Source organism: Gelidibacter mesophilus DSM 14095, assembly GCF_000423005.1.
GTDB lineage: Bacteria > Bacteroidota > Bacteroidia > Flavobacteriales > Flavobacteriaceae > Gelidibacter > Gelidibacter mesophilus.
This window is the reverse complement of the sequence record NZ_AUHD01000012.1, coordinates 1-57,671: the sequence shown is the minus strand read 5'-3', so window position 1 is coordinate 57,671 and position 57,671 is coordinate 1. Positions and strand designations below refer to the sequence as shown.

Here is a 57,671-nt window from a genome sequence, read left to right as displayed (position 1 = left end):
CTATTTTTGTATAAAACGTATAATTTATGTTAAAAGCAGGAGTTCTTGGTGCTGGCCATCTTGGAAAAATTCACTTACGCCTTCTTCAGCAATCTGAAAAATTCGAACTGATTGGATTTTATGATGCGGATGAAAGCAACGCCAAAAAAATTAAAACTGAATTTGGTTATAAATATTTTAATACCATTGAAGCCTTAATCAATGCTGTTGATGTTGTAGATATTGTGACACCTACCTTGTCTCATTATGAATGTGCCAAACTGGCGATTTCTAAGGGCAAACATATCTTCATTGAGAAACCGATTACCAATACAGTTGAGGAAGCTGAAACTATCAGAGCCTTAGTTGCGCAAAATCATGTAAAAGGTCAAGTGGGACATGTGGAACGTTTCAATCCAGCTTTTAAAGCTGTAAAAGATCAAATTGACAAGCCCATGTTTATTGAAAGTCACCGATTGGCAGAATTTAATCCGCGAGGCACAGATGTTCCCGTTGTTTTGGATCTGATGATCCATGATATTGATATCATTTTGAGTGTGGTAAATTCTAAAGTGAAGAATATTTCGGCAAGTGGGGTGTCGGTTATTAGTGAGACGCCAGATATAGCCAACGCACGTATTGAATTTGTAAATGGTTGTGTGGCCAATTTAACGGCAAGTAGAATCTCCTTGAAAAACATGCGAAAAACGCGCTTTTTCCAAAAGGATGCCTACATCTCAGTCGATTTTTTAGAAAAAAAATGTGAGGTCGTCAAAATGAAAGATGCGCCGTTAGTTCCTGGTGATTTTGATATGATCCTTCAAAACGCGGAAGGTATCAAAAAGCAAATTTATTTTGATAATCCTGATATTTCAAACAACAATGCTATTTTGGAAGAACTGGAGTCCTTTGCTGACGCCATCAATGATAATACAACACCAATTGTTACACTTCACGATGGCACCGAAGCTTTAAGGGTAGCAACCATGATTATCGATCAGTTTTAATAAGCACGTCCTTTCCTTCGTGACTGAACAAGGAATATGGCAAATGTTCCGAATTTTATCTTTTACGTTTTTAATACGGCATCATAACGAACAAAAAGTTCCTGAATCTCATACGTGGATTCGAAGCACATAATTTTTAATCAAACACTAACAATAGTTCATCTTTCCGTCCGCGGACAGAAAGTCTAAGAATAAAAATAATTTATCAATGAAAAATATAGCAGTAATTGGAGCCGGAACCATGGGAAATGGTATTGCACATACTTTTGCTCAAAGTGGTTTTAAAGTACAATTAATAGACATTCATGCAGATTCACTAAAAAAAGGATTGGAAACCATCACAAAAAATTTAGATCGGATGCTTGCCAAAACACATCTTACAGCAGCTCAAAAACAAGACACCTTAAACAACATAACCACTTTTACGGATATGGCCGAAGGTGTGGCCTCTGCAGATTTAGTTGTGGAGGCTGCCACTGAAAACTGCGATCTAAAACTAAAAATATTCAAACAGTTGGATGATATCTGTGCTAAAAACACCATTTTGGCATCCAACACCTCCTCCATCTCAATCACCCAAATTGCCGCTGCGACCTCTAGACCAAAGCAAGTGATTGGTATGCACTTCATGAATCCGGTGCCTATCATGAAGTTGGTTGAAATTATCCGCGGTTATAATACAAGTGACGAAGTGACCAAAACCATAATGGAACTTTCAAAAACTTTAGGAAAAGACCCTGTGGAAGTTAATGATTATCCAGGTTTTGTAGCCAACAGAATTTTAATGCCAATGCTCAATGAATCCATTGAAACGCTGTATAACGGTGTTGCTGGTGTTACGGAAATAGACACCGTTATGAAACTCGGAATGGCGCACCCGATGGGACCATTACAATTGGCTGATTTTATTGGGTTGGATATTTGCCTTTCCATTTTAAATGTGATGTATGATGGCTTTAAAAACCCCAAATATGCACCATGCCCACTGTTGGTGAATATGGTAAGCGCCGGAAAATTAGGTGTCAAATCCGGTGAAGGCTTCTATGATTATTCTGAAAGCAGAAAAGCGGAGAAGGTAGCGAAGCAGTTTTTGTAGTTGGCAGTTTACTGTCCTTAATAGAACCTCTTCAGGAGCCAATTTTTAAATATCACAGTATACATTTGAAGATAACCTTGAGTTGTTTAAGCAACTGCACAATCCCACCATAATTCTTGTAAAACCACGAAACTCTAGGTCTGTTGTCTGATAACTACGGACTAAAAACCAAAAAAATGGCCAACATCATCCCATTCAAAGCAGTAAGACCAACGCGCGATAAAGTGAGTCTGGTAGCAGCGCGTTCTTATCAAAGCTATACTTTGGAGCAACGTGAATCACGGTTGCGGGACAATCCGTTTTCGTTTTTACATATTGTAAACCCTGGTTACAAATATGACAAACAAATCTCGGGGGAAGCGCGCTACAACCTAGTCAGAAACAGGTATTTGGAATTCAAGGAAGATGCTATTTTTGTACAAGATGACAAACCTTGCTATTATATATATCAAATTACAGATAGGGATGAGCAAGTTTTTAACGGTATTGTAGCGGCAGCCAGTGCGGAAGATTATGAAAATAATGTCATAAAAAAGCACGAAGATACTATTGAATACAGAGAAGTAATTTTCAAAGACTATTTAAAGACGGTTGGCTTTAATGCAGAACCTGTACTCCTCACCTATCCAGATAATGAGGCGATTGCCGAAATTATTGATAGGGTTCAAAAGGATCGTGCAGAGTTTGAGTTTACGACGACATACCGAGACACCCATTTGCTATGGAAAGTTGAAGACGACGATCAAATTCTAAAAATAACACAGGAGTTCCAGCAGATGGAAACAATTTATATTGCGGACGGCCATCACAGATCCGCATCGTCCTATTTGCTTTACAAAGACTTAAAAGCTGAACACAATGAAAACTCTGGTTTTGAATCTTATAACTTTTTTATGAGTTTCCTCATTCCAGAATCTAATTTACGAATTCATGAATTCAATCGGGTCATTAAAGATTTGAACGGGTTGACCAAAGAAGAGTTTTTGATTCAATTGGACATGTTATACCGAATTGAAAACAGAGGCCAAACGCCTTTCGTTCCTACAAAATTACATCATTTCAGCATGTATTTAGATGGCGAGTTTTATTCGCTCTTCCTTCGGAAATCAGCTTATATTATAAAAACCTCTTTAGATGCATTAGATGCCCAAGTTCTGTTTAAAACCATTTTAGAGCCTATTTTAGGAATTCATGATTTAAGAAACGACGAAAGAATTGGTTATATCAATGGAAAAAAGGACATTGTATCGATGAAAACCGCCGTAGATAGCGGTGAGTATAGGGTTGGATTTGGCATGGTTCCCGTACGTATTGATGAAATAAAATCTATTTCAGATGACGGATTTAAAATGCCTCCAAAGAGCACATTTATAGAGCCGAAATTGAGAAGTGGCGTCACTATTTACGAATTTTAAAACTGAATTTGTTTGTGGTTCAGGCTTACTGGCAAAGAACAAACAATTGAATAACATAGATGATATGAGCATACAACAAAATCTTCAGGATATTAGGGCAACAGTGCCGGAAGGCGTTACTTTGGTTGCTGTTTCTAAAACAAAACCGGTCAGCGAAATTATGGAAGCTTATAATGCCGGACAACGGGTTTTTGGAGAAAACAAGATCCAAGACATGGTTGAAAAGGAAGCAGAAATGCCCAAAGATATAGAGTGGCACATGATTGGACATGTCCAACGGAATAAAGTCAAATATATGGCCGAGTTTGTCAGTCTAATCCATGGCGTTGATAATTTTAAAATAATGAGAGAAATTGATAAACAAGCGAAAAAGCATGATAGGGTTATCAACTGTCTGCTTCAAATAAAAATTGCGGAAGAAGATTCTAAGTTCGGCATGACCTCAGCGGACGCGCAAGACATTTTGAAATCTGAGGATACCTTAAAACTTAAAAATGTGTGTATTGTAGGTGTCATGGGAATGGCTACATTTACGGACAATCAACAACATATAGAAAAGGAGTTCAAAAAATTAAAATCCATTTTTGACGAGCTCAAAGAATTAAAAATAACTGATTGTCAATTAAAAACTATAAGCATGGGCATGAGTAGCGATTACCAAATTGCAATTGACTGTGGGAGCACCATGATTAGGGTGGGAAGTAGTATCTTTGGTGAGCGAAATTACTAATATTTATTATCGACAATTTAAAACATACCTGAACAACAAATCACTAAACAGCACGCATTATTTACGCAATATTAGACATAGAAACCACTGGTGGCAAATTTAACGAGGAAGGCATTACTGAAGTCGCCATCTATAAATTTGACGGTCATACGGTTGTTGATCAATTTATCAGTCTTATCAATCCGGAACGGGAAATCCAACCCTTTGTAGTCAATTTGACCGGTATTAACAGCAAAATGCTACGCACTGCCCCCAAATTTTACGAGGTTGCCAAGCGTATTGTCGAAATTACTGAGGACTGCATTATTGTGGCTCATAATTCTGAATTTGATTACCGTATCCTACGTACGGAGTTTAGCAGATTGGGTTTTGAATTTAAGCGCAAAACATTGTGTACGGTTCAGCTATCCCAAGAAATAATGCCAGAACAGGAATCTTATAGCTTAGGAAAATTGACAAGAGCCTTAGGAATTCCTGTAAGCGATAGACACCGTGCTTCAGGAGATGCTATTGCCACAGTAAAACTCTTTAAATTACTGTTGGCCAAAGATGTAAAAAAAACAATTATTCAGGATGCAGTAAAAGCAGAGCCCACGTATAAAATGGCTACTAATCTCAAAACTATTATTGATGAGCTGCCGTCTATCACTGGAGTGTATTACCTACATGACACTTATGGTAAAGTTATATACATCGGAAAGAGCAAGAATATAAGAAACAGGGTCAATCAGCATTTTACAAATCCCAAGTCAAAGAAATTACAAAATAAGGTTGCAGCTGTAACTTATGAAGCTACAGGCAGCGAATTGGTTGCGCTTTTAAAAGAGAGTGCGGAAATAAAACAGAACAAGCCCTCTTTCAATAGAGCAAAGCGCCAGAGTGTTTTTACTCATGCACTTTATAGTTTTACAGATGAGCACGGCTATCTCAATTTAAAGATTGATGACGCAGATGGCAGAAAAAAACCGATTACTACATTTTCCAATAAACAAAATGGCAAGCAATTTCTAATTAGTGCTGTAGAGACCTACAACCTCTGCCCAAAATTAGTAGGACTGGGTTCCGACAAAACAAAGTGTTTTCAATATCAAACTAATAAATGTGAGGGTGCCTGTATTCAAGAAGAAAGCCCGAGCGATTATAATCTAAGAGTCCAAGAATTGATATTTAAAAACAGCTATAACAATCAGGATCTGATGATTATCGATAAAGGCAGAGCCTTAGATGAGCGCAGTGTGTTACTCATAGAAAATGGTGTTTTTAAAGGTTATGGTTACTATAATCTCAATTTTCAAATTACCAATAAAAAAGTTTTGGAGTCTATTATAACACCTATGGAAGATACTAGAGATACTCAGCATATTATCCAAAATTATCTCAGAAAAAACAAACAGATCAAAACGATACCACTCAGCTAATGAAACACCTCTCCCTTATCGCTTTCCTACTCTTTACCTCCCTCTCTTTTGCTCAATCTTCTTTCAATTCTGATTCTTTTATAGTAGGCAGAAATGATATTGAAACCACAACATTTGAAACAGATTCCACAGCAAATGCTTTGGTTATCTATGAATATGGTAACAGTTATATTGACAAGGATAGCTACACCCTCAAAACTGAAATTAAACGGAAAATCAAAATATTGAACAGAGAAGGCTTTGAAAGTGCGACAGAAAAAATATATCTCTACAAAGACAATAGGCGTAAAGAAAAGGTGACAAAAATTTTTGCAACCACTTACAATGTTAAAAATGGTACGGTTATTAAAACAGATCTGAAACCTGAAGATATCTTCGAAGAAGCCTATAATGATAAATATACCATCATTAAATTTACGTTGCCCAATATTCAAGAAGGATCCGTTTTTACGTATAGCTATCTATTAGAATCGCCTTATATATATAAATACTACCCGTGGAACTTCCAAGATGAAATACCTAAATTATATAGTGAATACCATACCAGTATTCCGGGTAATTATGAATATAATATTAAGTTGGTGGGCACCCAAAAATTGGACTCGAGTGATTCCAAGATTGTAAAGAACTGTTTGAGCGCCTTCAATGGAGCTTCGGCAGACTGCGCCAACACAACCTATATAATGAAAAACATTCCGGCATTTGTAGCCGAAGAGTATATGACGACTAAGTCTAACTATCTTTCTCGGTTGGAATATGAACTTAAGGTGTTTAGAGGTTTTGATGGCACAATAGACAACATTACAAAAACCTGGAAAGATGCCGATAATGAATTACAAAGTGATGGAAATATTGGAACTCAATTACGAAAAAGCACTGGCTTGAAAGATGAAGTTACAAGTATGCTATCCGACAAAATTAACCCCTTGGTCGTTGCCAAGGATATTTATAAATATGTTCAAGACCACTATGTCTGGAATGGGGACTATAAGCTATTTAATGAGGTTTCTATAAAAAACCTTATCAAGACAAAATCCGGTAAGGTATCTGAAATCAACATTCTACTGCATAACATTCTTGAAGAAAACAATATTGAAGTAAAGCCCGTACTGCTCTCAACACGAGATAACGGCTTTATCACCACTTTATATCCTGTCATTTCAGATTTCAATTACCTTATTGTTCAGGCAACAATTGATGGCGAAACCTATTTGTTAGACGCCACAGATCCTTATTTAAGTTTTGGACAATTACCGTTTAGATGCTTAAATCAGTACGGACGGTTATTGGATTTTAAAAATGGCAGCGACTGGATTTCAATTGATGCGAAGCCGTCTTCAAGCATTCAGTATCGGGTGGATTTAAAAGTAAATGACGAGATGGTCAGCGGAAATGTCAAGGCTAAATATTTAGGATATAATGCGCTCGATAGAAAAAAAACGTATTTCAAAAATCAGAGCATGTATATTGATCAAATTGCAGACCATCAATCAGAAATCACGGTGAGTGCGCACGACATTATCACACAAGAAAAGAACTCAGAAGAATTCAATGAAACCTTTCATGTTGAGATCAACGACAACAATACCAATAATGAGCTCATATATATAAACCCTTTTATTTATAAATTCTTCGACCATAATCCGTTTAAATTACAACAAAGAACTTATCCCATTGATTTTGGTTACAAACAATCCTACCTCTATAGTGTTCAAATAGATTTAGGAGGTAATTATGAGGTGGTAGAAATGCCAAAGCAATTAAATCGTAAATTGCCTAATAATGGTGGTGATCTGATTTTGACATCGACTGTTCTTGATGAAAAATTAGTCGTGTATTTCAAGTTGAACTTTACAGAGCCTCTCTATGATCCTATTTACTACGGAACATTAAAAGTCTATATTGACAAGGTATTGGATATCCAAAAAAATTCATTAGTTGTATTAAAGAAAAAATAACCAATCTTTTAGTACTTTTGAACTTATGCACAATAAAAGTCCAAAGAAAAATTGGAGAGTAAAACTTCATGAAATTATTTATGAAGCCGATACCCCAGAAGGAAAACTGTTTGATGTTATCCTTCTTTTTGCAATTATTGCAAGTATTGTTTTTGTCATGTTGGAAAGCATTAAAGAATTTGATGTTCGCTATCATAATTTTTTGGATATTGCTGAATGGGTTATTACCATAATCTTCAGTATAGAATATATTTTAAGGATAATTGCCGTAAAAAAGCCTTTTAAATATATTTTTAGTTTTTATGGCATCGTCGATTTTCTATCCACCATTCCAAAATATATATCGTTAATATTTGTTGGTACGCAAGTATTTATTGCACTTCGCGCGTTACGACTTTTAAGGGTTTTTAGGATTTTAAAATTGGCAAGATATCTCGGAGCATCCAATATGCTGGCCAATTCCTTAAAAGCAAGTAGAGCAAAAATTGCCGTGTTTTTGTTTGCAGTATTTATTGTGAGCATCATTTTTGGTACCCTAATGTATCTCGTAGAAGGAGAAGCCTCTGGATTTACGAGCATCCCAGTAAGCGTGTATTGGTGCATTGTGACATTAACAACGGTTGGTTTTGGAGATATCACCCCTGTGACACCGCTTGGACAATTCATAGCCTCATTTATTATGATTTTGGGTTACGGGATAATTGCCGTACCAACAGGAATTGTTTCTGCAGAATACGTTTCGCAAAACAGGGATAAAGTTTCTAATCCTCCATCTCCTACCGCAGTGGATTTAAATACTGAGGCTTGCCCAAACTGTTCTGTCGAAAGGCATAAGGACGGTGCTAAATACTGCTACAGCTGCGGTCATTTATTGCGTGAATACGAATAACCATTCTCTTTAATAAACTTCTTTAACTTGAATCACAATTATCTCATAAGTATTATTGGCCCTACGGCTATTGGAAAAACGTCTTTGAGTATTGCCATTGCGCAACATTTTAAAACGGAGGTCATATCAGCTGATTCAAGACAATTTTATAGAGAAATGCAACTTGGGACTGCTGCACCAACAACCAAAGAACTTAGTGCGGCAACTCATCATTTTATCCATCACAAATCGGTTTTGGAAAATTACAATGTGGGCGCATTCGAACAGGAAGCATTGAGCAGGTTGTACGATCTTTTTGAAACCCACAGCGAAGTGGTGATGGTAGGCGGCTCAGGACTCTATATTGATGCCCTAACGAAAGGCTTGGACGATTTCCCTCAAGTAAATCCGTCCATTAGAGCAACTCTTAATGAGGAATTTGCTCTGCATGGCATTGAACCTCTACAAATCAAACTCAAGTCTTTAGATCCGCAAACCTATGAGAGCATAGCATTAGATAACCCGCATCGGATGATTAGAGCACTAGAAATTTGTATTGGGAGTGGCAAACCCTATTCTTCATTTATAAATAAAGACAAAGCCAAGAGAAAATTTAAGACCATTACGATTGGCTTAACTGCTGAGAGAGCCACTATTTATGAACGCATTAACAAACGGGTGGACCAAATGATGGCTGAGGGCTTACTGGACGAAGCAAAAAAACTACAACATTTACAGCACTTAAACGCACTTAATACGGTTGGTTACAGTGAATTATTTAAATTTTTGGATGACGAATGGACTTTGGATTTTGCAGTTTCTGAAATCAAAAAAAACTCTAGAAGATACGCCAAAAGACAGCTGACTTGGTTCAAAAAAAATGACGCCGTAATCTGGTTTGATTACCAGACCTCTTTGAAAGAAATATTAGAATCCATTAAGGGCGAAATGAGTTAACATTTTTATTAAACCTCCATCAGTTTTTTTATAATTTAAAATAAAAAATCAAAAGCCCTGTTTTTCAATTAATTAATTTTACCTTTGCCGCTTAATTAACATTAATATTATTATGAATAAAGGTACCGTAAAATTCTTCAATGACGCTAAAGGTTTTGGTTTCATCACTGAAGACGACAACAACAAAGAACACTTTGTACACATCTCTGGATTAATCGACGAAGTTCGTGAAGGTGATGCTGTAGAATTTGATTTAACAGAAGGAAAAAAAGGTTTGAACGCAGTAAACGTAAGAGTTATATAATCGCTTCAATTTTTTAAAAGAAAAAGCCTATCTATTATGATAGGCTTTTTTTTTGCTTTTATCTTTGGTATTAGTCCTTCTGATTGATGACCAATCTAAAACCTTCACCATGAATGTTCAATATCTCAACATTTTCATCAGGTTTTAAATACTTTCTCAGTTTGGCGATATATACGTCCATACTTCTAGAGGTGAAATAGTTATCATCTCTCCATATTTTCGTCAAAGCCAATTCTCGAGGCATCAAGTCATTTTCGTGTAGTGCCAACAAGCGCAACAATTCATTTTCCTTAGGAGAAAGCTTAACGGTTTCTTCATCTTTATACTTTAAAAATCTCAATTTAGAGTTTAAATCAAAACCTCCAATCTTAAATTCAAATTGCTTACTATCTGCAACAGTATCAGTGGCTTTACGTTGAATGATCGCCTTAATTTTCATTAACAGTACTTCACTGTCAAAAGGTTTGTTCAAATAATCATCTGCTCCTACCTTATATCCTTTAAGGACATCTTCTTTCATTGCTTTTGCGGTCAAGAAAATAATAGGAACTTCACTATTTTTCTCTCTAATTTCCTTGGCTAAGGTAAATCCATCTTTATAAGGCATCATGACGTCTAAAATACATAAGTCATAATCGTCTTTTTTAAATTTTTCAAAACCTTCCATTCCATTCTTTGCATGAACCACATCATAGTCGTTCATATTCAGGTAATCCTTTAGGACGGTTCCAAAATTTGGATCATCTTCTACTAATAAAATCTTTTTGTTTTGTTCTTCCATAATTTATGATATTAATGGTAGTTTAATTATAAAAGTGCTACCTTTTCCTTTTTCACTTTCAACAGAAACATGTCCTTGGTGGTCTTCAACCATTTGTTTAACATAGGCTAATCCTAATCCATGACCTTTAATGTTGTGTACATTTCCTGTATGTTCTCTATAAAACTTTTCAAAAACTTTCTTTTGAACCTGTTTTGACATCCCATTACCATGATCGGTAATTTTTAATATGATATTGTTTCCTACATTTTCAGTAGTGACATCAATTTTTGGTGCTTCATCAGAATACTTTATGGCATTGTCCAAAATGTTGACCAAGACATTGGTAAAGTGTGTGTCATTCGCCAATATAGACGATTTTTCAGCATTCAAATGCATTTTAACGTAACCCTGCCTATCTTCTACTATTAATTCAACATGCATCACTGCATCTTCAATTAAGTCGTGCAACTTCACCCTGTCCTTACTAATATTGAGTTCGTTTCTTTCTAGTTTAGATATGCGTAAGACATTTTCTACTTGAGCGTGCATGCGCTTGTTCTCATCCTTAATCATTTTCAAATACCGCGCGGTCTTCTCTTTATCATCAATCATTTTTGGATTTTTCATGGCATCCAATGCCAAATTGATAGTGGCTATAGGTGTCTTGAATTCATGTGTCATATTATTGATGAAATCCGTCTTGATCTGAGATATCTGTCGCTGCTTAATAATTTGATAAATCGCATTTGTATAGGCTAAAATGATAATTATCGTAAAAATTATGGACAATACCGTCATAGTTAAAATGGATGACCATAAAAACTTCCTACGCTCGGGAAAATTGACATACAATCGAAAATTGCTTTCATTATTATTATCCAAAAACATCGGAACACCTAAAGTAGATGGGTCTAGTTCAAAATTGCTAGATTGTACTTTAGTGGCCAGATCTTTGTCATAAATAGCAAATTCATTGGCAATATCAATTCCATTTTCACCCAATTGCCTCTTTAACAATCCAGCGATATCAGCTGTTGTTACTCTTTTGTAAATTGGGTAATTATTGAATAAGTCTCGATAACTAATCTCGAACAATTTCTTTTCAATCTCGTCCATTTTACGGTATTCCATGACCGTTCTTTCCGGAGCAATATTAATATTGTTTTCGAAAGTGTTTTTTTTAAAAACCTTGATCTCTTTTTGGTTCGTGACCCTGCTAACGTTTAAACTATCCAAACCTCCAATGTCAAAGAACAATGATGGCACTTTAAAGCTTTCTTCTAGGATTCCATTTTGATAGATGGTCGTTTCATTGGATACGTCATCATAACTATACAATAAAATTCCCTTAATATTGGAAGTGTCAGGATTTTTGCCACTGTTTAGCATTTCCTGATATTTATTACTATACAACTTAAACTCTCTATCTTCAACAATCCTAGAAACATTGGTTAAAGCACGCTTAACGTTTAATGTAAACTGTTTCTCTTCATTGTTTAAGGAGTTGTCAATAAAATATATCTGCACGAAAATTATTCCTATGAGCGACAAACTCATCAGAACAACCAATAAAATGAATAGCTTTCTGCCCATCAGTCAAATTTAACATTTTAACATTTAGGACGAACTTGCTTTAACCTTACATTAACACAAAATAAAGTTTAATTTTTGTCAATTAATTCAGAGAGCTGTTGATGAATTTTCAATACTTGAGCTTTTGTTTCTTCCAAATCGTGACTTATAATCACAAAATCTGATTGGTCTGCTTTCTCCTTATCCGTTAATTGATTTTTAACAATGGCCATCACTTTTTCTTTGTTAGAATTGTCTCTATTCACAACACGTGCTATCCGGAGGTCCAAATCTGCCACTACGGTAATGATAAAATCGTATTCAGAAGCCATCTTGTTTTCAAAAATAATCGCTGCTTCTTTCAACACATAAGCTGAATGTTGCTTTTTCATCCAAAGTTTAAAATCAGCGCCAACTTCTGGATGGACAATGGCGTTCATTTTCTTTAAAAGATCAGCATTTTCAAAAATTTGGGAAGCTAAAAACGGCCTATTGAGCTGTCCGTCCATATACGCTTCCTCGCCAAACAATGCGGTGAGTTTTCTTTGGATGGCCTCTGATGTGTTCATCAATACCTTTGCCCTATCATCGGCTATATATAAAGGAACGCCAAGCTCCTGAAACATTTTGGCAACTGTAGTTTTACCACTCCCAATCCCACCTGTTAACCCCACTATTTTCATTGATTATTGCATCAAAATAAATTCAACCTTGTTTTGTTTTAAACGCGCACTTTTAACCATCTCAGGAATTTTTGTCAATTTGGGAATCAAAAACGTTTTTTCTGTGTTACCAATATCCTTAAAATCACATTCAATTCTAAAATCTGTAGATTTAATCATCTTATAATTATTAAGACTGACGGCATAGGCTACTGGGATGGTTTTAGGAAAATAATTAATGTTCGTGTCCGCTGGTAAGTTGATGATGGTTACAGGAACATTAAATGTGCCCTCCGTAAACTTTTCAACATGCCCCTTGATCTGAACACTTTTATTTGATAATTTGACATGCTTAAGAACCTCATCCGTTTCAATCTCTATCGACTTATCAATAGTGGCGTTCACATTTTTTAGTTCCATTTTTTTTGTTGCGACATAATCAATTTTTGAAACCCATTTTTCAGAACCTATAATTTTAATAGAATCTGGCTTTGCCATAACTTTTTTGGACATATCATAGCCTGAAGCAAATTGTATGGACAAATCTGCTCGAACTGGTACTTTTTTTACAGCCAATGATTGATACTGAAATTTTAAGGTATCCGGTTGGATAGAAATAATATCCACTGAATTTTTAAATTTTGAACTTATTTTGGGCGCGTTTTGCTGAGCATTCCAAATATAAGTTTGGTCTTTCAATACCACATCAGTGTTAAAATCAATTTGTAGAGTGGGTTTATAAAATGAATATCGCAACAAATTAAATCCGTAAGCATTTACCGTGATGTTCACTCTTCTTGAACTGTCAATGTCCACGTGGTGCTGCTCTGGAACATTTTTATATACTATTTGAAATGCTATAGTTTCCGTATAACTTTTTGAAAGCTTAGTCAATGCCAAAAACAAGAATGACAGCAGAAAAAAAAGCCCAAAAACATTTAGTTTTCTACTTTTTATTGATTTAGCGAGTTTCGATTTTAATTTATTGAACATGCTTAAAAAATAATTTTGGAAATTTCACCTGAGGATCTTCTTTTAAAATTTTAATGGCCATCGTTGATTTTAAGAAGCCATATCCGTAACCGAAAAACTGAACAAATATTGCCATGACGGCTAAAATAGCGATAATGAGATTTTTTGAACTGAAAAAGGCCATCACAAAAGCAACTGCCATGTATAGCATATAAAGGTACAATAACCAATTAATATGAAACACAAACAAGACAAGACTTAGAAGAAATCCGACGATGAACAATGATGGTAGCCAAAAAATAAGGCGTTCAGATTTTGGATGCCAAGTGTTCAAAATTGGTCTGACTAAACCAAATTTATAAACCTGCTGAAAAAATTTTGACCATGAGATGCGTCTTTTATGATAGACATAGGCGTTCTTTATAAGTTGACTCTTAAAACCTAAATTAATAAGTCGTAATGAGAGGTCAGGGTCTTCACCAGGATGAATGGTTCCAAACCCACCAGAAGCTTCAAACGCTTTTTTGGAAAGCCCCATATTAAAACTACGGGGCTGAAACTTCTCAGAATCCTTCCCTCCTCTTATTCCTCCTGTGGTAATGAAAGAGGTCATCGCAAAATTGATGGCTTTTTGCAGTTTAGAAAAAGAGGTATGTGCCGCATCAGGCCCACCAAAACAATCGGTGTAGGTATCAGATAATTTTTTGCTGACTACTTGCAAATAATCATTAGGCAATAGAACATCAGAATCTAGAATTATAAAGTAATTCCCCTTTGCCCTTGCCATCCCGTAGTTTCTAGAATCCCCAGGTCCCGAATTCTCCTTTACATGATACGAAATATGCAATTGATTGGCGAAATCTGCAATAACTGATTCTGAAGAAATTGAAGAACCATCTTCAACAATACATACCGTATAGTCAAAATTGCCTTGGAGTTTTGTAAAACTCTCCAAAAGCTCACGAATCTCTTCTGGTCTATTATAAACGGGAATTATAAATGAAAAATGCAATGGCTCCATAAAGAACAAAGGTAACGATTCAAAACACAAAAGCCACCGCTTGGTGGCCTTTGATACAACTAAATATTTAATTATAAAAGTTTTATTCTCTCGTGAAAGCCTCCATAACATCATTACTAACACCCATATTACTAAACCCTCCGTCATTAAAGAGGTTTTGAAGTGTGACACGTTTAGTAAGATCACTAAACAAGGTAACGGTATAATTGGCGCAATCCAATGCCGTGGCATTTCCTAATGGTGACATTTTATCGGCATAGGCTATAAAACCATCAAATCCTTTAACACCTTGACCCGCAGTTGTAGGTGTTGGCGACTGTGAAATGGTGTTTACTCGTACTTTTTTATCTTTTCCGAAGAAATACCCAAAACTACGCGCAATACTTTCTAAATAAGCCTTATTGTCTGCCATGTCATTATAGTCTGGAAACACCCGTTGTGCTGCCATATAAGTCAATGCAACAATGCTTCCCCATTCGTTCATCGCATCCGCCTTATAGAGAGTTTGCATGACTTTATGAAAAGACATTGCCGATACATCTGTTCCTTTTTGGGTCCAGTCATAATTTTGATCTGTATAATGCTTGCCTTTTCTTACGTTAATAGACATCCCAATGGAATGGAGTACAAAATCTAGTTTACCTCCAAGAATTTCAGTTGCTTGGGCTACCAATTTTTCTAAATCTTCAATAGAAGTTGCATCAGCAGGAATGATTTGAGATCCCGTCTTTTTGGCCAATTGGTCAATTTGTCCCATACGCATTGCTATTGGCGCATTGGTCAATACAAATGTACCGCCTTCTTCGTGAACACGTTCGGCAGTTTTCCAAGCAATTGAGTTTTCATCCAAAGCTCCAAAAATAATTCCTCGTTTTCCTTTTAATAAGTTGTATGCCATGTTTTTGATTGTTTTTTGTTTATTGCTAAACGATATAGAGTTCAAAGTTAATAAAACTTTAAACTTATTGCTCAGTTTTAATTTCTAAATCTTCAATCCTATGCTCACTTGTGCCAAAACAATTAACGCTTACATAACTAATCACGCCAAGGATCATTATCAAATGGTTCGTACTCTACAACACTCACTATTGTTATAAAAAGTAAACTCCAATAGGCATTTAAAAGCTTAATAAATTAATTCAGTAATTGTTTAGCATGCTCAATTGCTGAATCAGACATGTTGGTTCCTCCTAACATTTGAGCAATTTCAACAATGCGCTCATCAGGATTCAATCGTTTTAATTGAGTTTGGGTCATGTCATTAACATCCTCCTTAAACACTTTAAAATGCGTATCGCCTTTTGCTGCAATTTGTGGTAAATGGGTAATGGTAAAAACCTGCATGGTCTTACTCATTTGTTGCATGATAGTTGCCATCTTGTTTGAGATTTCTCCTGAGACCCCGGTATCTATCTCATCAAACATAATGGTTGGCAATTGCGTATAGTTGGTAAGAATGGATTTTATGGCCAACATAATTCGAGATAACTCACCACCTGAAGCCGCTTTTTTCAATTCGTTAAATTGGCCTCCCTTATTTGCTGAAAACAGAAATTTCAATTCATCTTTCCCATTGGTCAAAAAAACAGCGGATAATGATAACTCCACATTAAACCTTGCATTTGGCATTCCTAATGTTACCAATAATTTTTCCAACTGCTGGGTTAATCCAGGAATGGCTTTTTTCCTTTTCTCACTAATTTTTAAGGCAACACCACCAAGATTCTTTTCGATTAAGGATACCTCTGCTTGTTTTTCTGCGATAACACTATCCAAATTTTCAGTAATTGAAACTTTTTCCCTCAACGCATCTCTAATGGCAATCAATTCAGCAACATCAGCTGCGCTATGTTTTTGAATTAAATTATGTAAGATCTGTAATTTCGAATTGACCACGTTTAATCTGTTAGGATCTGCTTCTAACGTTTCTTGAAGGTCCTCAATTTCAGAAAACACATCATCCAATTCTATCAAGCTACTGGATACTCTTTCAAAAACCGATTTGTAATTGGTAGAGAAATCGGCCAATTTAGAGAGCTGATTCTTAACCTCCGTTAAATGAAACATGACCCCAATTTCCTGATTGTTCAATAATTCATGAGATGTAGACAAGCGTTCACTTATTTCTTCAATATTATTTAGGGTTTCATATTCTTCTTCCAGAGATTCCAACTCGCCTAAAACCAATTTAGCGTCTTCCAATTCTTTCAGCAAAAACAAGTTGTAATCCAACTCTTTCGCTGCTTCTGTTTTTTGATCTTGAAGTTTCCCCAATTCTGATTTTAAGGCTTTAAATTGCCTCAATTGAAGGGTATACTCTTCAAGTAAAATACCGTTTTCAGCTAAGGCATCAATCACCTGAAACTGAAAATCATCGTTGGTCAACTGTAAGGTTTGGTGTTGTGAATGAATATCCAAAAGCCGCTCTCCCAACACTTGCAAACTATCTAAGTTTACGGGCGTATCATTAACGAACGCTCTTGATTTTCCTGATGGGAGAATCTCCCTTCGGATGATAGTCTGAGGTTCATAATCCAAATCTTCTGCTTTAAAAAGACCTTTAAGCTTATAATTGGCAATATCAAATGTGGCCTCGATAACGCATTTTTCAGCAGGATTTTTAACACTGCTCAGATCAGCTCTTTTTCCGAGTATCAGGGACAAACCTCCCAAAAGAATGGATTTACCGGCTCCCGTTTCTCCAGTAATTATCGTCAAACCATTATTAAATTGAACCTGTAGCGTGTCAATTAAAGCGTAATTTTTTATGGAAAGTGCTGTGAGCATTTTATCGGTTTTGGTTTGAGGTATGAGGTTCTAGGTTAGGCAATCCCAACAATTTCCAGGATCCAACTTCAATTTCTTAAAAGTTAATCTCACGCCATTTGGAAGCATAAGTTGGAGCAACCCTGTTAAGGACATCTTTAATATCTGTAACATTCATCTTTGGTCCACCACTAAAAACATCTAGGATTTCGTCGGCTTTGGCATCAAAAAATACACGCATTAAAAAAGAATTTGGGCGCCTGTTGTTCATCACTTTTAGGTCGTCAAAAACCTTGGCGATAGCCTTCTTGCCTTCCTTTTCATTATCCGCCATGACATCCAGGCCGTTGCGATGGTAATCATACATCACCGTTCTAAACTCTTTGAATGTTGGAGACAACATATTATCTATAAGCACAAAACGTGATTGTTGCCCATCTTCCAGTTTCCAACCTTTAAAGTTGCCTTGTTGGGAATAATTGGTAATGGTTTGGGCTTCTTTAAAAAAGGGATCACCACCATGCAATTCAAAGGTATCAGCATCTATTCCCAAAATCATAAAAACATGATACGCTAAAACAGATACCAAATTGGATTCAAACTGGTTAGGGTTATGGACTAAATTTTGAAACTCAAGATATTTAAATGTGAAATGTTTGTCATTAAAATTGTAGACCGGTGTACTGTAGGTGGAATTAAATACTGGACGGGATGATTGCACTTGAATAGTACCCTGAAAAATATCATTACTGTAGTCATTGATAATAATAACCATACTGCAATCTATACGTTCTTGAGGCTTATATATTTTATTGGTCCATTGGGTATTATTTATGAATTCTGTGAGTTGACGCTCTAGGGTCTTAAAAACCTGTACGTTTTCATTCCCAGTTTGCTGTGCGTTAACCACTACGTTACAATTCAGTTCTTGCGAGAACCCAACAGTCGTACAAATTAAAAACACTACAAAAATAAGTTTACGCATGGATTTGTTTTATAATTTGATTCATTAAATCAACCGCTACTTCCCGCTTGGATTTCAAATCTTGCTCAAGGATGTCTTGTTCTTCAGTTATAAAAGTAACCTTATTAGTAGAACCTCCAAACCCCGCCCCTTTGTCATTTAACGAATTTAAGACAATTAAATTTAAATTCTTTGCTTTTAATTTTCCCGTCGCATTCTCCAATTCGTCATTAGTTTCCAAGGCAAATCCCACCAAAAACTGTTTTTTCTTAATCGCGCCTAGAGAAGCCAATATATCCGTTGTTTTCTCTAATTCAATAGAGAATGCGGTGTCCTTCTTTTTAATTTTAGTTTCTGATACGTTTTTGGGTCTATAATCAGCAACCGCTGCGGAAAGAATAGCGATGTCCGCAGCTTCAAAATAACGATGAACTTCCTCATACATTTGTGAAGCACTGATCACATTAATTCGATTTATACGACTGTTTGATACCGTTTCATGAGTAGGCCCGGAAATCAAAATCACTTCAGCACCAAGATTGGCAGCTGCTCTGGCAATTTCGAATCCCATTTTGCCGCTGGAATGATTTCCAATAAAACGAACCGGATCAATGGCCTCATAGGTTGGGCCCGCCGTAATGAGTACTTTCTTACCTTTTAGCGGCAATTGGTTCAATATGTCATTTTCAATGAAAGCAATAATATCTTCCGGTTCCGCCATTCTGCCTTCACCAATTAAACCACTGGCCAATTCACCACTAGTTGCAGGAATAATGGTGTTGCCGTAGCCTTTTAAAATTTTTAAGGATTTCATGGTACTTGGATGCTTATACATATCCAAATCCATGGCAGGGGCAAAATAAACAGGGCATTTAGCAGAGAGGTATGTAGCCATCAACAAATTATCACAAACACCATGGGACATTTTTGCCATAGTATTTGCGGTTGCAGGAGCGATGATAAAAATATCTGCCCATAGCCCGAGCTCTACATGGTTATTCCATTCGGCATCCTCTTCATCTTCATCGAAAAATGAAGAATTTACAGGATTTTTAGATAAGGTAGAAAGCGTTAAAGGTGTAATGAAGTCTTTGGAAGCAGGTGTCATCACGACCTTTACGTGAGCACCTGCTTTTATGAATAACCTAACAAGGCCTGCCGTTTTATAAGCTGCAATACCAGCAGTAACGCCTACAAGTATGTTTTTGCCGCTTAAAATAGACATCCTAATTATGCTTCGTTAATATCATCTTCAGTATTTCTAAAATAAATTTTATCGTTTAACCATTCCTGTACCGCAAGCGCGTGAGGTTTTGGTAGTTTTTCATAAAATTTAGAAACTTCAATCTGCTCTTTGTTTTCAAAAATCTCTTCAAGACTATCATTAAACGTAGCAAATTCTTCAAGTTTATCAACAAGTTCTCTGCGGATATCTGTATTGATCTGTTCCGCTCTTCTTGCTATAACAGAGATGGCCTCATAGATGTTTCCTGTAGGCGCATCAATTTCATTACGGTTGTAAGTTATAGAACTTACGGGAGCATTAGTCTTTTTTAAATCCATCATTTATTTATAATTAACTTTTTAAACTATAGGTTTGAACTGCAGCTTGCAATTCAGCATTCATTTTTGCGGCCTCATCCATAAATTGAGAGTCTGGATATGCCTTTTGAAACGAATTGAAATATTTAATAGCCGTTTTCACACGGTCTTCGCGCTTATACTCAATACTGTTGATTCCTAATTTGTAAGCTGAGTCAAATCGGTAATACATAGCTTCTTCCCTAAACGTTGTTCCTGGATAATCCAATAGGAAATTATCAAAAGCTTTCATGGAAGCCTCGTAATCTTCAGACTCAAAATTGGCAATCTTATTATACAGCTTCGCTATTTCAAAAGCCTTTTTCTCCAATTTATAATCCAATTCCTTAATTAACTGATTTGCCTCAGGTAAGTATTGCGAATCGGGATACTTGTTGATAAACATCTGAAGTTTTTCAATGGCAGTCACGGTTTCCTTTTGCTCCTTACTGTAAACAGGAGATAGCATATAAAAACTTTTCGCTCCTAGAAACAAAGCTTCCTCTGCTTTTTCACTTTTAGGATATTGACTTTCAAAACGCTCAAACTGATAACCCGCCAAGTAATAATCCTTCATTTCATAAAATGAATTGGAATACATGAACATCAGTTTTTCCGCTTGAGGTTTCCCTCTATATTGTGGTGCTATTTGTGCAAACAATTTATTAGCTTTGCTGTATTTACCTGCATCATAGAGTTCTGTGCCCATTTTAAATTTAGTAGCAACATCTTCTGATTTTAAAGCCTTCTGATATTCACTACAAGAGGACAGCATTAAAGTAAGTAATAATGTATAACAAATGTTTTTCATCCAAGAATTATTCTTCTTTACACTGTTTAAACGGAATGCCTGATTAAATATGGTCATAGGTTAAAGTTATGTTTTAATGGCACTTCGTCATTTTTAAACAGAATGCAAAAGTACACATTTATAACGTATTATAAAACAAAATATTTTAAGCTAAAATAAGTGTTGAATTTAGGCTGAGCGGACGTTTAAGTAAAATTTAACGTTTTTTATTATTAATTGAGTTGTGCTACACTTTTTTTGATTTTCTCCTTTAAAGCATTTGATGCCACAACCAACGGCATCCTTACGGTAGCCTGTGTCAAACCAAGCGCCTCAAAGACCGCTTTAATTCCTGCAGGATTGTTTTCCTCAAAAATCTGAGCAGTCACATCCATTAATTTAAAATGTAATTTATAGGCTTCCTTAGACTTGCCTTCTAACCCAAGACGAATCATATTTGAGAAATCTTTAGGCACTGCTTGTCCCAATACAGAAATAACCCCTGCTCCTCCTGCTAAAACGATGCCTAAAGCCAAATCATCATCTCCTGAAATAATTAAAAAGTTTTTAGGTTTATGTTTTAGTAATTGTAAATATTGACCGACGTTATTTCCAGCTTCTTTCACTCCAATGATATTTTCGAAATCGTTCGCCAGACGTAAGGTTGTTGTAGGGATCATATTTACAGCGGTCCGACCTGGTACATTATATAGAATGATAGGTTTTGGCGACACTTCTGAAATTGCTTTGAAGTGCTGATAAATGCCCTCTTGGGTTGGCTTGGTATAATAGGGAGAAACTGATAAAATCGCGTCAATATTTGACAAATCAGTAGCTTTGATCTCTTCAATAACTTCTGCAGTGTTATTACCTCCAATCCCTAATACCAAAGGAAGCCTTCCATTATTCGCTTTTGATATGGTAGCAATGACGTCTTTCTTTTCCTGTTTATTGAGCGTAACACTCTCTGCGGTGGTTCCACAAATGACCAAATACTCTGTACCGTTGTCAATATTGAAATTAACAATATTGGCAAGAGCGCTATGATCTATACTCAAATCAGTTTTGAACGGTGTGATCAGCGCCACACCTGTTCCAAGAAATTTTGTCATTATATTTTATTTAAGATCGTTAAGTATTTTTTTAGTTCAGCTTTAAAAACATCAAAATCTTGGGTATTGACATCCAATATAAAATCGAACAACCGGTCATCTACTCCCGAAAGACCGATTTTGAAATTTGCTTTAGAGGCAGCGGTGACCATTTTTAACTCTAGGGCATCTTTTTTAAAAAAACCTACAAGCGCATCAAATTCGGTATCCAAAAAAGTTTTTAATTCGGCGTGCTTTATGTGTCCTCGCCATCCAAAATCTTTTTTGCTAAAATAATTGCCCCACAACCGTTCGGTTTTCTTTTCATCCTCAACAAAAACAATAATTTTAACCTTGGGCAATTGAATGCCTAAGTCATGAAAAAAATTCTTAATAGCTTCCGCATCTGAAAACTCACTCGCATCAATGACCACTCCAACAGATTCTAATTTTTTACTGCGGATTACAGCGTTTTTAGAATTTAGCAATTTGTTAATGAATTTTTGATTGGATTTCTCCTTAAATGCGTGCAAAATCATTTACTTTTGTTTTGGCAAAGGTAGTAAACACAATACATTTATCTATTAACATTATAGAAGTTATTCAATGAATTTTAAAAATATTTTTCTTCTTTTAGGGCTGTTTTTAAGCATGTCCTGTAAATCGCCAACAGATGTTTTCAAAATTGAAGGTCAAAATGTAAACATCAATGACAGTTTACAATCTCAAGCGAATATTGAGAGTTTTATAAAGCCTTACAGAGAAAATATCAATAAGGATTTGGATAGTATTTTGGGATATTCAGTAGACACCTATTCAAAATCTGACGGCGATTTAAATACGGCCATTGGCAATTTGATGGCTGATGTGATTTATGAAGAGGCTGACCCCGTATTTTTTAAAAGAACCGGATCTCATATTGACTTCGTTTTGATGAATCATGGTGGCATTAGATCCATTATTTCAAAAGGTCCAATTTCCAAAAGAACTGCTTTTGAACTGATGCCCTTTGAGAATTCTATTGTAGTTTCAAAATTACCCGGAGCTAACGTTAAGGAACTTTTAGAGTATTTAGCAAAGGCCAAACGCGCCCATCCCATTTCAAAATTAAAAATAGTATTAAATAAAGATGGTCAGATAATTAAAAGCTCATTGAATCAAATTCCAATTGATTTCATCAAAACTTACTATGTTGCCACCAATGACTACCTCATCAACGGCGGAGATGGGATGGATTTTTTTAAAGGCAGCGAAGAAGTGATTGTGCTAGATTATAAAATTAGAAATGCCCTAATCGACTATTTTATGAAAACGGACACTATTAACCCTGTAATTGACGATCGATTCATACAATTAAATGATTAAATGTGCTTTCTGAAAGATGAAATTTTTTTGAAATTATGATGAAAAGAAGAGAATTTATTCAACAAACAACAGCCGCTTCTGCTTTGGTAGGATTGGGAGGATTTGGTCTCCAATCTTTTTCAAGCAGTCCAAAAAAGATTACGATATTGCATACCAACGATGTTCATAGCCATATCGATCCATTTGGGCCAGAAGATGGTAGAAATCCTAATCAAGGCGGAATTGCCAGAAGAGCAACATTAATTGAAGGCATTAGGGCAAAAAGTCCCAACACACTGTTATTGGATGCTGGTGATATTTTTCAAGGCACTCCCTATTTCAATTATTACGGCGGTGAATTGGAATTTAAATTGATGAGTATGCTTAAATACGATGCTGCAACTATTGGAAATCATGATTTTGACAATGGTCTTGATGGCTTGTATGCACAATTGCCCCATGCAAAATTTGATTTTATAAGTGCCAACTACGATTTCTCAAACACCATAATGGACACGCACGTCAAACCTTATAAAACTTTTATTAAAAACGGAATTAAAATTGGCGTTTTTGGATTGGGCATTCAGTTATCAGGCTTGGTTGACAAAAACATGTATAAGGAAACAGTGTATCTCAACCCTATTGAAATTGCACAGGACATGTCTAGAATCCTTAAAGAGGATGAAAAATGTGATTTGGTGATCTGCTTATCTCATTTGGGATATAATTACCGTAATAATACTGAAAAACCTAGCGATATGTCGTTAGCAAAACTTACTAAGGACATAGACTTGATAATTGGCGGACATACCCACACCTTTCTTCCTAAACCTACCATAGTAAAAAATAGTGTTGACCAAAATGTATTGGTGAATCAGGTAGGCTGCTTTGGAATTAATCTTGGCAAAATAGATTTCTATTTTGATAGTAATAAAAACAAGTCTGCCGAAGGTGTATCTATCTTGGTTTAAGATTGCACAGTAACTTGATTTGTGGAAGCTACTGCATTTGATTTGTTGGGTTTAACCCCTATTTTAACCTGTTGATGGTAATTATAAACGTACATCACAAAAAGTAAAAGTCCAATGGACTGAAGAATTTTATGAAAGGCTGCAAAAGCCCAAAAATCAATATGCATTGTGGTAATAAAGTTCAAAACGTCAGAAAACACGAAACAACAAACTAAGGTTAGGAAAAGTATAGACTGTTCAGATTCCTGACTCAGATAAATAGCAAATGCCAACAGTCCCATAATTAATAACGCTATGCCCTTACTTATCGTCAAGGTAAAAATTACACTGTCCTTAAAACTATCTTGTACGGAAGAAAACATAACGTACATGAGGTAGGCGTTGACTAGAAAAATAAACAGTAAATACCAAGACACGACACCTTCAAACCTAATGTCTTTTAACTTGCCAATTAGAACAAATACAAGTAAAACATAGGCACCCAAAAAACTTGATTCCGAAAATTTCGAAAATAGCTCCAATCCATCAAAAGCACTAAAGACAATCCCCATAAACGCAAAGATTAGAATGGTAAAAAAAACATTGGCCAAAGCTTTCTGTTTAAAAAAATATATGAGGAAGAGGATGGGAACAATCAATAGAGTTATGGTTTTCACCAAAATTGAAAGTTCGAAAAACGAAGAAACAAGATTGAGCACGATAAGGAGAATTAAGAATAGTGATATTCCCCAATTGGGCAAAAAGGCATGCCATTTTTTCATGGTAGATCAGTATAAGTAGGTAGACAAATATAATAAAAAATTCGAATTTAAACGATATTTTTAAGCACTTCATCGATTATATTGTTAAAGATAAAGTCATTTTTAAATTTTGAGCGACTTCTCTATCCCAAAAATTAATTTCCACCATTGAAATATAAATTAGTTCATATTGCATCAACAAAATTGTAGTATTTCAGTGTCTAACAACACCCACACTAATTCACTGCATTTGGATAGAGAAAATGATTTTATTCATCTAATAGGATAAAATATCTCTAAAAGAAACACCTATAAATTCACGCGGTATGTTTTAAAAACTATCGCACTGATTTCCTTCAAGCTTAGACCTCTCTCAATTTATTTGAAATAATTTATAGAACAGCAACTTCACCATGAATGACCTGATTAGTTGGTGGTATACCAAAGGTAAACTGGCAAAAAGATCACTTAAATCCTAAGATCAGAATTTGAGAATGCTTCCTGAGGCTCATACTTAAGCTTGGATTGTAGGTAGAAAAACACAAAAGCAAGCACTAGAAAAAACGAACACATAACATTCAGTAAATTGATATCTGAGATGTAAAAATAGGCAAGCTGAATGACTTCCGAAAAAAATATAAATATGGATCCGATCAATAAATTGATCGCTTTCTTATCATCCTTATTGATATAATTAATAACTGCTACGGTCAGCAAGATCATAATAACGGCATTATAGACCATCTCCATATAATATTCATGATAATTCAGTCTACTAATGGCCGTATTGGTCACTACCATTACACAAAAAACATCTAAAATAATTAAAACAAGAATATGTAAAGGAAATTTCTTAATAATCTCCTTAAAATGCATGGCACTTAAAATTTGTGCAACCAAAAGTGTATAAGAAATAATATATAATGAATTTGCAACATAATACATTATATCAACATTATTATTGGGAATTATAGGTACAAGCCAGCCAATAAAATTTAGAACTTCAGCAATACTAAAAGTGATCAAAAATGTGAGGAAAAAAAACTGTTTCTTTTGAACTGAAGTATAATATAAGATTGTTAAAAGCACTATGAGTAAAGCCCTAATTCCCGCTGCTTCAACCTCCATCGTAAAAATTTGGAAGCTCAGAAACAGCACCGACAGAGTAATCAAAACGCTAATCAATACTTTCCTAAATAACATACAAAACAATTCTACTACTTCGACAAATATAAATAATATTCACAATTTAACGAGCATATACGCACTTAATCGATTAAACAGCATAAATTGAAAGAATAAAGCTACAAAAAATCTTTAAATTCATATTCTGAAATTATGGGAATTTGCAATGTTTCTGCTTTGGTTCTTTTGCTTGGGCCCATATTATCTCCTGCTATTACGTAGCTCGTTTTTGAAGATATGGAACTTGACACCTTTCCGCCATTGTCTTCAATCATCTTTTTCAATTCATCTCTGGAAACCGATTCAAAAACACCTGAAACTACAAACGCCTGTCCTGCCAGTTTATTAGTTTGATTAGCCAATTTTTCAGCAGAAATTTCCAACTGCACTCCAAAACTTTTCAAACGATCCACAATTTCTTGATTTTGCTCTGAATTGAAAAAATCTACCACACTCTCAGCAATTCGTATTCCAATCTCATCAACGGTAACCAAATCAATCAAGGTGGCCTCAGCCAAATTCTCAATACTCTTGTAATGTTTAGCTAGCTTCTTTGCAACAGTTTCGCCTACATACCTAATGCCCAGAGCAAATAAAACCCTTTCAAAAGGCACTTGTTTGGAAGCTTCAATTCCATTGATTAAATTATCTGCACTTTTTTCGGCCATCCGCTCCAAAGGAAGAACTTGTTCTTTTGTAAGTGTGTATAGGTCAGAATAATCCCTGATTAAATTTTCTTTTACCAATAAAGCCACCGTTTCACCTCCCAAACCTTCAATATCCATTGCCTTTCTAGAAATGAAATGCTGAATACGACCAATAATTTGAGGTTGACAGCCATTATAATTTGGACAATAATGTTGGGCCTCACCTTCTGCGCGCACCAGTTCTGTTCCACACTCCGGGCAGTGTTCAATATAATGTGTTGGTTGGGAATCTTCTGGTCGTTTACTCAAATCAACCGCAATTATTTTAGGAATGATCTCTCCTCCTTTTTCAACAAAAACGGTATCGCCTTCCCTTATATCCAATTTCTCAATTTGGTCTGCATTATGCAAGGAAGCACGCTTAACCGTAGTTCCTGCCAACTCCACGGGCTCTAAATTAGCCACGGGCGTTATTGCTCCTGTTCGCCCCACCTGATACGTGATTTTATTTAATCGCGTAAAAACGCGTTCTGCCTTGAACTTATAGGCAATCGCCCAACGAGGCGATTTTGAAGTATAGCCCAATTCTTCCTGCTGGTGCAAATCATTTATCTTAACCACCACGCCATCGGTTTCATAAGGCAAATCATGTCTGTGGATATTCCAATAGTCAACAAATTCCAGAACCTCTTCTGTAGAATTCACCAAGGATGCTGCCTTGGGCACTTTAAATCCCCACGCGCGTGCCTTTTCTAAACTTTCAAATTGGGTACTTATGTTTAAGTTATTTCCAGTAATATTATAAAGCAAACACTCCAAAGGCCGCTTTGCAACCTCAGCGCTGTCCTGAAGTTTTAAACTACCCGACGCTGTATTTCTCGGATTTCGATAAGGCTCCTCTCCTATTTCAATGCGCTCTTCGTTCATTTTATTGAAACCTTCAAAAGGCAAAACAATCTCTCCTCTAATATCAAATTTTGGTGGATAATCTCCTTTTAAACTTAAGGGTATTGAACGGATCGTTTTGATATTGGCGGTCACATCATCACCTTGCACGCCATCGCCTCGAGTAACAGCTTTAAGTAAGCTTCCGTTTTCATAGGTCAAACTGATGGACGCCCCATCATATTTTAATTCGCATACAAATTGAACCTTGCCATCAATCACTTTTTTGACACGGGCTTCCCAATCCAATAAATCTTCCTTAGAATAAGAGTTGTCTAAAGAATACATGCGATGCTCATGCGCCACTGTTTCAAAATTCTTGGTGATAGCACCACCTACACGTTTGGTTGGTGAATGTTCATCGGCAAATTCAGGATGCTGATCTTCCAATGCCTGCAATTCCTTCAATTTAATATCAAAATCATAGTCGCTAATGCTAGGTTGATCAAGAACATAATAATTATAATTGTGCTGATTGAGTTCTTCTCTGAGTTTTAAAATATGCTTTAGAATATCCATTGAATTAATTGGTGCGTAAGTTGCCTTTTTTCCTTTATCTTTAAGGCATCTAATATACTAAAATGCAATTCAAGAAAATAGGCGCCCTTATAGTTTTTATAACAATTTTATACAATTGTGATTCGCAAAATACTGTAAAACAGAAACCTCAAATTCTTCCAATGCCGTCTCACATTGAAAGTAGCAACGGAGAATTTATTTTGGACAATTCGGTCGGGATTTCATCTGATGACAGCTTCAAAGTTTCTTCTAATTTCTTAAAGGAATTTATTGAAAAAGGCAATACTCTAAAATTAAAACAAAATAATAGTATCAACTTTATTAAGGACGAGAGCATTTTAAATGATGAAGGCTATCAATTAACCATCTCGCCAAAACAGATTGAAATTAGAGCTAAAACTGATCAAGGTGCGTTCTATGCTGTACAATCGTTAAGACAGCTCCTTCCCGCCGAGTTTGAAAATGGAAGCTTCTCTAAAAAAAACATTTCAATTCCTTGTATAACGATTGTCGATTCCCCGCAATTTAAATACAGAGGCATGAATTTGGATGTTGGCCGCCACTTCTTTTCAGTGGATTTCATAAAAAAATATATTGATGCCTTAGCAATGTTGAAAATGAACACGTTCCATTGGCACTTAACAGAAGACCAAGGCTGGCGTATTGAGATTAAAAAATATCCGAAATTACAAGAGATTGCCGCTTTTAGGGACCAAACCTTGGTGGGTAGCTATAATGCCGATCCTCAACAATTTGACGGCAAACGTTATGGTGGCTTCTATACACAAGAAGAAATAAAAGATGTGGTTGCTTATGCCCAAACGCGCCATGTGACCATTATACCTGAAATTGAAATGCCCGGACATGCACAAGCGGCTATAGCTGCCTATCCAGAATTGGGCTGTACCGGCGAACAAGTTAAGGTGGCGGAAACATGGGGTGTCTTTGAAGATATTTTCTGCTCAAAAGATGAAACTTTTGAGTTTTTAGAAAATGTTTTAGACGAGGTTTTAGAACTTTTCCCTAGCGAATACATTCATATTGGTGGTGATGAGGCACCAAAAAAACATTGGGAAAACTGTCCTAATTGCCAACAACGCATTAAAGATGAAGGTCTAAAAGACGAACATGAACTTCAAAATTATTTTATCACAAGAATAGAAAAATATCTGAATAGCAAAGGCCGACAAATTATTGGTTGGGATGAAATACTGGAAGGTGGATTGGCTCCAAACGCTACCGTCATGTCATGGCGAGGCACACAAGGTGCTGTAGAAGCCGCAAAACAACATCACAATGTGATCATGACTCCAACTTCGCATTGTTATTTTGATTATAAACAATCTGATAACGAAGATGAACCATTAGCGAATAGCGGTGGGTTTTTACCTTTGGAAAAAGTGTACAGTTTTAATCCAATTCCGGAAGAACTTACTGAAGAGGAGTCCAAGTATGTTTTAGGTGCACAAGGAAACATTTGGACAGAATATATTCCAAACGCAAAGCAATTGGAATATATGGCATTTCCAAGAATTCTCGCAATGAGTGAAGTGCTTTGGTCGCCCTCTGAAAACAAAAACTATCCTGATTTTGTAAGCCGAGTGGAAAATTTCCATCAGCGTTTGGAAGCCTTAAACATTAATTATGCCAACCATTTATATGAAGTGGAAGGTGAGCAAGGTCCTAATGGCTATGAATTAAAAACCATCCTCAAAAATAAAACCATCCGTTACACAACTGACGGCACAGAGCCGAATATAACTTCAAAAGTGTATTCCGAAGCCATTTCCATAGACAAAGACCTCATAATAAAAGCGGCGATTTTTAACACTGACAAAAAATTGGGCACGACATTTATCCAACCCATTATTTACCATAAAGCACTTGGAAAAAACATTACGTTCAACGTACAACCGAGTAAATCCTATTCAGGAAGTGGCATTGAAGGTTTGATCAACGGAATTTCCGGAAGTGACACAAGAGTTGATGATAAGGAATGGTTGGGATTTGATGGAGAGGATTTAGAAATAACGATTGATTTGGGTGAGGAAATGGACATAAATTCGATTGAAACCCGATTTTATCAAGCCCCTTGGATGTGGATTTATACACCAAAAACGATAGAATTTAGGGTGGACAAAAATAACACTTATTCGAAAATTGAACTTCCAGAAAGCGACGATCGTCATCTCAATGTGACTCTTGAAATTAACCAAACCACACGCTATATTTATTTAAAAATTCCAAATTCCGGACTGATTCCAGAAGGTAAACAAGGAGCAGGACATAAACCTTGGACGTTTATTGATGAATTCATTGTAAAATAAAACGAAAACACGCCTATCAGGTTTTGATCCTATTGATTCAGAACTGAAAGGTCTTAACATATAAAGTATGATATTAGAAATTTGCGCCTCTAATTACCAATCGGCAATCAATGCCCAAAATGCTGGGGCACAACGTATAGAATTGTGCTCAGAATTAGCGGTTGGTGGCGTCACACCTTCTTATGGATTATTAAAACACACCATAGAAACTCTGAGCATTCCTGTTTTTGTACTTATCAGACCAAGAAGTGGGAATTTCACCTATTCTGATGTAGAATTTGAAATCATGAAACGGGATATCCTAATTTCAAAAGAGTTGGGCTGCAAAGGCATTGTTTCTGGAGTTTTAAATTTAAATGGTACCGTAGATATTGAACGGACTAAGGAATTGATAGAACTTTCAAAACCTTTACCTTTTACCTTTCATCGCGCCTTTGATCGGACGCCAAATCCTTTTGATGCTTTGAATACGTTGATGGCACTTAAAGTGGATCGTATCCTAACCTCAGGACAGGCCACCTCTGCTGAAAAGGGAATTTTAATCCTTCAGCAATTAAAAGAATTAGCAAACGACAATCTCACCATTCTACCAGGATCTGGAATCAATCCCAAAAACATTTTAATCTTCAAAGGCGCCGGTTTTAAGGAAGCTCATTGCTCCGCAGTATTATCACCAGAAATTCAAGCCTCAGCCACTATTCCTATGAATACCCCAAAATTTTTAAATGAGGGACAAGAAATGGCATCCAACCTAGAAATCATTGCTTCAATGGTTGAACTTATCAACGGGTAAACTTTGGTACCACCTCTTATTTATGAGAATAAACAACTATGGATTAGATAACCATGGTCTTATATTGGCAGATGTTTGCTTCGTGAAATAGACTATTCAGATGAGGAGAGAAAAATAATTATTTATGTATTCGTGCATAAACCATTTATAGAAACCAAAGAGACTAAAATGAAGTTGTAGGGTTGTACCTCTTAATTAGACAATAAATCTATAATTAAGACATTCTAGTTCCTGAAATCATTCGGTCATTCCCGAAAATATCTTTCCTTAGCTCTATGTTTATATAATTGAAATCTTTCAATAGCTGAACCATTTCAGTTCCTAAATATTGGTTGATTTCAAAAAAAAGCTGTCCGTTATTTTCGAGATGTGCGGCTGCAAATTCTGTTATCGTTTTATAGAAAATAAGCGGATCATCATCTTCTACATATAATGCCAAACCAGGTTCATGCCGCAATACGTTCGGGCTCATCTGAGCCTTTTCCAAATGTCTTACATAGGGTGGATTGGATACAATGATGTCAAATCTCATATTTTCAAATGCAAAATTCGATGAACCATTGTTCCAATTTAAAATATCCAACTCAAAAAATTGAACATCCACCTTATTTAGTTTCGCATTGGTCTTGCCAACGGTCAATGCTTTTTTGCTCACATCCACTGCGTATACTATTGCGGAAGGCATGTTTTTCGACAAAGAAACAGCAATACAACCCGTTCCTGTTCCAATATCAAGTATTGAAAGAGTTTCAGGTTTTAATTTTGTGTCGTCAATAAGCCATTGCACCAATTCTTCCGTTTCAGGTCTAGGAATGAGCGTACTTCCTGTGACCTTAAAAGGTAATCCGTAAAATTCTGTAACACCAACAATATATTGAACTGGTTCGTAATTCTTTAATCGTTTAATAGCATTCTCAAACTTTTCTTCCTTCTTCCCGGAAATGGGCATGAATAAATTTAAGGAAACATCCATGCGTTTCATTTTCAAAAAACATTCGGCTAACAAATTAAAAAATGACTGGATTTCGGTATCCGGATAATCATCTTTTAGTGAGGTATGAAAATTTTCACGTAGTGTTTTTAATAGCATTATAATTTTTTTAGCATCCAAACATTACAAGAATAATGTCCTGTGTCTCCCATTGGTCCATACAAATTTTTGAAGCCAGATTTAGCGTAAAGTTTTGTAGCATCTTTCATGTAAGGCAAGGTTTCGAGATAGCATTTTTCGAAACCAAAAGATTTCGCTTTTTCTAAACATATTGCCATCATTTTTTCACCTAGGCCTTTGCCTCTGGCTTCTGGCAAAAAATACATTTTTTGCAACTCACAAATATTACCGTTATAGTTTTCCAATTGAGATATTCCTGCGCCTCCAATAATCTTTCCACAATCTTCAAGCACAAAATACGTAGCGTTGTCCTTATTATAAGTAGCAGTCATTTCATCAAGAGCCTTATCAGCGTAAGCCGTTCCAATTTTTGGCACCCCCATCTCAACCAAAACTGCACGAATGACCTTAGCTAATTGTGCATCATCCTCCGTTTTAATTTCTCTGATCAGGATAAGGTCTTTGCTCATGATATTATGTTATTTTTGTCCCGATAATTATCGGGGATGAATATACATGAAAAATACATAAAACGCTGCATTGAGATTGGCAAAAATGGATTGGGCACAACTGCTCCGAACCCGATGGTTGGATGCGTTATTGTATATGGACAAGAAATTATTGGCGAAGGTTTTACTAGCCCGTACGGAGGCGCCCATGCTGAAGTAAACGCTATCAGTAGTGTAAAAGTCCAGTCTTTATTAAAAAAAGCAACACTATATGTCACTTTAGAGCCCTGCGCACACTTTGGCAAAACACCACCCTGTGCTGATGCAATAATCAAATTTAAAATCCCGAAAGTTGTTATTGGAACCATCGACACCTTCAATAAAGTTTCAGGTAAAGGTGTTGAAAAACTGAAAGCTTCAGGATGCGAGGTGATCGTTGGCGTTTTAGAAGATGAAGTAAAAAAACATCATAAGCGCTTCTTTACATTTCACAATAAGAAAAGGCCGTATATCATTCTAAAATGGGCCGAATCTGCTGATGGTTTTATCTCTCCACATACAAAAGATGAGCTAAAGCCGGTTTGGATTACGAATGAGATTTCACGACAACTCGTGCACAAATGGCGTGCGGAAGAACAAGCCATTTTGGTGGGAACCAATACCGTTATTGCGGATAACCCGAGTTTAACCGTGCGGGATTGGACTGGTAAAAGTCCGATACGAATTGTTTTAGACAAGAACTTACGCTTGCCAAAGAATGCTTCTGTGTTTAACGAAAAGGCAAAAACCATTCTCATTAGTGAGAAAAACGAAAAATCAACCATTGGGACAGAACATCGGGATTTGGAGTTTTTAAGTTGGAATTTAAAAGAAATTTTAGCTCAACAAATATGTACTATTCTCTTTAACCGCGATATCAATTCCGTGATTATTGAAGGTGGACGACAAACACTTCAAACTTTTATTGATGAGAATCTGTGGGATGAAGCTCGAATTTTCACGGGAACTAATTTTTTTACTAGTGGAACCAAAGCGCCGCATTTATCAGGAACTTTGACTTTTGAAGAGAAAATCTTGGACGACACTTTAAAAATTTATACAAATGATTAAAAATATTATATTTGATTTTGGTGATGTGTTTATCAATCTTGATAAAAAAGGAGCGCTGACCACCGCACTGAAAATGTTTGAAATAGACAGCTTATCTGATGAAATCCATGCCGTAAATGCGCTCTACGAACAAGGGCTTATGACAACAGAAGAGTTTTTAGAGTTTTATCATGATAACTTCCCTACTCTTGATTATAATGCTACCCTGGACACCTGGAACTGCATTCTAAAAGATTTTCCAGAACATCGCCTGGAATTCATTAAAAAATTAGCCGCAGATAAAACCTATAAACTCATCTTACTGAGCAACACCAACGAATTACATATAAATTGGGTGAAGGAAAATGTTCCATTTTTTGAAGAGTTCAAAGCTTCATTTGATGCGTTCTACCTTTCTCATGAAATCCAATTGAGAAAACCAAATGCCAATATTTATGAGTTCGTTTTAAAAGAAAACAATATTAAGGCCCGAGAATCTCTATTTATTGACGACACTGAAGAAAACATTATTTCTGCCAAAAAATTAGGCATTCATACATGGCATATCAATCCTGAAACAGATGACATAACCACTTTGTTTACAACAAAAAGTAAATTATTTTGATCTATCTTATTTTCAGTATCGCGGCATCACTACTCATTTTTGTCGTTTTTAAATTACTGGAGAAATTTAATGTTAACACTTTCCAAACCATCATAGTCAATTATATAGTGGCATTTGGCTTTGGAATGCTCAGTACCAAGAAATCGATTACTGGCAGTGCTATTTTGGAATCTGATTGGTTTTTGGGAAGTATCATTGTGGGTGCCATGTTCATTGGCCTTTTTACCACCATGGCAAGGACTGCTCAAAAAAACGGACTTTCCGTGGCATCTGTAGCGTCTAAAATGAGTGTAATCATTCCCATTATTTTTGGTGTTATATTATATCAGGAAAGTATTGGGTATCAAAAAGTATTAGGTATCATTCTCGCTTTTATTGCGGTCTTTCTGGTTTCAGTAAAATCTCAGACCACTGTTAATTTTAAGAAAAATCTCCTATTGCCGCTCCTACTGTTTTTTGGTTCGGGAATTAGTGACACCTATATCAATTACCTACAGCATTCGTCAATTTCAGAAGAGAACATCCCTTTGTTTTCTGCCTGTGTTTTCGGATTTGCCGGGATGATTGGTATCATCATTTTAAGCATTAAAGCTTTCCAGAGAAAAGTAAAGCTAGACCCGAAAAGCATCCTCGGAGGCATCGCTTTAGGTCTTGCCAATTATGCTTCATTATTTTATATCATCAAGGCCCTACAATCGCCAAATATGGAAAGTTCTACCTTTTTCACTATCAATAACGTCGCTATTGTAATGGCATCCACTTTAATTGGTCTTTGGATCTTTAAAGAACACCTGACCAAAAAGAATTGGGCAGGAATCGGGTTGGCGCTTATTGCCATTTATTTAGTAACTTTTGCATGATATGACAGAAAAAGATATTTACAGAACCATAACCAAACCCTCACCTGAAGTCTTATTTAAGGACAAAAACAGTAAGTTTTTTGGGTATGCTTTTCCAGTAAAAACAGAAGAGGATGTCAAAATTTACCTTGAAGAATTAAGAAAACAGCATCATTCGGCAAGACACTGGTGCTACGCTTATCAATTAGGAACACAAGAAGATCAGTATCAATTTAGAGCAAATGATGATGGCGAACCAAACCATAGTGCAGGCATGCCAATTTACGGCCAAATCCAGTCTTTTGAGGTCACAAACCTATTAATTGTAGTGGTCCGCTATTTTGGCGGTGTAAAATTAGGCGTTGGCGGACTTATTAGCGCGTATAAAACAGCTGCACAAATGGCTTTGGACCATTCGAAAATTGTCACAAAAACTATAAATAAGAGTATCGAACTCAAATTTGAATATAAAGACATGAATAAAGTCATGCGCGTCATCAAGGAAAAAAACCTGAAAATCGTTAATCAAACCTTAGAATTGGATTGTAGCATCATCATTTCTGTCCGATTAAAAAAGGCAAAAAGCGTCATCGAAACTTTTAGAGCCATTTACAGTGTCGAAATAAAAATTTTAAACGATTAATTCTGCAGTTTGTCTAAAAGATATTTTGGACATCGTGTAGGCCTATTCCTATTAACATCAATAAAGACCAAAACGGTATTTCCTAAAGTCAAAATCTCTCCTGATTCATTGGTAATTTCATAGTCAAATTCAATGGTTGCAGAAGGCATTTTTACCAATTGGGTTTTCACTTTAATCAAGTCATCATAACGCGCTGACTTCTTATACCTTACATTCAAACTCACCACCGGAAGCAAAATTCCCTCATCCTCCATACTTTTATAGGAAACTCCAAATTCTCGCAACCACTCTACCCTGCCAACCTCGAAATACTGGGCATAATTGCCATAATACACCATCCCCATTTGATCGGTTTCAGCATATCGTACTCTAAGTTGAATTTCGTGGGAATTTAAAGGATTTGACATCATTGTTTAGTTTATTTTTTGTATTTTCATCGAGATTTAAACATGGGGAATTAATTCTGAATATTCAATAGCATTTGATTTTTTTTTTAAGAATTTTGTTCACATATTTGTCTCAGAAATTATTCAAGAGAATACACCAATTTCTCTTTTTTTTACTAATCTGACTAACATCAAAAAAATTGACTTTTAAAATGGAGGTAACTGCGGAATCGGTTTGGAATAATTGTCTGTCATTTATTAAGGACAACATCCAACCCCAAGCATACAAAACCTGGTTTGAGCCTATTACTGCCGTAAAACTTACTGATAACGCTTTGAGCATCCAAGTACCCAGTAAATTTTTTTACGAATGGCTTGAAGAGCATTATGTGAAAATTCTTAAAGTTGCATTAAATAAAGAACTAGGAGATCGTGCAAAGTTAGTGTATGTCATTAAAATGGAAAACACTTATGGCAATAAACAACCTTTTACTGAAAAAATACCAAGTTCAAATAGAAGCGCGGTTAAATCTCAAAATATTGATATTCCATTAAAAAATAAAAATCCAGAATTAAAAAATCCGTTTGTCATTCCTGGGATCAGAAACGTAAAAATCGAGTCACAACTCAATCCCAATTACAATTTTGAAAACTTCTTAGAAGGTGATTCCAATCGACTGGCGAGAAATGCCGGTTTAGCAGTCGCAAACAAACCTGGTGGCACGTCTTTTAATCCATTATTAATTTTTGGGGGCGTTGGACTAGGGAAAACCCATTTGGCCCACGCTATTGGCATTGATATTAAAGATAAATATCCTGAAAAAACAGTTCTTTATATCTCCGCTGAAAAATTCACCCAACAATATATCGATTCTGTTAAGAAAAATAATAGAAATGATTTTATTCATTTTTATCAAATAATTGATGTTCTGATTATTGATGACGTCCAATTTTTATCGGGCAAATCTGGAACTCAGGATGTATTCTTCCATATTTTCAACCATCTGCACCAAAACGGCAAGCAAGTTATTTTAACAAGTGACAAAGCTCCAGTAGACATGCAGGATATTGAACAGCGCTTATTATCCAGGTTCAAATGGGGACTTTCTGCAGAATTGCAAAGCCCTGATTTTGAAACACGCGTTTCTATTTTAAAGAACAAATTATACCGTGATGGCGTTGAAATGCCAGATGATATTGTTGAATATGTAGCCAAACATATTAAAACCAACGTCAGAGAACTTGAAGGAGCCATTATTTCATTAATCGCTCAGTCTTCTTTCAACAAAAAAGAGATTACGATTAGCCTCGCTAAGGAAATTGTGGAGAAGTTTGTCAAAAACACCAAACGTGAAGTTTCCATCGATTATATTCAAAAGGTCGTTTCAGATTATTTCCAAATGGATGTGGATACCCTACAGTCCAAAACAAGAAAAAGACATATCGTACAGGCGAGACAATTAGCCATGTTCTTTGCAAAAAAATACACCAAAGCATCTTTGGCGAGCATTGGTTCCCAAATAGGCAAGCGCGATCACGCAACAGTGCTTCATGCCTGTAAAACGGTTGACAACCTCTCCTCTACTGATAAACAGTTCAGAAAATATGTGGAGGATATATCAAAAAAGCTAGCTTTATAAAAAGAATTCATAGTTTAAAGAGGCGTAAATTTATTTCAAAAATGTCCATCCTTGTGATTATAAGCTCCCAGATTAAATTCAATAATTAGCAGTATTATAATTGTGACAACATTCTGAATGATTGCATTAAAACGAAATCTACATGACACGAATATTAATGGTTTGTTTAGGGAATATTTGCAGATCACCTTTAGCTCACGGCATTCTAGAATCAAAATTACCCGCAGATAAATTTACGATTGATTCTGCAGGAACAGGAAACTACCATATAGGAAAACTGCCGGATCACCGTTCTATTGCCACTGCAAAATCAAATGGTCTCGATATTTCCAATCAACGATGCCGACAGTTTGAACGGTCGGATTTTGATAATTTTGACATCATTTATGTTATGGATCATTCCAATTATGAAAATGTTGTCAACTTAGCGCAAACTTCCGAAGACAAAAATAAAGTGAAATTAATTCTCCAAGATGCTGGATTAACCATGCCGACTGAAGTTCCAGATCCTTATTGGGGCGATTCAGAAGATTTTGAAAAGGTATATACACTTTTAGATAATGCGTGTGAGAAAATTGCCCAAAGATTGACCAATTAAATTCCTGAATAAACGCAACCATAAATTCATTACTGCATCAATGGAAAATCCAATTGGAAAACTCTATTTAATACCTACCCATTTAGGCGAAAACCCAGTTTGGGAAGTTCTACCTATCTCAATAAAAAAAATACTAGAATTTACGGATGATTATATTGTTGAAAATGAAAAAACGGCAAGACGGTTCATCAAAGAAATACATCCTGAAAAATCGCAACCTTCATTAAAATTAAAGATTCTTAATAAGTTCACTGAAGCTTCCGAAAAACTAAGCTTCTTGGAAGCATGCAAACAAGGAAAATCAATGGGCTTACTATCTGAAGCTGGATGTCCTGCAATTGCAGATCCAGGATCAGACATTGTAAGATTGGCACATGAAAACAATATTCAAGTCGTGCCCTTGGTTGGACCGTCCTCAATCATTTTAGCATTAATGGGTTCTGGCATGAATGGTCAGAGTTTCTCCTTCAACGGCTACCTGCCTATTGACAAAAATGAACGCAAAGCAGAATTAAGGCGTCTAGAAAAACTCTCCTTTGATCAAAAACAAAGTCAACTGTTTATTGAAACGCCTTACCGTAACAATAAAATGTTGGAAGATTTATGTTCGACCCTCCACCCTCATACTAGAGTCTGTGTAGCGTGCGATCTGACCTTGCCAACCGAATACATCAAAACCTTTAGCATTAACGATTGGAAGCATATTAAAGTAGACCTTCACAAACGTCCGGCAATTTTCATCATTCACAAAGACTGATTACAAATTGGCCTTCGCTTTTTGGTTAGGTTTTATGGACGATGTGTCATAACCTGAAAATCGTTTCATATAATATGAAATGGAAGAACCGTAAGCATCAGAAAGGTTATATTCACCAAAGGTTCTTAGGAACTTCTTTACACTTCCCGGACCTGCTAAATGCGCAGCAGCAAGAATGCCAGATTCTGTAACGGTAACACCATGAATTTCCTGACCTACAAACCGTGCAATATCCTTTCTCAAAATCCACTTATTACGTTCCGAATTGGCTAAAAAAGCCTTTTCCTGTAATTCTGGAGTGTAGAGAAAGAACTCCGGATTGTAGACACCCAATAATTTTAAGGTTTCAGCCCCAAACTGATATTTCCCTAAATAGCCAAAATCGTTTACAGTAAAATAATTTCCTCGAGATTCTTTAAAAGCCAATGCTTCCTTAAAACCTAAATAGGACTTACCTAAATACGGAAAAAACTTATCGTGGGGTTTTGGTGTAGTAGTTTCTTCAGAATTTAACAAAAGTGCGACATCTTCAGAAACTGTGTAATTTAATTCTAATCCGGCCGTAGAGAAATTAGTCATATCTACAGCTGTTTTTGGAAAAAGTGTCGTCAATAAAATGACACAGATTGCAAAAGGGATAACAAAATAATTAGTGATCTTTTTTAACATTGTTCCTAATCTTTGTAAAGCCTTTTTATGTTTTAAACAGACTTAAATTTCAGCGTGCAAAGATACAACTATTTATTAAACCCTCAAAACTAATCGATTAAGGTCCTTAAAAGTAGATACCGTGAAGCTTTATGCCATTTTCATCGTTAAACTCCACTGCTGGGAATGGCACCTTAATTACGTTCAAAACATCCAATATGGATCTTAACAAATGGGATTTAGTTTCAACCCGAGATAAATCTACATCTAAACTTAAATAAAATTGACGTTGTCTTGAGTTGCCGGAAGAAAGTCCGATATGAGACTCATCGTAAGGAAAAACCATCCCTTCTGCACCATAACCTATGGCAAAATTTAGCCATTTTGGGATATGATCATTCTTAAAAAAAGAATGCATATTAAAACTCAACCAATAGGTTTGACCATTATAATCTTTTAAAAGCTCCTCCAAAAATCCATCTCCCAATTTATCTGGATTTAATTCCGCATACTTTGTTTGATGAAACGAGTACTTTAATGAAATGCGCTGTTCCTCCCAGAGGAGTTCTTGCCCAATATACAGCCCGGTTCCGGCACCATTGGCAATCATATCACCCCAAGAAAAGCCCCATTCTTTGCTAAACCCGTCAAAAATCTCAACGACTGTTAAAAATGACAAACCTAAAGTAGCACCATAAAGTAGTTGTTCGTTTTTATTGGCACCACTCCAGTTTAAAACATTCGCACCTGCTCTGCCCAATTGGTAAGAAGAAAAAACATGCCCCATCTTGTCCATCTGTAACCATTCGCTATTGTCGTTTATGGTATGGAAACCAGAACGCTCAAAATCTGCGTACCACAATTGATGAAGCCCGATTAAGGTCAGTCCACCAATGGCTGCTTCTGAAATATAAACGGCTTTTCTTCTGGAATTGTTGAGCGTATAACTGGGTTTAAGAAAGGATTCAATGGAGGATTGTGAAAAAGAGTGTATGACAACCGTTAAGATTAAAATTAAAGTAATCTTATGACGCGCCATGCTTTATCTATTTACACCCTGCTTATTGATCCAGCGTACATATTCCTGTTTGTTCGCATTGTGTTGCGACAAGGTTTTTGCAAATTTATGGTATCCAAACTGCTGTACATTGGCCACGAAATACAAATAATCGTGCTTTTCATAATTCAATACGGCATCAATGGAACTAATATCGGGCATGGCAATCAAACCTGGTGGCAAGCCCCGATATTTGTATGTGTTATATGGAGAATCCAATTCTAAATCCTTATACAGAACCCGCTTAATAATCTGATCAAAATTACCTGATTTACGCTTAATGGCATAGATAACCGTAGGATCGGCCTGAAGTGGCATTCCAATATTCAATCTATTCATATAAACACCCGCTACTCTCTTTCGCTCATCAACCTTCGCCGTCTCCTTTTGTACAATAGACGCCAAGGTCATCACTTTTTCTGGCGTCAAACCGATAGTTTTTGCCTTGGCCAACCGATCATCATTCCAGAAACGTTGATATTCTTTAATCATACGATCTCTAAACTGCTCTGCCGATGTGTTCCAAAAAAACTCGTAACTATTCGGGATATACATGCCTAAAGCTGTATTGGATGAAAAGTTGTTCGCCTTTAGGAACTCAGGAGCAGACATTACAGCAAGTAATTCTAAACTGTCTGCTTCAATTTGGGTAGAAATTCGTCCTGCCAAACGTGCAAGGGATTCTTGATTATTAAAGGATAGTTTTACAGGGATATTGTTACTTCTAATGGAATTAATGATATCATTATTATTCATGCCTTTCCTTATGACATATTTCCCCGCTTTTATATTGGCTGTATATTTTTTACGCTCTGCCAACCGATCAAACTTGGAGATATCTTTCAATAGGGGCGTCAATTCTGCCCTTACATCCTTATAAGTAGCATTTGTTGGAATATAAACATAAGCAGTGTCATTATTAAACGCTGTATTAGACACAAACATGGTTTGATAGACAAAATAGGCCATGATAGCAGCTATAACTAAGCCAATCAAAACTATGGCAATTAAAATTTTCTTTATATACATCTAAGTATTGATAAGTTGAAATAAATATTCGTGTTTATATGTTCTATTACTATAAATCCAATCTTTTTTGGCACCAACTTTTTCAAATCCTTGATTAGTGAACAGTTTTATGCTTGCCTCATTACCTTCAGTAATATTACAATAAAGTTGATGCAGGTTAAGATGTGTAAAACTATAAGCAATCAATAATTGGAGGGCTTCCTTTCCATAGCCTTGTTGTCTATCTTCTTGCCCATAAAGCAAAATCCCTACCCCTGCCCGACTGTTTTTGAAATCAAAATCAAATAAATCAATCATTCCCAAAGAAGTACCTTCATAGTTGGAAATGATCAATCGCAACTGTTTAACTTCATAGATATCTTTATAGGCATTTGCCAAATATTGTTTCAGGATATATTGGGAATAAGGCGTTTGGGTATTACTCAATTCCCAAATGCGTTCATCATTCTCAATTTTGTGCAGATAGCTTAAATCTTCTGGCTCCAATGCCCGTAAATAAATGCGACTGCCTTTTAAAGTTTCCATTAAATTTCACCTTTATAAACCTGATTGGCAGGACCGATAAGCCAAATATCATTATAGCCTTGTTCTTCCTTATTAAAAGACACTTCAAGCGTTCCCCCTTCTGTATTCAAGATGATATGATTTTTTTCTGTTTCTCCCATAAAATTCATGGCCAATGCGACTGCTGTCACACCCGTGCCACAAGATAAGGTTTCATCTTCTACGCCACGCTCATAAGTTCTGACCGAAAATTCATTTTCTGACACTTTCGATACAAAATTTACATTGCTTCCTTCCTTATTATATGGCGCTCCATATCTAATTTTACTACCAATTTCCTTAATTTGAAGCTGTGGTAAATTAGCTTCCATTTGCACATGGTGAGGCGAACCTGTGTTTAAAAAAACATGCGTATCATGATTTTCCAAATGAGCGACATTTTGCATTTGAAGCTTAACGACATTTTTCTCTAATTTGGCATGATGCAAACCGTCAATGGCTTCAAAATTGGTAGTGTTTTCGATAATTCCAAGAAATCTGGCAAAAGCTACGATACAACGTCCACCATTCCCACACATGGAACTTTCATTCCCATCTGCATTAAAATAAACCATTTTAAAATCTGCAGTGTCATGGTTTTCCAAAAGAATCAAACCGTCGGCACCAATGCCAAAACGTCTGTTACACAAGAGTGCAATGCGATTGGTATGCTTTTTGTCAAACGTTAAGAGACGATTATCAATCATCACAAAATCATTTCCAGTGCCTTGATATTTATAAAAAGTCTGTTTCATAGGTTTTGGCAAATATAGGAAATCTTGATGGTTTATTGCGATGTTAAACCAGCGTTAAAATTGACGTTAAAAACCGTTAAAAGAAATGCTGTCGCTCAATAAAAAATTAATTTTAATCGTTAAATAAAAACATTTATAATCTATAATATCATAAATTCTTAATAATCCACAATTACAATGAAAAAGATTTTAACCCTAGTTTTAGTATCTGCATTAGGTGGAATCATGACACTTTCTGCCTATAAACTTTATCTTGAGGATGACCATGCTATCGCTGTGGCCACTACAGAGGCGACTACAGAATCAAGCCTACCTTATTTTCCGACCAGCAATATGCCTGTAACTTCTTATGGCACCATGAATGCCCCAGATTTCACGGTTGCAGCGGCAGATGCCGTTCACGCCGTTGTTCACGTTAAAAACACAACTATGAGCAGAGCTCCAATGACGCTTCAAGACTTGATGATGGGTAGAAGTTCTGCAAGGGCCCAAGTTGGGACAGGAAGTGGTGTTATTATTTCTCCGGATGGGTATATCGTTACAAACAATCATGTCATTAATGGTGCACAACAACTTTCAATAACCTTAAACGATAACAAAACGTATGAGGCCGAGCTTATTGGAACGGACGAAAAAACGGATATCGCACTATTAAAGATTAATGCAGACTCAGATTTATCTTTTGCAACTTTTGGTGATTCTGATCAAGCGAAAGTCGGCGAGTGGGTTTTGGCAGTAGGTAATCCATTTAACTTGACTTCCACGGTTACTGCTGGAATTATTAGTGCCAAATCGAGAGATTTATCTGGTGTAAATTCACAATCCTTTATTCAGACAGATGCTGCCGTAAACCCTGGAAATTCCGGTGGAGCTCTTGTAAATACGCGAGGCGAGCTTATTGGTATCAATACGGCCATTACTTCCAAAACAGGTTCATATATAGGCTACTCATTTGCCGTGCCAAGCAATATTGCCAGAAAAGTTGTTGAAGATATTATGGAATTTGGGAATGTTCAAAATGGTATTTTAGGCGTTAGAGGTGGCGAATTGAATAGTAAATCCGCCGAATCTCTTGACGTCAATACCACCCAAGGTTTTTATGTCAGTGGTGTTGAAGAACAGTCTGGGGCAGAAAAAGCTGGCATTAGAGAAGGTGATATCATCAAGAAAATTGATAATATTACCATCTCAAAATTCTCTGATTTAAGTGGCTATTTGAGCACAAAACGCCCTGATGATGTGGTAAACTTAACTTTAATAAGAAACGGATCAGAAAAAAAGATTCCTGTAACATTATCTAAAACCGAAATTGCAACCATAGAATTTTTGGAAATGCAACTAAGAAATATTCCAAGGGAGATTAAAGAAAAAAGCAACATCAGTAATGGTGTTGCAGTCATCAAAAATGGAAACTATGCGCTTTACAAAAATTTAGGGATTAATACAGGTTATGTAATTACTGAGATCAATGATCAGACAATTGATAATGTGGATGACATTCAAAAGCTAAAACAAAAATATGGTGACAATTTAGAGAAAAGTATCAAAAAGTTGTCGGTAATAAACAGTTCTGGGCAAAAGGAAAGCTTTATTTTTAGATAATTCATAATCCATTAAAACGAATTCAAACCCTTTGGAAAGGACTATTTTCAAAGGGTTTTTTATTTCTTTAAAACATAGCGAAAACGTTTGAAATATATTACTTTTGCAAATCCTTAGCAAGGAATAAACGCAACAAAAAACAACGGTCCGCCTCCCAGTGGACACTAAATCTTAAAACAATGAGTTTGAACGGAACTTATGAAAAAGAATTGGCTTTTCAAGCAGATAGAAGAAAAGCAACAGTTGAATTTATTAAAATAGTCAGTGATCTTTGGTATGACAAATCCATTGAACTTGTATTATTTAGAAACGAATTAATTGACCGAAATGTCAGTGAAATCTTAAATCTGCATGAATATGCAGGTGAATTTGTTCAAAAGCCAATCTCCATTTTTGATTCTGTAGAAATTGCCCAGGCCATCAAAACATTGGATGTGCCACCAGCCAAATTAGATATTGGAAAATTAACTTTTGAGTACCATTTGGAGGATCAAAAATATTCCAATGCCACAGCTTTTGTAGTAGATAGACTTAAAGGTGCGAGTAATTTTGAATCCATAACTCCTAAGGACGTCGTGCTCTATGGATTTGGAAGAATCGGAAGATTGTTGGCCAGAGAGTTGATGACCAAAACTGGTAAGGGCAGTCAAATGCGACTAAGAGCCATTGTTACCCGCGGAGAGATCAATCAAAATGTTTTAGAAAAGAGAGCCGCGCTTTTGCGTAATGACTCCGTACACGGTGATTTTTCTGGTACTGTAGTGGCCGATCTAAAGAATAGTGCCTTAATTATAAATGGAACTACGGTTAATATTATTTCGGCAAACGCTCCTGAGGATATTGATTATACGGAATATGGTATTCAAAATGCTTTAGTAATTGATAATACCGGTGCTTTTAGAGATCAAGAAGCCTTGAGCAGGCATTTAAAATCCAAAGGTGTGAGCAAAGTTTTATTGACCGCTCCTGGTAAAGGCGTTCCAAATATTGTGCATGGCGTTAACCATTTGGACTATGACCCGGATAAAGTTGATATTTTCTCAGCGGCATCTTGTACCACAAATGCTATTACTCCGGTATTGAAAGCCATTGAAGATAGTTTTGGCGTAAAACATGGCCATTTAGAAACCATTCACGCCTATACCAATGATCAGAATTTAGTGGATAACTTCCACGGTAAATACCGTCGTGGCCGTGCTGCTGCCTTAAATATGGTGATCACTGAAACTGGTGCAGGAAGTGCAGTTGCCAAGGCATTACCATCTTTAGAAGGAAAATTGACATCAAATGCCATTCGTGTTCCTGTACCTAATGGATCATTGGCAATTTTGAATTTAGAATTAGACAATCCTACATCTTTGGATGGCCTAAATACCATTATGAAAAAATATGCGTTAGAGGGCAATCTGGTAGAACAGATAAAATATGAACTGAACGATGAATTAGTCTCCAGTGATATTGTGGGCTCTTCGGCACCTGCAATTTATGACAGTAAAGCCACTATAGTACGAACTGATGGAAAAAATGTCATTTTGTATATCTGGTATGATAATGAGTATGGATATAGCCACCAAGTTATTCGATTGGCAAAATATATTTCGAAGGTAAGACGTTATACCTATTATTAGTAAGGCAAACATCTAAATTTATAATTCAATCGTATATTAAATAGCCTCCTAAATGTGAGGCTATTTGTTTTAAATATTAGCATACATCTACCAATTTATTTATCTTGTTCAAAATTTAATCATTTCAGAAAACCAAAACGAATGCAACCCTTAAAAACATTAAGCCTTACCCTTATCGCATGCCTATTTTTTGTAGTGTCCAATGCTCAGCAAAAATCCTCTGATGAAGAAGAAACTTTATCTTTAACTGAAGGCACAATTGACAATCAGTTTGAATATGTCATTCAAAAATCTTATAGTTATCAAGAATTTAAGAACGTAAAGAAAACTTGGTTATACCAATTAAAAGCTCATACTCTGGATTCTTTGAAAGCCATCCAAAATGATTTGAAAACTACCCAGAACACGGTTGATAGCCTAGCACAGGAAATCACAACTTTAAAAAGTAATCTTTCTGAAACCAAATTAACATTGGCAGAAACCAATGAAGAGAAGGATAACATGGCGCTTTTTGGATTGCAAATGAGCAAAGACAATTATAATGTTTTAATGTGGAGTATTATTGGTGCGTTATTTGCGCTATTGCTCTTCTTCATCTATAGATTTAAGAATAGTAATACCGTAACCAAGCTCGCAAAAAATTCATTGATGGAAACTGAAGAGGAATTTGAAGAGCATAGACGAACAGCATTGGAACGTGAACAAAAAGTAAGACGCCAACTCCAGGACGAAATCAACAAACAGAAATCCATTAAATAAAGCATTAAAAATCTGCAATTAATTTTGCAGATTTTTTTTTGTACTGATTACGATTGTTCACACGAATTCCGGCAGAGTTTTCAGAAGCCTTTAAATTCGACAAACCTCTCCTATTCCTCCAGGTCTTAAAAATGTCAAATGAAACCTAAAGACTGAAGGACGAGAACTGAGGACTGAATACTTTTTTTCGCATCTTTGCAAAGTATTTGAACAAGGCCGTTTCCATTTTACCTATTGAATAAGTTCTGTTTATAACTTTAGAAAAGCGATATGGTACAGATCACTATAATAAAACTCCTTTTAGCCCTTGCGAAAGTAATTTCGTGTTAAAGAGTACTCTAATGATAAGCTTTGAAAACAACTCAAATACACTTTAAGAAGACTTGCAGAGTTCTTTAATAATCCATTGAACCCTGCTCGAGTATAAACTAAACACCATGCGTATAGATATCATTACTGTTTTACCAGAACTTTTAAAAAGCCCATTTGAAGCCTCCATATTAAAACGCGCCATTGATGCTGGCTTAGTTGAAGTCCATTTTCATAATTTAAGAGATTATACGACTGACCGGTACAAATCTATTGACGACACACAATTTGGTGGCGGAGCAGGTATGGTCATGATGATTGAACCTATAGACAAATGTATCTCGAAGTTAAAAGCAGAGCGCGATTATGACGAAGTGATCTACATGACCCCCGATGGGAACACGTTGAATCAGCGCATCGCCAACACCTTATCGATAAAGGAAAACATCATTATCCTTTGTGGACATTATAAAGGCGTGGACCAACGCGTAAGAGATTTGCTCATCACCAAAGAAATTTCAATTGGCGATTATGTCCTTTCTGGCGGTGAATTGGGCGCGGCTGTATTATGTGATGCGGTAATCCGACTAATTCCAGGTGTTTTAGGAAATGAGACGTCGGCATTGACAGATTCCTTTCAAGACAATTTGTTGGCTCCTCCCATTTATACAAAACCAAGAGAATATAAAGGGATGAAAGTACCAGAGATTTTGTTTACTGGCCACTTTGCAAATATAGAAAAATGGCGCGAAGATGAAGCTTATAAGCATACACAGAACAGAAGACCTGATTTATTGAAAGATTAGTTCTTTTTTAAGTCTTAAGATGCAGTAATCAGTCCCAGTTTTTAATAAAATTTATTAGTAACCGTTTACCCTTTCTCTCGCAGGTGTGCGTTCATTTAGAAATTGTCGTTTATTAAATATTAAACAAAATACTTGGAACTTGAAATTTCGAATTTAAAATTATTAATTTTTAATTGTTAATTATTAATTATTCCTTACTTTTGCATCCAATTTCAGATTAACCTCTGACGATTTACGTGAATGTTGGTTTGGATGAATCTTAAAAATTAAAAGAAATGAATTCTTTAGTAAAATTTGTACAGGACGAATTTGTAGAAAAAAAAGAATATCCTCAATTCGGCGCAGGTGATACCATCACAGTGTATTACGAAATTAGAGAGGGTGAAAAAAAACGTACACAGTTCTTTAAAGGTGTTGTTTTGCAACGTAAAGGTTCTGGAAGTTCAGAGACGTTTACCATCCGTAAAATGTCAGGAACAATTGGTGTAGAGCGTATCTTCCCCATCAATCTTCCAGCACTTCAAAAAATTGAAGTCAACAAAAAAGGTAAAGTGAGACGCGCACGTATCTTCTACTTTAGAGGTCTTACTGGTAAGAAAGCAAGAATTAAAGAAAGAAGAGGATAGAATCCTTGAACATACAGTTAATAAAAGCCTTGAAGTTATCAAGGCTTTTTTTATGAACAAATGTTAATAACTCACGTTGATAACCCGTTAAAAACTAACAACTTGAATTCCTTGGAAGTTGGACATATTTTTTGTAATTTAGTAAAACGATAAAAGACAACTTTTGGGTTGGTTTCAACTTTAAAAATTGATTTTATTTTTAATCGTATAAAGTAACGTTCTTTATAAGATTGTTTTTTGAGGTTCTTTAAAATGTCACTCGCAAACGTGTTCAGATAAAAAACCATGACGCTTTAAAAAGTACTGCATGTTTAGACAGGTAGAAACTAGAAAAGCTGAAAGTTTCCAAAGATGATAGCAACGAAAGTCAATATCAAGGTAGGAAGCAATGTTTTTGATTTTGCAATTGATAAAACAATTCGCACGATTGAACAACATCAAGAAAACAATACCCTGAAACATTTCACTAACAGGTCAATACATTTTGAAAGTTAGAGAATGTTTTACTGAAGTAGTAAAATTTGAATTGAAAAAGACGATTGTAAAGCGTGAGTTTTAGTCGGCTGATTTAGCAGGAATGCTAATTAGATCATGTTACTATTTCAAAGAAAGCCATGTCAAGGTAGTTTAGCTACAATGATATGGCTTTTGTTTTTTAAATTCTTTGCTTAACTTCGCCTTTTATCCCTTTATGCCATCCATGATCCTACCTTTAATAGACTCGGAAAATTTTGATAATACTGATTTTTCCGTCCATTCCTTAAAAAAAGCTGAATATGACAACTGCAGCTTTACCAATTGTAATTTCACAGGAGTTGATCTCTCCTCCATCAATTTTATAGAATGTCATTTTGATACTTGCAATTTTAGTAATGCCAATGTCAGCCATACTGTCTTTAGGGAAGCAAATTTTACCGACTGTAAATTGATCGGGCTCCAGTTTCAGGATTGTAATCCTTTTTTGCTATCGCTTTCCTTTTCAAAGTGCCAATTACAATTCACTTCATTCTTTAAATTAAAACTCAAACAAACCAGTTTCCTCCATTGCAATCTCAATCATGTAAATTTTACCGAAGCAAATTTCAGCAATTCACTATTTGATCATTGTGATTTCAAACATGCCATTTTTGAACAAACCAATTTGAAAAGTTCCGATTTGACCACTTCAGAAAACTTTTACATCAATCCCGAAAACAATATCATTACAAAGGCAAAATTCTCGAAAGAAAACGTTCTGGGTTTATTGCAGCATCATCAAATCAATATTGTTTAATTGCATGCGTTTTCAGTTTTATATGCTAAACTCAATTTCGTATATTTGCACAGCCTAAATTGGGCCAAACTTTTAAACTATAAATTTCAACATACTTATGGCAAAAACTTCCACTATTATCTATACTAAAACGGACGAAGCACCGGCATTGGCAACACGCTCCCTATTACCAATCATAAAATCATTTACGGCATCTTCAAACATTGAAGTTGTTACCAAAGACATTTCTTTGGCCGCTAGAATTCTGGCTGTTTTTCCTGACTATTTAAAAGAGAATCAAAAAGTGCCTAATGCCTTGGAAGAATTAGGAGAACTTGCCACAAAGCCTGAAACTAATATTATTAAATTACCAAACATTAGCGCCTCAATTCCGCAACTTAAAGAAGCGATTGCTGAGTTAAGATCCCAAGGATTTAATATTCCTAACTATCCTGATGAAAATCAGACCGCAGAAGACAAGGATATCCGTTCACGTTATGATAAAATTAAAGGAAGTGCCGTCAACCCTGTTCTTAGAGAAGGTAATTCAGACCGACGAGCGCCAAAAGCAGTAAAGAATTATGCGAAGAAAAATCCACATTCAATGGGTGAATGGTCTCCTTACTCAAAAACTGAGGTAGCTACCATGACCCAAGGTGATTTCTTTCACACCGAAAAATCTTTGACGCTTTCTAAAGCAGATGCGGTAACTATAAAATTGATTGGAAAAGATGGCCATGAAGAAGTCCTTAAAGATCAATTAAAACTGAAAGAAGGAGAAATCATTGATGCTTCAGTAATGAGCAAAAAAGCGCTCATGTCATTTTTAAAGGATACTGTAAAAGATGCCAAAGACAAAGGTATTCTCTACTCCTTACATTTAAAAGCCACCATGATGAAGGTTTCTGACCCTATCATCTTTGGTCACGCCCTTAAGGTGTTCTTTAAAGATGTATTTGAAAAATATGCGAGCGAATTTAAACAAATTGGTTTTAGCGCAAGCAATGGTCTCGCAAATTTATATGATGAATTACAGGAACTTCCTGATGCCAAACGCAAGGAAATAGAAACTGCAATACAAGAAGAAATTGCCAACGGTCCAGATTTGGCCATGGTGAATTCAGATAAAGGAATTACCAATTTGCATGTGCCAAGTGATATAATTATTGATGCATCTATGCCAGCAATGATCAGAACATCTGGAAAAATGTGGAATGCCCAAGGCAAACCTCAGGATACCTTAGCAGTGATTCCTGATAGCAGTTATGCAGGTTTATATGAGGCCACAATTGATTTTTGTAAAAAACATGGTGCTTTTGATCCAACTACAATGGGAACAGTACCAAATGTGGGTTTAATGGCTCAAAAGGCCGAGGAATATGGTTCCCACGATAAAACTTTTGAAATTGATAATGACGGAAAAGTTGTGGTGATCAATGCCGAAGGGAAAACGATCATTGAGCATCCTGTTGAAAAAGGAGACATTTGGAGAATGTGCCAAGTCAAAGATGCACCTATTCAAGACTGGGTAAAATTAGCGGTGACAAGAGCAAGAGCTTCTGAAACACCAGCCGTATTCTGGTTGGATAAAAATAGAGCGCATGATGCTGAATTGATCAAGAAAGTAAATCAATACCTTCCTAATCATGACACCAACGGTTTAGACATTAGAATTCTTTCTCCGTCTGAAGCAACAACATTTACTTTGGCACGTATTAAGGATGGTAAAGACACGATTTCTGTCACAGGAAATGTATTGCGTGATTATTTAACAGACCTCTTCCCTATTCTAGAATTAGGAACAAGTGCAAAAATGCTGTCCATTGTTCCATTAATGAATGGCGGTGGTTTATTTGAAACTGGTGCAGGAGGTTCAGCACCAAAACACGTTGAACAATTTGTAGAAGAAAATCATTTACGTTGGGATTCATTGGGCGAATTTTTGGCCTTAGCAGTTTCTCTTGAACATTTAGCAGAAAGGAATGACAATCCTAAGGCTCAAATATTAGCAGATACTCTAGATGAAGCCACAGGAAAATTATTAGATAATGGTAAGTCCCCATCTCGTAAAGCTGGAGAACTCGATAATAGAGGCAGTCATTTTTACTTAGCACTTTATTGGGCAGAAGCTTTGGCCAATCAATCATTGGATATGCAACTGAAGCAAGAATTTCAAGTACTTTTTGAAGCTCTAAAAGACAATGAAAGCACGATCGTTGAAGAGTTGATTAGCGTTCAGGGAAAACCAGTTTCCATTGGTGGCTACTACGAGCCAAATGAAGTTAAGGTAACTGAAGCCATGAGACCAAGTTCTACTTTTAATGCTATTCTTAAAAATAAAGCTTAGCATATATAGAGGATAACATCTTGTTTTGTTTAAAATTAATTAGAAACAATTAAACAAAATTAACACAAAAAGCTCCTTTTATCGAGGAGCTTTTTTTATTTTTAATGAAAAATTGTAGATGACCAAAAAATTGAAGGTGGCGTTATGGCTAGTGTTATGTTTGCCACTCTATTTTTCTGCACAGGAGAAATTTACGCTTAGCGGTAAAATTACAGATGAGCGCAGTAATGAGACCTTAATTGGGGTGAATATCATCTTTCCAGAACTCCAAACTGGTACCATCACCAATGAATATGGATTCTTTTCCATAACTCTAGCGAAAGGCACTTATAATTATCAAATCAGTTATTTAGGTTTTAACAGTATTTCTGAAACGATTACCATTGATGAAGATAAAGTGCTCAATTTCAAACTTACGGAATCCACCGAAAGTTTGGATGAAATTGTCATTACTGAAAATGTGGAGAAATTGAACATTCGAAAACCTCAAATGAGTGTTAATTCCCTTTCTATAAATACCATCAAGCAGATGCCAGTAGTCCTGGGTGAAGTGGATGTCATCAAATCAATTACCCTCCTTCCAGGGGTGAGTAATGCAGGAGAAGGATCATCTGGATTTAACGTGAGAGGTGGTGCAGCAGATCAGAACTTAATTCTTTTGGACGAGGCCACTATTTTTAACTCCTCACATCTTTTCGGATTGTTCTCAGTGTTCAATCCTGATGCAATTAAGGACTTGAAACTTTTTAAGGGTGGTATTCCGGCCAAATACGGAGGTCGCGTATCCTCAGTTTTGGATATCTATCAAAAAGAAGGAAACAGTAATGAGTACCATTTAAATGGTGGGATAGGAATTGTTTCCAGCAGGTTATTGGCCGAAGGTCCCATTGTAAAGGAAAAAGGGTCATTTTTATTCGGTGGACGCTCAAGTTATGCCCATTTGTTCTTTCCTTTATTTGATCTTGACAGCAAAGCCTATTTTTATGACCTGAACACCAAAATAAGTTATAATATCAATCAAAATAACAACATTTATCTCTCTGGTTACTTTGGTAGGGATGTGTTTCAAATATCTGATAGTTTTGATAACACTTATGGGAATACGGTTTTAAATTTCCGATGGAACCATCTGTATTCTGACAAGTTATTCTCCAATTTGTCTCTCATATATTCTGATTACTATTACGGGTTGGCATTAAATTTTGTAGAATTCGATTGGACTTCGGGAATAAAAAACTTCAATCTCAAATATGATCTTAAACATTACATTTCATCTAAATTCAAGCTTGAATACGGTTTAAACAGTCTTTATCTCACTTTTAATCCTGGAGAAATAAAACCCACAACCGAAACTTCAGGAATTAATCCATACGATCTCATAAAAAAATACGCTTTCGAAAATGCCGTGTATATCGATGCGGAACATCAATTGAGTTCAAAATTTGCGGTATCTTATGGATTAAGACTTAGTTCTTTTCAACGTCTGGGACAAACTGAATTGAACATTTATGAAGACGATCACGCCGTCAGCTTCAATGAAGAACTTCAAATTTACGAAAAAGCACAAGTAATAGGTGTCACAAATTATGACCGCTCTGATGTTATTGAATCCTTCATGAGTTTGGAGCCGCGATTATCCTTAGCTTACCAACTTAATGATAATTCTTCTATTAAAGCAAGTTATAATAGAATGAGCCAATACTTACACCTGCTTTCCAATACGAGCTCTCCTACGCCTTTAGATGTATGGGCCCCCAGTGGGAAGTATATTAAACCTCAGTTATTGGATCAAGTGGCTATAGGGTATTTTAAGACGTTTAAGGAGAATATCTATTCTTTGGAAATAGAAACTTTTTATAAGGATATTCAAAATAGAATAGATTATATAGATGGTGCTAACCTTATAGCCAATGATGCCATCGAACAAGTTATCTTAAATGGAAAAGCAAGAGCCTACGGATTGGAAGTTTTATTCCGTAAGAATGAAGGGCGCTTAAAAGGATGGGTTGCCTATACGCTTTCAAAATCAGAACAACAGACTCCCGGTAGAACCCCAATTGAAACGGGTATTAATAATGGAAACTGGTACAATACACCCTACGACAAAACTCATGACATTTCTATAACCTCAAGTTATGAATGGAATAAAAAATGGAGTTTTAGTAGTAATTTCATATTTCAAACCGGACAACCTGCCACATTTCCTAATGGTCAATACGACTATAACGGCATGACCATCCCAAATTATGAAGCAAGAAACTCAAGCCGATTAACCAATTATCACCGTTTGGATATTTCTGCTAATTTCAATCCAAATCCGAATTCAAGCAAAAGATGGAGGGGCGAATGGGTTTTTGGTATATATAACGTATATAGTCGCAAAAACGCATCCACCATAGCCTTTAAGGAAAATCAGGATACTGGTGCAAACGAGGCGTTAAGATTAGCGCTTTTTGGAATTATCCCATCAATTTCATACAATTTCAAATTTTAAACCATGAGAATATACATGTTTCTAGTCTGTATTCTACTTCTTCAAACCTCATGTGAAGATGTTATTGATATAGACCTCAATAGTGCCGAACCCAAACTGGTCATTGAAGCTTCCATAAATTGGCTAAAAGATTCTGCAGGAAATCAGCAAGCAATCAAGTTAAGTCTCACAGCACCTTACTTTGATGATACCATACCACCAGCAACTGGGGCAACCATTATAATAACAGATCAAGACAACATGATTTTTAAATTCATTGAGGACGGTAATAATGGGATTTATAGAAATAACACTTTTAAGCCCGTCGTTGACCATTCCTATACGCTTAAAGTAACTTATAACGATGAAGTTTTTATAGCCACAGAAACCCTTAAATCTGTCGCTCCATTAGATTATGTTGAACAAAATTCGGAGGGAGGCTTTTCTGGCGACGAGATTGAATTGAAAGCTTACTATACAGATCCTGCGGATGAAACAAACTTTTATTTATTTGAATTTAGTAGCGATATTCCGTATAATTCGGCCCTTTCGGTTTACGAGGATCGGTATACTAACGGCAATGAGATATTTGGTTTTTATTCAAATGAGGATCTAACAGTGGGGGATCAAGTAATCATTAGAAATTATGGAATTTCTGAACGTTTCTATAATTACATGTTTATTTTGCTTCAGCAAAATAGTGATGCAGGTGGTGGTCCTTTTGAAACGCAGCCCGCTACAGTGAGAGGAAATTGCGTAAATCAAACAAATCCTGCCAATTTTCCGTTGGGCTATTTTAGACTTTCCGAAGTATCGGAGATCATTTATACGATTCAATAAAAGAGTTTAATCATCGTCTCAATTGATATTCGGTGAAACGTTTGAAACCAATGAGAATCATATATTTTAGATCAGTATCCATTATACATTAGAGCAGGTCCAATGAACTAAAATTCGTATTTTTGATCACTGCTATTCAATCCCATTTGACGGGATAATCTGAATGCATAATCGATGGATAAAAACAACTGTGGCGAATGTGTTCATCAATAACACTACGTAAAGAAAGCCATATCCATTTGTCTATCAAATACACCTGATAAATTGAATGATAGCACCCATTCCGAAATTGATTAATTGTCTCGGAAAAAGATATCTCAACATCTCATGTTCTGAATTACATAGGTTATGGATGGATTAAAATAGACTTTAAAGACTTAAGGTCAACACATCAAAATTATAAAGATGGAAACGAAACGCACAAACAAAAACGTATTGGTCAAAGGCATTAAAAACTTAGGAATATGTCTAGTGCTAATGTTTTTAGGACCAACACTACTTCACCTTGCATTCAGCAATCAGGACAAATCAACTTATCTCCTTATCTTAATTATCGCGATTACAGCATGTCTCGCGGCAATTTTTTTCCTTTTTCGCGGTATTTATATTATTGTACAAAGTTTATTCCAAGATTAAAGAAATTCAAAAGAATGTTAATTTACAAAGTTAGAGGTGGCAAAGTCTAAAATGACCAGTTATATAGAATTCTCATTCTACTGGAAACTGAAATTAGTTATTCTTTGTCAAATGATTCGTCATTTGTAAAACCCGTACCCTAATAGCATTACCCTGACTACTGCAATCTGTTGGCTCAAAGCTGAAAATTAATAACGAATTAAACGAGTTGTAAATATTATTATGTTTGCCTTCAACCGTAGTTTCATCTTATTCCCATTGTGTAACCAGGAACATAAGTGCATCATTATATTGTATAAGGGCTTGGCAAAGTATAGGAAACACTAGAGCGCAGCATTCTTTATTTTAAAAAAACATAAACTAGGTCAATAACAATGACGCCCCTGACCCCTACAAACAAAAAAAGTCCCTCCATGTTGCCATGAAGGGACTCTCAAAAAAAGGCGGCGACCTACTCTCCCACGAGATGCAGTACCATCGGCGCAAACGGGCTTAACTACTCTGTTCGGAATGGTAAGAGGTGAGCCCCGTCGCTATAACCACCTTAAGTCATAGCTACGGTGCAACAACAGCGTTGTTGCCCATAGCGTCACAGATCTCTGTGACAAATATCGTGACATATTGAAAAAAGGGCAGTGACTGCCATTGTACATAAAAAACTTGTACTCTACTAAAAAACAGGCGTACAATAAGCCTATGGGCTATTAGTACCACTCGGCTCCGACATTACTGCCCTTACACCTATGGCCTATCAACGTGGTCATCTTCCACGGCCCTTTAAAGAAATCTCATCTTGTGGTGGGTTTCGCGCTTATATGCTTTCAGCGCTTATCCCTTCC

Annotated in this window: 54 protein-coding genes and 2 rRNA genes; 30 read left to right on the top strand and 26 right to left on the bottom strand. The window is 36.0% G+C overall.

The window, feature by feature from the left end:
• Positions 1-26: 26 nt before the first annotated feature.
• The 9 genes from G525_RS0113885 to G525_RS0113845 all read left to right on the top strand — a co-directional run bounded on the left by G525_RS0113885 (position 27) and on the right by G525_RS0113845 (position 9,732).
• Entirely contained in the window at positions 27-986 is a 960-nt protein-coding gene (locus G525_RS0113885; RefSeq protein ID WP_027126714.1) for a Gfo/Idh/MocA family protein, read from the top strand.
• Positions 987-1,194: 208 nt separating this feature from the next.
• The gene (locus G525_RS0113880) at positions 1,195-2,082 is read left to right on the top strand and encodes a 3-hydroxyacyl-CoA dehydrogenase family protein (protein ID WP_027126713.1); all 888 of its coding nucleotides are present in this window, start codon (positions 1,195-1,197) and stop codon (positions 2,080-2,082) included.
• Positions 2,083-2,258: 176 nt separating this feature from the next.
• A complete protein-coding gene (locus G525_RS0113875; RefSeq protein ID WP_027126712.1) occupies positions 2,259-3,497 on the top strand; it encodes a DUF1015 domain-containing protein in 1,239 nt (412 codons plus the stop codon).
• A 64-nt stretch (positions 3,498-3,561) separates the two neighbouring features.
• Positions 3,562-4,227, top strand: a complete 666-nt coding sequence (locus G525_RS0113870) for a YggS family pyridoxal phosphate-dependent enzyme (protein WP_027126711.1) — start codon at positions 3,562-3,564, stop codon at positions 4,225-4,227.
• A gap of 59 nt (positions 4,228-4,286) precedes the next feature.
• Positions 4,287-5,645: an exonuclease domain-containing protein gene (locus tag G525_RS0113865; RefSeq protein ID WP_027126710.1), complete on the top strand. Its 1,359-nt coding sequence runs from the start codon at positions 4,287-4,289 to the stop codon at positions 5,643-5,645.
• Positions 5,645-7,603, top strand: a complete 1,959-nt coding sequence (locus tag G525_RS0113860; RefSeq protein ID WP_027126709.1) for a DUF3857 domain-containing protein — start codon at positions 5,645-5,647, stop codon at positions 7,601-7,603. Before G525_RS0113865 ends, G525_RS0113860 begins: the two co-directional genes overlap by 1 nt.
• Positions 7,604-7,628: 25 nt before the next feature.
• Positions 7,629-8,492, top strand: coding sequence for an ion transporter (locus tag G525_RS0113855; protein WP_027126708.1), 864 nt, complete (start codon positions 7,629-7,631; stop codon positions 8,490-8,492).
• A 27-nt stretch (positions 8,493-8,519) separates the two neighbouring features.
• On the top strand, positions 8,520-9,428 hold the full coding sequence (miaA, locus tag G525_RS0113850) for a tRNA (adenosine(37)-N6)-dimethylallyltransferase MiaA (RefSeq protein ID WP_027126707.1): 909 nt from the start codon (positions 8,520-8,522) through the stop codon (positions 9,426-9,428).
• 112 nt (positions 9,429-9,540) lie between these two features.
• Positions 9,541-9,732, top strand: a complete 192-nt coding sequence (locus G525_RS0113845; RefSeq protein ID WP_027126706.1) for a cold-shock protein — start codon at positions 9,541-9,543, stop codon at positions 9,730-9,732.
• A 70-nt stretch (positions 9,733-9,802) separates the two neighbouring features.
• On the opposite strand, the gene G525_RS0113840 is transcribed toward G525_RS0113845, so the two are convergent.
• The 13 genes from G525_RS0113840 to G525_RS0113780 form a co-directional block, all read right to left on the bottom strand.
• Complete coding sequence (locus G525_RS0113840; protein ID WP_027126705.1) at positions 9,803-10,513, bottom strand: response regulator transcription factor; 711 nt, start codon at positions 10,511-10,513, stop codon at positions 9,803-9,805.
• A 3-nt stretch (positions 10,514-10,516) separates the two neighbouring features.
• Positions 10,517-12,088: a sensor histidine kinase gene (locus G525_RS0113835; protein ID WP_027126704.1), complete on the bottom strand. Its 1,572-nt coding sequence runs from the start codon at positions 12,086-12,088 to the stop codon at positions 10,517-10,519.
• Between the two features lie 68 nt (positions 12,089-12,156).
• Positions 12,157-12,750 carry a dephospho-CoA kinase gene (coaE, locus tag G525_RS0113830; RefSeq protein ID WP_027126703.1) on the bottom strand — a complete coding sequence of 198 codons (594 nt, stop codon included), beginning with the start codon at positions 12,748-12,750 and terminating at the stop codon, positions 12,157-12,159.
• A gap of 3 nt (positions 12,751-12,753) precedes the next feature.
• A complete protein-coding gene (locus tag G525_RS0113825; protein WP_051209949.1) occupies positions 12,754-13,722 on the bottom strand; it encodes a YbbR-like domain-containing protein in 969 nt (322 codons plus the stop codon).
• The gene (locus tag G525_RS0113820) at positions 13,712-14,722 is read right to left on the bottom strand and encodes a glycosyltransferase family 2 protein (RefSeq protein ID WP_027126701.1); all 1,011 of its coding nucleotides are present in this window, start codon (positions 14,720-14,722) and stop codon (positions 13,712-13,714) included. The genes G525_RS0113825 and G525_RS0113820 overlap by 11 nt, the downstream gene beginning before the upstream one ends.
• Positions 14,723-14,804: 82 nt before the next feature.
• The gene (locus G525_RS0113815) at positions 14,805-15,620 is read right to left on the bottom strand and encodes an enoyl-ACP reductase FabI (RefSeq protein ID WP_027126700.1); all 816 of its coding nucleotides are present in this window, start codon (positions 15,618-15,620) and stop codon (positions 14,805-14,807) included.
• Positions 15,621-15,856: 236 nt separating this feature from the next.
• The gene (gene recN / locus G525_RS0113810; protein WP_027126699.1) at positions 15,857-17,509 is read right to left on the bottom strand and encodes a DNA repair protein RecN; all 1,653 of its coding nucleotides are present in this window, start codon (positions 17,507-17,509) and stop codon (positions 15,857-15,859) included.
• A 76-nt stretch (positions 17,510-17,585) separates the two neighbouring features.
• Complete coding sequence (porD, locus tag G525_RS0113805) at positions 17,586-18,473, bottom strand: type IX secretion system protein PorD (RefSeq protein WP_027126698.1); 888 nt, start codon at positions 18,471-18,473, stop codon at positions 17,586-17,588.
• Positions 18,466-19,677: a bifunctional phosphopantothenoylcysteine decarboxylase/phosphopantothenate--cysteine ligase CoaBC gene (gene coaBC / locus G525_RS0113800; protein ID WP_027126697.1), complete on the bottom strand. Its 1,212-nt coding sequence runs from the start codon at positions 19,675-19,677 to the stop codon at positions 18,466-18,468. The genes porD and coaBC overlap by 8 nt, the downstream gene beginning before the upstream one ends.
• A 5-nt stretch (positions 19,678-19,682) precedes the next feature.
• Positions 19,683-20,015: a DNA-directed RNA polymerase subunit omega gene (locus tag G525_RS0113795; protein ID WP_027126696.1), complete on the bottom strand. Its 333-nt coding sequence runs from the start codon at positions 20,013-20,015 to the stop codon at positions 19,683-19,685.
• 13 nt (positions 20,016-20,028) lie between these two features.
• Positions 20,029-20,844 carry an outer membrane protein assembly factor BamD gene (locus tag G525_RS0113790; protein WP_027126695.1) on the bottom strand — a complete coding sequence of 272 codons (816 nt, stop codon included), beginning with the start codon at positions 20,842-20,844 and terminating at the stop codon, positions 20,029-20,031.
• A 212-nt stretch (positions 20,845-21,056) separates the two neighbouring features.
• Positions 21,057-21,935 (bottom strand): 4-hydroxy-tetrahydrodipicolinate synthase, encoded by an 879-nt coding sequence (gene dapA / locus G525_RS0113785; protein WP_027126694.1) that lies wholly within the window; start codon positions 21,933-21,935, stop codon positions 21,057-21,059.
• Positions 21,935-22,453, bottom strand: a complete 519-nt coding sequence (locus G525_RS0113780) for a DUF6913 domain-containing protein (RefSeq protein WP_027126693.1) — start codon at positions 22,451-22,453, stop codon at positions 21,935-21,937. Before G525_RS0113780 ends, dapA begins: the two co-directional genes overlap by 1 nt.
• Positions 22,454-22,520: 67 nt before the next feature.
• Between G525_RS0113780 and G525_RS0113775 the strand changes: the two genes are divergently transcribed.
• Positions 22,521-23,279 (top strand): 5'-nucleotidase C-terminal domain-containing protein, encoded by a 759-nt coding sequence (locus G525_RS0113775; protein ID WP_027126692.1) that lies wholly within the window; start codon positions 22,521-22,523, stop codon positions 23,277-23,279.
• 38 nt (positions 23,280-23,317) lie between these two features.
• Positions 23,318-24,229: a bifunctional metallophosphatase/5'-nucleotidase gene (locus G525_RS0113770; protein WP_027126691.1), complete on the top strand. Its 912-nt coding sequence runs from the start codon at positions 23,318-23,320 to the stop codon at positions 24,227-24,229.
• Here G525_RS0113770 and G525_RS0113765 read toward each other — a convergent pair.
• The 3 genes from G525_RS0113765 to ligA all read right to left on the bottom strand — a co-directional run bounded on the left by G525_RS0113765 (position 24,226) and on the right by ligA (position 28,265).
• Positions 24,226-24,990, bottom strand: a complete 765-nt coding sequence (locus tag G525_RS0113765) for a hypothetical protein (protein WP_027126690.1) — start codon at positions 24,988-24,990, stop codon at positions 24,226-24,228. The genes G525_RS0113770 and G525_RS0113765 overlap by 4 nt on opposite strands.
• Before the next feature lie 447 nt (positions 24,991-25,437).
• On the bottom strand, positions 25,438-26,097 hold the full coding sequence (locus G525_RS0113760) for a hypothetical protein (protein WP_027126689.1): 660 nt from the start codon (positions 26,095-26,097) through the stop codon (positions 25,438-25,440).
• A 176-nt stretch (positions 26,098-26,273) separates the two neighbouring features.
• A complete protein-coding gene (gene ligA, locus G525_RS0113755) occupies positions 26,274-28,265 on the bottom strand; it encodes an NAD-dependent DNA ligase LigA (protein ID WP_027126688.1) in 1,992 nt (663 codons plus the stop codon).
• A 62-nt stretch (positions 28,266-28,327) separates the two neighbouring features.
• Here ligA and G525_RS0113750 point away from each other — a divergent pair, with 62 nt between their 5' ends.
• Together G525_RS0113750 and G525_RS0113745 are read left to right on the top strand one after the other, a co-directional pair.
• Positions 28,328-30,592, top strand: a complete 2,265-nt coding sequence (locus G525_RS0113750) for a glycoside hydrolase family 20 protein (RefSeq protein WP_027126687.1) — start codon at positions 28,328-28,330, stop codon at positions 30,590-30,592.
• A 67-nt stretch (positions 30,593-30,659) separates the two neighbouring features.
• Positions 30,660-31,385, top strand: a complete 726-nt coding sequence (locus G525_RS0113745) for a copper homeostasis protein CutC (RefSeq protein ID WP_027126686.1) — start codon at positions 30,660-30,662, stop codon at positions 31,383-31,385.
• A gap of 214 nt (positions 31,386-31,599) precedes the next feature.
• Here G525_RS0113745 and prmC read toward each other — a convergent pair whose 3' ends face one another.
• Together prmC and G525_RS0113735 are read right to left on the bottom strand one after the other, a co-directional pair.
• Positions 31,600-32,475, bottom strand: coding sequence for a peptide chain release factor N(5)-glutamine methyltransferase (gene prmC, locus G525_RS0113740; protein WP_027126685.1), 876 nt, complete (start codon positions 32,473-32,475; stop codon positions 31,600-31,602).
• Positions 32,475-32,966 (bottom strand): GNAT family N-acetyltransferase, encoded by a 492-nt coding sequence (locus tag G525_RS0113735; protein ID WP_027126684.1) that lies wholly within the window; start codon positions 32,964-32,966, stop codon positions 32,475-32,477. Before G525_RS0113735 ends, prmC begins: the two co-directional genes overlap by 1 nt.
• Positions 32,967-33,002: 36 nt before the next feature.
• Between G525_RS0113735 and ribD the strand changes: the two genes are divergently transcribed.
• The 4 genes from ribD to G525_RS0113715 are packed head-to-tail and all read left to right on the top strand — an operon-like array spanning position 33,003 to position 36,141.
• Complete coding sequence (gene ribD, locus G525_RS0113730) at positions 33,003-34,055, top strand: bifunctional diaminohydroxyphosphoribosylaminopyrimidine deaminase/5-amino-6-(5-phosphoribosylamino)uracil reductase RibD (RefSeq protein ID WP_027126683.1); 1,053 nt, start codon at positions 33,003-33,005, stop codon at positions 34,053-34,055.
• Positions 34,048-34,659: an HAD family hydrolase gene (locus tag G525_RS0113725; RefSeq protein ID WP_027126682.1), complete on the top strand. Its 612-nt coding sequence runs from the start codon at positions 34,048-34,050 to the stop codon at positions 34,657-34,659. Before ribD ends, G525_RS0113725 begins: the two co-directional genes overlap by 8 nt.
• Positions 34,656-35,519 carry an EamA family transporter gene (locus G525_RS0113720; RefSeq protein ID WP_027126681.1) on the top strand — a complete coding sequence of 288 codons (864 nt, stop codon included), beginning with the start codon at positions 34,656-34,658 and terminating at the stop codon, positions 35,517-35,519. The genes G525_RS0113725 and G525_RS0113720 overlap by 4 nt, the downstream gene beginning before the upstream one ends.
• Before the next feature lies 1 nt (position 35,520).
• A complete protein-coding gene (locus G525_RS0113715) occupies positions 35,521-36,141 on the top strand; it encodes an IMPACT family protein (RefSeq protein WP_027126680.1) in 621 nt (206 codons plus the stop codon).
• On the opposite strand, the gene G525_RS0113710 is transcribed toward G525_RS0113715, so the two are convergent.
• On the bottom strand, positions 36,138-36,551 hold the full coding sequence (locus G525_RS0113710; RefSeq protein ID WP_245577801.1) for an acyl-CoA thioesterase: 414 nt from the start codon (positions 36,549-36,551) through the stop codon (positions 36,138-36,140). The genes G525_RS0113715 and G525_RS0113710 overlap by 4 nt on opposite strands.
• Before the next feature lie 188 nt (positions 36,552-36,739).
• Between G525_RS0113710 and dnaA the strand changes: the two genes are divergently transcribed.
• From dnaA to G525_RS0113695, 3 genes are all read left to right on the top strand, one after another.
• Complete coding sequence (gene dnaA / locus G525_RS0113705) at positions 36,740-38,167, top strand: chromosomal replication initiator protein DnaA (RefSeq protein ID WP_027126678.1); 1,428 nt, start codon at positions 36,740-36,742, stop codon at positions 38,165-38,167.
• 142 nt (positions 38,168-38,309) lie between these two features.
• Positions 38,310-38,765 carry a low molecular weight protein-tyrosine-phosphatase gene (locus G525_RS0113700; RefSeq protein ID WP_027126677.1) on the top strand — a complete coding sequence of 152 codons (456 nt, stop codon included), beginning with the start codon at positions 38,310-38,312 and terminating at the stop codon, positions 38,763-38,765.
• Positions 38,766-38,805: 40 nt separating this feature from the next.
• Complete coding sequence (locus G525_RS0113695; protein WP_027126676.1) at positions 38,806-39,522, top strand: SAM-dependent methyltransferase; 717 nt, start codon at positions 38,806-38,808, stop codon at positions 39,520-39,522.
• Here the strand turns inward: G525_RS0113695 and G525_RS0113690 are convergent, their stop codons facing one another.
• From G525_RS0113690 to dapF, 5 genes are all read right to left on the bottom strand, one after another.
• Positions 39,523-40,191, bottom strand: a complete 669-nt coding sequence (locus tag G525_RS0113690) for a hypothetical protein (RefSeq protein WP_027126675.1) — start codon at positions 40,189-40,191, stop codon at positions 39,523-39,525. It lies immediately after the preceding gene.
• A 106-nt stretch (positions 40,192-40,297) separates the two neighbouring features.
• Positions 40,298-41,209 (bottom strand): DUF2279 domain-containing protein, encoded by a 912-nt coding sequence (locus G525_RS0113685; RefSeq protein WP_027126674.1) that lies wholly within the window; start codon positions 41,207-41,209, stop codon positions 40,298-40,300.
• A gap of 3 nt (positions 41,210-41,212) precedes the next feature.
• Positions 41,213-42,256, bottom strand: a complete 1,044-nt coding sequence (mltG, locus tag G525_RS0113680) for an endolytic transglycosylase MltG (protein WP_027126673.1) — start codon at positions 42,254-42,256, stop codon at positions 41,213-41,215.
• Positions 42,257-42,781, bottom strand: a complete 525-nt coding sequence (locus tag G525_RS0113675; protein WP_027126672.1) for a GNAT family N-acetyltransferase — start codon at positions 42,779-42,781, stop codon at positions 42,257-42,259.
• The gene (dapF, locus tag G525_RS0113670) at positions 42,781-43,554 is read right to left on the bottom strand and encodes a diaminopimelate epimerase (RefSeq protein ID WP_027126671.1); all 774 of its coding nucleotides are present in this window, start codon (positions 43,552-43,554) and stop codon (positions 42,781-42,783) included. Before dapF ends, G525_RS0113675 begins: the two co-directional genes overlap by 1 nt.
• Before the next feature lie 177 nt (positions 43,555-43,731).
• On the opposite strand from dapF, the gene G525_RS0113665 reads away from it, so the two are divergent.
• The 10 genes from G525_RS0113665 to G525_RS22695 all read left to right on the top strand — a co-directional run bounded on the left by G525_RS0113665 (position 43,732) and on the right by G525_RS22695 (position 56,832).
• Positions 43,732-45,156, top strand: coding sequence for a trypsin-like peptidase domain-containing protein (locus tag G525_RS0113665; protein ID WP_027126670.1), 1,425 nt, complete (start codon positions 43,732-43,734; stop codon positions 45,154-45,156).
• Between the two features lie 179 nt (positions 45,157-45,335).
• Positions 45,336-46,784, top strand: a complete 1,449-nt coding sequence (locus G525_RS0113660) for a glyceraldehyde-3-phosphate dehydrogenase (RefSeq protein ID WP_027126669.1) — start codon at positions 45,336-45,338, stop codon at positions 46,782-46,784.
• 141 nt (positions 46,785-46,925) lie between these two features.
• A complete protein-coding gene (locus G525_RS0113655) occupies positions 46,926-47,543 on the top strand; it encodes a hypothetical protein (RefSeq protein ID WP_027126668.1) in 618 nt (205 codons plus the stop codon).
• Positions 47,544-47,980: 437 nt separating this feature from the next.
• Positions 47,981-48,658: a tRNA (guanosine(37)-N1)-methyltransferase TrmD gene (gene trmD, locus G525_RS0113650; protein ID WP_027126667.1), complete on the top strand. Its 678-nt coding sequence runs from the start codon at positions 47,981-47,983 to the stop codon at positions 48,656-48,658.
• A 275-nt stretch (positions 48,659-48,933) separates the two neighbouring features.
• Positions 48,934-49,284 (top strand): 50S ribosomal protein L19, encoded by a 351-nt coding sequence (rplS, locus tag G525_RS0113645; protein WP_027126666.1) that lies wholly within the window; start codon positions 48,934-48,936, stop codon positions 49,282-49,284.
• Between the two features lie 700 nt (positions 49,285-49,984).
• Positions 49,985-50,557 carry a pentapeptide repeat-containing protein gene (locus G525_RS0113635; protein ID WP_027126664.1) on the top strand — a complete coding sequence of 191 codons (573 nt, stop codon included), beginning with the start codon at positions 49,985-49,987 and terminating at the stop codon, positions 50,555-50,557.
• 97 nt (positions 50,558-50,654) lie between these two features.
• Entirely contained in the window at positions 50,655-52,883 is a 2,229-nt protein-coding gene (locus tag G525_RS0113630) for an NADP-dependent isocitrate dehydrogenase (RefSeq protein WP_027126663.1), read from the top strand.
• Positions 52,884-53,001: 118 nt separating this feature from the next.
• A complete protein-coding gene (locus G525_RS0113625; protein WP_027126662.1) occupies positions 53,002-55,377 on the top strand; it encodes a TonB-dependent receptor in 2,376 nt (791 codons plus the stop codon).
• 3 nt (positions 55,378-55,380) lie between these two features.
• On the top strand, positions 55,381-56,196 hold the full coding sequence (locus G525_RS0113620; RefSeq protein WP_027126661.1) for a DUF4249 domain-containing protein: 816 nt from the start codon (positions 55,381-55,383) through the stop codon (positions 56,194-56,196).
• Between the two features lie 405 nt (positions 56,197-56,601).
• Positions 56,602-56,832: a DUF6095 family protein gene (locus G525_RS22695; RefSeq protein WP_027126660.1), complete on the top strand. Its 231-nt coding sequence runs from the start codon at positions 56,602-56,604 to the stop codon at positions 56,830-56,832.
• 438 nt (positions 56,833-57,270) lie between these two features.
• Here the strand turns inward: G525_RS22695 and rrf are convergent.
• Together rrf and G525_RS0113605 are read right to left on the bottom strand one after the other, a co-directional pair.
• Positions 57,271-57,379, bottom strand: a 5S ribosomal RNA gene (gene rrf / locus G525_RS0113610).
• 137 nt (positions 57,380-57,516) lie between these two features.
• Positions 57,517-57,671, bottom strand: a 23S ribosomal RNA gene (locus tag G525_RS0113605); the annotation flags it as partial.

Excerpts from the sequence above, each read along its gene's own strand:
- G525_RS0113690 (WP_027126675.1), bottom strand. The coding sequence starts at position 40,191 with ATGTTAAAAAAGATCACTAATTATTTTGTTATCCCTTTTGCAATCTGT.
- G525_RS0113695 (WP_027126676.1), top strand. The coding sequence starts at position 38,806 with ATGGAAAATCCAATTGGAAAACTCTATTTAATACCTACCCATTTAGGC.
- G525_RS0113725 (WP_027126682.1), top strand. The coding sequence starts at position 34,048 with ATGATTAAAAATATTATATTTGATTTTGGTGATGTGTTTATCAATCTT.
- G525_RS0113860 (WP_027126709.1), top strand. The coding sequence starts at position 5,645 with ATGAAACACCTCTCCCTTATCGCTTTCCTACTCTTTACCTCCCTCTCT.
- G525_RS0113655 (WP_027126668.1), top strand. The coding sequence starts at position 46,926 with ATGCAACCCTTAAAAACATTAAGCCTTACCCTTATCGCATGCCTATTT.
- trmD (WP_027126667.1), top strand. The coding sequence starts at position 47,981 with ATGCGTATAGATATCATTACTGTTTTACCAGAACTTTTAAAAAGCCCA.
- recN (WP_027126699.1), bottom strand. The coding sequence starts at position 17,509 with ATGCTCACAGCACTTTCCATAAAAAATTACGCTTTAATTGACACGCTA.
- G525_RS0113780 (WP_027126693.1), bottom strand. The coding sequence starts at position 22,453 with ATGATTTTGCACGCATTTAAGGAGAAATCCAATCAAAAATTCATTAAC.
- G525_RS22695 (WP_027126660.1), top strand. The coding sequence starts at position 56,602 with ATGGAAACGAAACGCACAAACAAAAACGTATTGGTCAAAGGCATTAAA.
- G525_RS0113875 (WP_027126712.1), top strand. The coding sequence starts at position 2,259 with ATGGCCAACATCATCCCATTCAAAGCAGTAAGACCAACGCGCGATAAA.
- ribD (WP_027126683.1), top strand. The coding sequence starts at position 33,003 with ATGAATATACATGAAAAATACATAAAACGCTGCATTGAGATTGGCAAA.
- porD (WP_027126698.1), bottom strand. The coding sequence starts at position 18,473 with ATGCGTAAACTTATTTTTGTAGTGTTTTTAATTTGTACGACTGTTGGG.
- coaE (WP_027126703.1), bottom strand. The coding sequence starts at position 12,750 with ATGAAAATAGTGGGGTTAACAGGTGGGATTGGGAGTGGTAAAACTACA.
- mltG (WP_027126673.1), bottom strand. The coding sequence starts at position 42,256 with ATGTATATAAAGAAAATTTTAATTGCCATAGTTTTGATTGGCTTAGTT.
- G525_RS0113765 (WP_027126690.1), bottom strand. The coding sequence starts at position 24,990 with ATGAAAAAATGGCATGCCTTTTTGCCCAATTGGGGAATATCACTATTC.
- G525_RS0113675 (WP_027126672.1), bottom strand. The coding sequence starts at position 42,781 with ATGGAAACTTTAAAAGGCAGTCGCATTTATTTACGGGCATTGGAGCCA.
- G525_RS0113710 (WP_245577801.1), bottom strand. The coding sequence starts at position 36,551 with ATGATGTCAAATCCTTTAAATTCCCACGAAATTCAACTTAGAGTACGA.
- G525_RS0113735 (WP_027126684.1), bottom strand. The coding sequence starts at position 32,966 with ATGAGCAAAGACCTTATCCTGATCAGAGAAATTAAAACGGAGGATGAT.
- G525_RS0113750 (WP_027126687.1), top strand. The coding sequence starts at position 28,328 with ATGCAATTCAAGAAAATAGGCGCCCTTATAGTTTTTATAACAATTTTA.
- G525_RS0113845 (WP_027126706.1), top strand. The coding sequence starts at position 9,541 with ATGAATAAAGGTACCGTAAAATTCTTCAATGACGCTAAAGGTTTTGGT.
- G525_RS0113630 (WP_027126663.1), top strand. The coding sequence starts at position 50,655 with ATGGCAAAAACTTCCACTATTATCTATACTAAAACGGACGAAGCACCG.
- dapA (WP_027126694.1), bottom strand. The coding sequence starts at position 21,935 with ATGACAAAATTTCTTGGAACAGGTGTGGCGCTGATCACACCGTTCAAA.
- G525_RS0113775 (WP_027126692.1), top strand. The coding sequence starts at position 22,521 with ATGAATTTTAAAAATATTTTTCTTCTTTTAGGGCTGTTTTTAAGCATG.
- rplS (WP_027126666.1), top strand. The coding sequence starts at position 48,934 with ATGAATTCTTTAGTAAAATTTGTACAGGACGAATTTGTAGAAAAAAAA.
- dnaA (WP_027126678.1), top strand. The coding sequence starts at position 36,740 with ATGGAGGTAACTGCGGAATCGGTTTGGAATAATTGTCTGTCATTTATT.
- G525_RS0113795 (WP_027126696.1), bottom strand. The coding sequence starts at position 20,015 with ATGGATTTAAAAAAGACTAATGCTCCCGTAAGTTCTATAACTTACAAC.
- G525_RS0113825 (WP_051209949.1), bottom strand. The coding sequence starts at position 13,722 with ATGTTCAATAAATTAAAATCGAAACTCGCTAAATCAATAAAAAGTAGA.
- G525_RS0113770 (WP_027126691.1), top strand. The coding sequence starts at position 23,318 with ATGAAAAGAAGAGAATTTATTCAACAAACAACAGCCGCTTCTGCTTTG.
- dapF (WP_027126671.1), bottom strand. The coding sequence starts at position 43,554 with ATGAAACAGACTTTTTATAAATATCAAGGCACTGGAAATGATTTTGTG.
- G525_RS0113885 (WP_027126714.1), top strand. The coding sequence starts at position 27 with ATGTTAAAAGCAGGAGTTCTTGGTGCTGGCCATCTTGGAAAAATTCAC.
- G525_RS0113620 (WP_027126661.1), top strand. The coding sequence starts at position 55,381 with ATGAGAATATACATGTTTCTAGTCTGTATTCTACTTCTTCAAACCTCA.
- G525_RS0113835 (WP_027126704.1), bottom strand. The coding sequence starts at position 12,088 with ATGGGCAGAAAGCTATTCATTTTATTGGTTGTTCTGATGAGTTTGTCG.
- G525_RS0113870 (WP_027126711.1), top strand. The coding sequence starts at position 3,562 with ATGAGCATACAACAAAATCTTCAGGATATTAGGGCAACAGTGCCGGAA.
- G525_RS0113685 (WP_027126674.1), bottom strand. The coding sequence starts at position 41,209 with ATGGCGCGTCATAAGATTACTTTAATTTTAATCTTAACGGTTGTCATA.
- G525_RS0113840 (WP_027126705.1), bottom strand. The coding sequence starts at position 10,513 with ATGGAAGAACAAAACAAAAAGATTTTATTAGTAGAAGATGATCCAAAT.
- G525_RS0113815 (WP_027126700.1), bottom strand. The coding sequence starts at position 15,620 with ATGGCATACAACTTATTAAAAGGAAAACGAGGAATTATTTTTGGAGCT.
- G525_RS0113880 (WP_027126713.1), top strand. The coding sequence starts at position 1,195 with ATGAAAAATATAGCAGTAATTGGAGCCGGAACCATGGGAAATGGTATT.
- G525_RS0113700 (WP_027126677.1), top strand. The coding sequence starts at position 38,310 with ATGACACGAATATTAATGGTTTGTTTAGGGAATATTTGCAGATCACCT.
- G525_RS0113635 (WP_027126664.1), top strand. The coding sequence starts at position 49,985 with ATGATCCTACCTTTAATAGACTCGGAAAATTTTGATAATACTGATTTT.
- G525_RS0113665 (WP_027126670.1), top strand. The coding sequence starts at position 43,732 with ATGAAAAAGATTTTAACCCTAGTTTTAGTATCTGCATTAGGTGGAATC.
- G525_RS0113855 (WP_027126708.1), top strand. The coding sequence starts at position 7,629 with ATGCACAATAAAAGTCCAAAGAAAAATTGGAGAGTAAAACTTCATGAA.
- G525_RS0113790 (WP_027126695.1), bottom strand. The coding sequence starts at position 20,844 with ATGAAAAACATTTGTTATACATTATTACTTACTTTAATGCTGTCCTCT.
- prmC (WP_027126685.1), bottom strand. The coding sequence starts at position 32,475 with ATGCTATTAAAAACACTACGTGAAAATTTTCATACCTCACTAAAAGAT.
- G525_RS0113715 (WP_027126680.1), top strand. The coding sequence starts at position 35,521 with ATGACAGAAAAAGATATTTACAGAACCATAACCAAACCCTCACCTGAA.
- ligA (WP_027126688.1), bottom strand. The coding sequence starts at position 28,265 with ATGGATATTCTAAAGCATATTTTAAAACTCAGAGAAGAACTCAATCAG.
- G525_RS0113760 (WP_027126689.1), bottom strand. The coding sequence starts at position 26,097 with ATGGAGGTTGAAGCAGCGGGAATTAGGGCTTTACTCATAGTGCTTTTA.
- G525_RS0113660 (WP_027126669.1), top strand. The coding sequence starts at position 45,336 with ATGAGTTTGAACGGAACTTATGAAAAAGAATTGGCTTTTCAAGCAGAT.
- G525_RS0113745 (WP_027126686.1), top strand. The coding sequence starts at position 30,660 with ATGATATTAGAAATTTGCGCCTCTAATTACCAATCGGCAATCAATGCC.
- coaBC (WP_027126697.1), bottom strand. The coding sequence starts at position 19,677 with ATGTCTATTTTAAGCGGCAAAAACATACTTGTAGGCGTTACTGCTGGT.
- G525_RS0113625 (WP_027126662.1), top strand. The coding sequence starts at position 53,002 with ATGACCAAAAAATTGAAGGTGGCGTTATGGCTAGTGTTATGTTTGCCA.
- G525_RS0113820 (WP_027126701.1), bottom strand. The coding sequence starts at position 14,722 with ATGGAGCCATTGCATTTTTCATTTATAATTCCCGTTTATAATAGACCA.